At 71.2% G+C, this 53775-nt stretch carries 58 protein-coding genes, 1 rRNA gene and 1 riboswitch (1 of these 60 only partly in view); of the genes, 18 read left to right on the forward strand and 41 right to left on the reverse strand.

Features of this window, described 5'->3' with window-relative positions:
* Window positions 1-148: 148 nt before the first annotated feature.
* Window positions 149-265 (forward strand): 5S ribosomal RNA (gene rrf / locus ACGFML_RS00005).
* A gap of 115 nt (window positions 266-380) precedes the next feature.
* Window positions 381-908 (forward strand): GNAT family N-acetyltransferase, encoded by a 528-nt coding sequence (locus ACGFML_RS00010; protein WP_393538261.1) that lies wholly within the window; start codon window positions 381-383, stop codon window positions 906-908.
* 73 nt (window positions 909-981) lie between these two features.
* On the opposite strand, the gene ACGFML_RS00015 is transcribed toward ACGFML_RS00010, so the two are convergent.
* From ACGFML_RS00015 to ACGFML_RS00045, 7 genes are all read right to left on the reverse strand, one after another.
* Entirely contained in the window at window positions 982-2682 is a 1701-nt protein-coding gene (locus ACGFML_RS00015) for a type VI secretion protein (RefSeq protein WP_393538263.1), read from the reverse strand.
* The gene (locus tag ACGFML_RS00020; RefSeq protein WP_393540305.1) at window positions 2649-4073 is read right to left on the reverse strand and encodes an ATP-binding protein; all 1425 of its coding nucleotides are present in this window, start codon (window positions 4071-4073) and stop codon (window positions 2649-2651) included. Before ACGFML_RS00020 ends, ACGFML_RS00015 begins: the two co-directional genes overlap by 34 nt.
* A 28-nt stretch (window positions 4074-4101) precedes the next feature.
* On the reverse strand, window positions 4102-5664 hold the full coding sequence (locus ACGFML_RS00025) for an SCO6880 family protein (RefSeq protein ID WP_393538266.1): 1563 nt from the start codon (window positions 5662-5664) through the stop codon (window positions 4102-4104).
* A complete protein-coding gene (locus ACGFML_RS00030) occupies window positions 5661-6986 on the reverse strand; it encodes a hypothetical protein (protein ID WP_393538269.1) in 1326 nt (441 codons plus the stop codon). The genes ACGFML_RS00025 and ACGFML_RS00030 overlap by 4 nt, the downstream gene beginning before the upstream one ends.
* Entirely contained in the window at window positions 6976-7821 is an 846-nt protein-coding gene (locus ACGFML_RS00035) for a hypothetical protein (protein WP_393538271.1), read from the reverse strand. Before ACGFML_RS00035 ends, ACGFML_RS00030 begins: the two co-directional genes overlap by 11 nt.
* Window positions 7822-8353: 532 nt before the next feature.
* Window positions 8354-8662, reverse strand: coding sequence for a hypothetical protein (locus ACGFML_RS00040; RefSeq protein ID WP_033266422.1), 309 nt, complete (start codon window positions 8660-8662; stop codon window positions 8354-8356).
* Window positions 8663-9011: 349 nt separating this feature from the next.
* Complete coding sequence (locus tag ACGFML_RS00045) at window positions 9012-9134, reverse strand: hypothetical protein (protein WP_393538273.1); 123 nt, start codon at window positions 9132-9134, stop codon at window positions 9012-9014.
* Window positions 9135-9340: 206 nt separating this feature from the next.
* Here ACGFML_RS00045 and ACGFML_RS00050 point away from each other — a divergent pair, with 206 nt between their 5' ends.
* On the forward strand, window positions 9341-10345 hold the full coding sequence (locus tag ACGFML_RS00050; RefSeq protein WP_393538275.1) for an NlpC/P60 family protein: 1005 nt from the start codon (window positions 9341-9343) through the stop codon (window positions 10343-10345).
* A 243-nt stretch (window positions 10346-10588) separates the two neighbouring features.
* Window positions 10589-11347, forward strand: coding sequence for a phosphatase PAP2 family protein (locus ACGFML_RS00055; RefSeq protein WP_393538277.1), 759 nt, complete (start codon window positions 10589-10591; stop codon window positions 11345-11347).
* A 72-nt stretch (window positions 11348-11419) separates the two neighbouring features.
* Here ACGFML_RS00055 and ACGFML_RS00060 read toward each other — a convergent pair whose 3' ends face one another.
* Window positions 11420-13027 carry an FAD-binding oxidoreductase gene (locus ACGFML_RS00060; protein WP_393538279.1) on the reverse strand — a complete coding sequence of 536 codons (1608 nt, stop codon included), beginning with the start codon at window positions 13025-13027 and terminating at the stop codon, window positions 11420-11422.
* Window positions 13028-13292: 265 nt separating this feature from the next.
* The gene (locus ACGFML_RS00065) at window positions 13293-13466 is read right to left on the reverse strand and encodes a hypothetical protein (protein WP_393538281.1); all 174 of its coding nucleotides are present in this window, start codon (window positions 13464-13466) and stop codon (window positions 13293-13295) included.
* Window positions 13467-13582: 116 nt separating this feature from the next.
* Between ACGFML_RS00065 and ACGFML_RS00070 the strand changes: the two genes are divergently transcribed.
* Both ACGFML_RS00070 and ACGFML_RS00075 read left to right on the forward strand, forming a co-directional pair.
* Entirely contained in the window at window positions 13583-14440 is an 858-nt protein-coding gene (locus tag ACGFML_RS00070; protein ID WP_393538283.1) for a hypothetical protein, read from the forward strand.
* 162 nt (window positions 14441-14602) lie between these two features.
* Entirely contained in the window at window positions 14603-14818 is a 216-nt protein-coding gene (locus ACGFML_RS00075) for a hypothetical protein (RefSeq protein ID WP_393540307.1), read from the forward strand.
* A gap of 28 nt (window positions 14819-14846) precedes the next feature.
* Here ACGFML_RS00075 and ACGFML_RS00080 read toward each other — a convergent pair whose 3' ends face one another.
* Window positions 14847-15230 (reverse strand): metal-sensitive transcriptional regulator, encoded by a 384-nt coding sequence (locus ACGFML_RS00080; protein ID WP_393538286.1) that lies wholly within the window; start codon window positions 15228-15230, stop codon window positions 14847-14849.
* 209 nt (window positions 15231-15439) lie between these two features.
* On the opposite strand from ACGFML_RS00080, the gene ACGFML_RS00085 reads away from it, so the two are divergent.
* Window positions 15440-16060 (forward strand): DUF47 domain-containing protein, encoded by a 621-nt coding sequence (locus ACGFML_RS00085; RefSeq protein ID WP_128509895.1) that lies wholly within the window; start codon window positions 15440-15442, stop codon window positions 16058-16060.
* 9 nt (window positions 16061-16069) lie between these two features.
* Window positions 16070-17068, forward strand: coding sequence for an anion permease (locus ACGFML_RS00090; RefSeq protein ID WP_393538289.1), 999 nt, complete (start codon window positions 16070-16072; stop codon window positions 17066-17068).
* 124 nt (window positions 17069-17192) lie between these two features.
* On the opposite strand, the gene pstB is transcribed toward ACGFML_RS00090, so the two are convergent.
* The 4 genes from pstB to pstS all read right to left on the reverse strand — a co-directional run bounded on the left by pstB (window position 17193) and on the right by pstS (window position 21342).
* Window positions 17193-17969, reverse strand: a complete 777-nt coding sequence (gene pstB, locus ACGFML_RS00095) for a phosphate ABC transporter ATP-binding protein PstB (protein WP_393538291.1) — start codon at window positions 17967-17969, stop codon at window positions 17193-17195.
* A gap of 72 nt (window positions 17970-18041) precedes the next feature.
* Window positions 18042-19121: a phosphate ABC transporter permease PstA gene (gene pstA, locus ACGFML_RS00100; RefSeq protein WP_393538294.1), complete on the reverse strand. Its 1080-nt coding sequence runs from the start codon at window positions 19119-19121 to the stop codon at window positions 18042-18044.
* Window positions 19118-20122 (reverse strand): phosphate ABC transporter permease subunit PstC, encoded by a 1005-nt coding sequence (gene pstC, locus ACGFML_RS00105; protein WP_393538296.1) that lies wholly within the window; start codon window positions 20120-20122, stop codon window positions 19118-19120. The genes pstA and pstC overlap by 4 nt, the downstream gene beginning before the upstream one ends.
* 95 nt (window positions 20123-20217) lie before the next feature.
* The gene (pstS, locus tag ACGFML_RS00110) at window positions 20218-21342 is read right to left on the reverse strand and encodes a phosphate ABC transporter substrate-binding protein PstS (protein WP_393538298.1); all 1125 of its coding nucleotides are present in this window, start codon (window positions 21340-21342) and stop codon (window positions 20218-20220) included.
* Window positions 21343-21910: 568 nt separating this feature from the next.
* On the opposite strand from pstS, the gene ACGFML_RS00115 reads away from it, so the two are divergent.
* Both ACGFML_RS00115 and ACGFML_RS00120 read left to right on the forward strand, forming a co-directional pair.
* Entirely contained in the window at window positions 21911-23074 is a 1164-nt protein-coding gene (locus tag ACGFML_RS00115; RefSeq protein WP_393538300.1) for an NlpC/P60 family protein, read from the forward strand.
* 379 nt (window positions 23075-23453) lie between these two features.
* Window positions 23454-24833: a PP2C family protein-serine/threonine phosphatase gene (locus ACGFML_RS00120; protein WP_393538302.1), complete on the forward strand. Its 1380-nt coding sequence runs from the start codon at window positions 23454-23456 to the stop codon at window positions 24831-24833.
* Window positions 24834-24843: 10 nt separating this feature from the next.
* On the opposite strand, the gene ACGFML_RS00125 is transcribed toward ACGFML_RS00120, so the two are convergent.
* From ACGFML_RS00125 to ACGFML_RS00140, 4 genes are all read right to left on the reverse strand, one after another.
* Window positions 24844-25188 (reverse strand): DUF2516 family protein, encoded by a 345-nt coding sequence (locus ACGFML_RS00125; protein WP_393538303.1) that lies wholly within the window; start codon window positions 25186-25188, stop codon window positions 24844-24846.
* Window positions 25189-25318: 130 nt separating this feature from the next.
* On the reverse strand, window positions 25319-26002 hold the full coding sequence (locus tag ACGFML_RS00130) for a hypothetical protein (RefSeq protein ID WP_393538305.1): 684 nt from the start codon (window positions 26000-26002) through the stop codon (window positions 25319-25321).
* 32 nt (window positions 26003-26034) lie between these two features.
* Window positions 26035-26478, reverse strand: a complete 444-nt coding sequence (locus tag ACGFML_RS00135; RefSeq protein WP_393538307.1) for a helix-turn-helix domain-containing protein — start codon at window positions 26476-26478, stop codon at window positions 26035-26037.
* A gap of 207 nt (window positions 26479-26685) precedes the next feature.
* Window positions 26686-28164 (reverse strand): MFS transporter, encoded by a 1479-nt coding sequence (locus tag ACGFML_RS00140; RefSeq protein ID WP_393538309.1) that lies wholly within the window; start codon window positions 28162-28164, stop codon window positions 26686-26688.
* Between the two features lie 556 nt (window positions 28165-28720).
* On the opposite strand from ACGFML_RS00140, the gene ACGFML_RS00145 reads away from it, so the two are divergent.
* On the forward strand, window positions 28721-29617 hold the full coding sequence (locus ACGFML_RS00145) for a LysR family transcriptional regulator (RefSeq protein ID WP_393538311.1): 897 nt from the start codon (window positions 28721-28723) through the stop codon (window positions 29615-29617).
* A 69-nt stretch (window positions 29618-29686) separates the two neighbouring features.
* Here ACGFML_RS00145 and ACGFML_RS00150 read toward each other — a convergent pair whose 3' ends face one another.
* On the reverse strand, window positions 29687-30475 hold the full coding sequence (locus ACGFML_RS00150; protein WP_393538313.1) for an SDR family oxidoreductase: 789 nt from the start codon (window positions 30473-30475) through the stop codon (window positions 29687-29689).
* Between the two features lie 285 nt (window positions 30476-30760).
* On the opposite strand from ACGFML_RS00150, the gene ACGFML_RS00155 reads away from it, so the two are divergent.
* Window positions 30761-31222 (forward strand): hypothetical protein, encoded by a 462-nt coding sequence (locus ACGFML_RS00155; RefSeq protein WP_393538315.1) that lies wholly within the window; start codon window positions 30761-30763, stop codon window positions 31220-31222.
* A 122-nt stretch (window positions 31223-31344) separates the two neighbouring features.
* Here the strand turns inward: ACGFML_RS00155 and ACGFML_RS00160 are convergent, their stop codons facing one another.
* On the reverse strand, window positions 31345-32769 hold the full coding sequence (locus tag ACGFML_RS00160; protein ID WP_393538317.1) for an MFS transporter: 1425 nt from the start codon (window positions 32767-32769) through the stop codon (window positions 31345-31347).
* Window positions 32766-33383 carry a TetR/AcrR family transcriptional regulator gene (locus ACGFML_RS00165; RefSeq protein ID WP_393538319.1) on the reverse strand — a complete coding sequence of 206 codons (618 nt, stop codon included), beginning with the start codon at window positions 33381-33383 and terminating at the stop codon, window positions 32766-32768. The genes ACGFML_RS00160 and ACGFML_RS00165 overlap by 4 nt, the downstream gene beginning before the upstream one ends.
* A gap of 386 nt (window positions 33384-33769) precedes the next feature.
* On the opposite strand from ACGFML_RS00165, the gene ACGFML_RS00170 reads away from it, so the two are divergent.
* Window positions 33770-34324 carry a DoxX family protein gene (locus ACGFML_RS00170; protein WP_393538321.1) on the forward strand — a complete coding sequence of 185 codons (555 nt, stop codon included), beginning with the start codon at window positions 33770-33772 and terminating at the stop codon, window positions 34322-34324.
* A gap of 130 nt (window positions 34325-34454) precedes the next feature.
* On the opposite strand, the gene ACGFML_RS00175 is transcribed toward ACGFML_RS00170, so the two are convergent.
* Window positions 34455-35357 carry a putative protein N(5)-glutamine methyltransferase gene (locus ACGFML_RS00175; protein WP_393538323.1) on the reverse strand — a complete coding sequence of 301 codons (903 nt, stop codon included), beginning with the start codon at window positions 35355-35357 and terminating at the stop codon, window positions 34455-34457.
* Window positions 35358-35838: 481 nt separating this feature from the next.
* Here ACGFML_RS00175 and ACGFML_RS00180 point away from each other — a divergent pair, with 481 nt between their 5' ends.
* Window positions 35839-36825 carry an aldo/keto reductase gene (locus ACGFML_RS00180; protein WP_393538324.1) on the forward strand — a complete coding sequence of 329 codons (987 nt, stop codon included), beginning with the start codon at window positions 35839-35841 and terminating at the stop codon, window positions 36823-36825.
* A 44-nt stretch (window positions 36826-36869) separates the two neighbouring features.
* Here the strand turns inward: ACGFML_RS00180 and ACGFML_RS00185 are convergent, their stop codons facing one another.
* Together ACGFML_RS00185 and ACGFML_RS00190 are read right to left on the reverse strand one after the other, a co-directional pair.
* Window positions 36870-37244, reverse strand: coding sequence for a VOC family protein (locus ACGFML_RS00185; RefSeq protein ID WP_393538326.1), 375 nt, complete (start codon window positions 37242-37244; stop codon window positions 36870-36872).
* A complete protein-coding gene (locus ACGFML_RS00190; RefSeq protein WP_393538328.1) occupies window positions 37241-37849 on the reverse strand; it encodes a TetR/AcrR family transcriptional regulator in 609 nt (202 codons plus the stop codon). Before ACGFML_RS00190 ends, ACGFML_RS00185 begins: the two co-directional genes overlap by 4 nt.
* A 281-nt stretch (window positions 37850-38130) precedes the next feature.
* On the opposite strand from ACGFML_RS00190, the gene ACGFML_RS00195 reads away from it, so the two are divergent.
* Window positions 38131-38544 (forward strand): VOC family protein, encoded by a 414-nt coding sequence (locus ACGFML_RS00195; RefSeq protein ID WP_393540309.1) that lies wholly within the window; start codon window positions 38131-38133, stop codon window positions 38542-38544.
* 177 nt (window positions 38545-38721) lie between these two features.
* Complete coding sequence (locus ACGFML_RS00200; RefSeq protein ID WP_393538330.1) at window positions 38722-39303, forward strand: TetR/AcrR family transcriptional regulator; 582 nt, start codon at window positions 38722-38724, stop codon at window positions 39301-39303.
* A 16-nt stretch (window positions 39304-39319) separates the two neighbouring features.
* On the opposite strand, the gene ACGFML_RS00205 is transcribed toward ACGFML_RS00200, so the two are convergent.
* The 5 genes from ACGFML_RS00205 to ACGFML_RS00225 all read right to left on the reverse strand — a co-directional run bounded on the left by ACGFML_RS00205 (window position 39320) and on the right by ACGFML_RS00225 (window position 43753).
* The gene (locus ACGFML_RS00205; RefSeq protein ID WP_393538332.1) at window positions 39320-39886 is read right to left on the reverse strand and encodes an NADPH-dependent FMN reductase; all 567 of its coding nucleotides are present in this window, start codon (window positions 39884-39886) and stop codon (window positions 39320-39322) included.
* A 111-nt stretch (window positions 39887-39997) separates the two neighbouring features.
* Entirely contained in the window at window positions 39998-40429 is a 432-nt protein-coding gene (locus ACGFML_RS00210) for an ankyrin repeat domain-containing protein (protein ID WP_393538333.1), read from the reverse strand.
* Between the two features lie 214 nt (window positions 40430-40643).
* Complete coding sequence (locus tag ACGFML_RS00215) at window positions 40644-41888, reverse strand: GNAT family N-acetyltransferase (RefSeq protein ID WP_393538335.1); 1245 nt, start codon at window positions 41886-41888, stop codon at window positions 40644-40646.
* A gap of 94 nt (window positions 41889-41982) precedes the next feature.
* Window positions 41983-42969, reverse strand: a complete 987-nt coding sequence (locus ACGFML_RS00220; RefSeq protein ID WP_393538336.1) for an asparaginase — start codon at window positions 42967-42969, stop codon at window positions 41983-41985.
* Between the two features lie 52 nt (window positions 42970-43021).
* Window positions 43022-43753 (reverse strand): ABC transporter substrate-binding protein, encoded by a 732-nt coding sequence (locus tag ACGFML_RS00225; RefSeq protein WP_393538338.1) that lies wholly within the window; start codon window positions 43751-43753, stop codon window positions 43022-43024.
* A 175-nt stretch (window positions 43754-43928) separates the two neighbouring features.
* On the opposite strand from ACGFML_RS00225, the gene dtd reads away from it, so the two are divergent.
* Window positions 43929-44354, forward strand: coding sequence for a D-aminoacyl-tRNA deacylase (gene dtd, locus ACGFML_RS00230; protein ID WP_393538340.1), 426 nt, complete (start codon window positions 43929-43931; stop codon window positions 44352-44354).
* Between the two features lie 56 nt (window positions 44355-44410).
* Here the strand turns inward: dtd and ACGFML_RS00235 are convergent, their stop codons facing one another.
* From ACGFML_RS00235 to ACGFML_RS00260, 6 genes are all read right to left on the reverse strand, one after another.
* The gene (locus ACGFML_RS00235) at window positions 44411-45376 is read right to left on the reverse strand and encodes a YgfZ/GcvT domain-containing protein (protein WP_393538342.1); all 966 of its coding nucleotides are present in this window, start codon (window positions 45374-45376) and stop codon (window positions 44411-44413) included.
* Window positions 45377-45477: 101 nt separating this feature from the next.
* Window positions 45478-45915 carry a Fur family transcriptional regulator gene (locus ACGFML_RS00240; RefSeq protein WP_393538344.1) on the reverse strand — a complete coding sequence of 146 codons (438 nt, stop codon included), beginning with the start codon at window positions 45913-45915 and terminating at the stop codon, window positions 45478-45480.
* 42 nt (window positions 45916-45957) lie between these two features.
* Entirely contained in the window at window positions 45958-46974 is a 1017-nt protein-coding gene (locus tag ACGFML_RS00245) for an ABC transporter substrate-binding protein (RefSeq protein ID WP_393538346.1), read from the reverse strand.
* 14 nt (window positions 46975-46988) lie between these two features.
* Window positions 46989-47774, reverse strand: coding sequence for an ABC transporter ATP-binding protein (locus ACGFML_RS00250; RefSeq protein ID WP_393538348.1), 786 nt, complete (start codon window positions 47772-47774; stop codon window positions 46989-46991).
* Window positions 47774-48817, reverse strand: coding sequence for a FecCD family ABC transporter permease (locus ACGFML_RS00255; protein WP_393538350.1), 1044 nt, complete (start codon window positions 48815-48817; stop codon window positions 47774-47776). The genes ACGFML_RS00250 and ACGFML_RS00255 overlap by 1 nt, the downstream gene beginning before the upstream one ends.
* A gap of 121 nt (window positions 48818-48938) precedes the next feature.
* Window positions 48939-49011: riboswitch (cobalamin riboswitch) on the reverse strand.
* Between the two features lie 30 nt (window positions 49012-49041).
* Window positions 49042-49629: an FABP family protein gene (locus ACGFML_RS00260; protein ID WP_393538352.1), complete on the reverse strand. Its 588-nt coding sequence runs from the start codon at window positions 49627-49629 to the stop codon at window positions 49042-49044.
* Between the two features lie 297 nt (window positions 49630-49926).
* Here ACGFML_RS00260 and ACGFML_RS00265 point away from each other — a divergent pair, with 297 nt between their 5' ends.
* Window positions 49927-50292: a DsrE family protein gene (locus tag ACGFML_RS00265; protein ID WP_393538354.1), complete on the forward strand. Its 366-nt coding sequence runs from the start codon at window positions 49927-49929 to the stop codon at window positions 50290-50292.
* An 18-nt stretch (window positions 50293-50310) separates the two neighbouring features.
* Here the strand turns inward: ACGFML_RS00265 and ACGFML_RS00270 are convergent, their stop codons facing one another.
* The 6 genes from ACGFML_RS00270 to ACGFML_RS00295 all read right to left on the reverse strand — a co-directional run.
* On the reverse strand, window positions 50311-50601 hold the full coding sequence (locus ACGFML_RS00270; protein WP_393538356.1) for a DUF3099 domain-containing protein: 291 nt from the start codon (window positions 50599-50601) through the stop codon (window positions 50311-50313).
* A gap of 122 nt (window positions 50602-50723) precedes the next feature.
* Window positions 50724-51011 carry a DUF1416 domain-containing protein gene (locus tag ACGFML_RS00275; RefSeq protein ID WP_393538358.1) on the reverse strand — a complete coding sequence of 96 codons (288 nt, stop codon included), beginning with the start codon at window positions 51009-51011 and terminating at the stop codon, window positions 50724-50726.
* Between the two features lie 41 nt (window positions 51012-51052).
* On the reverse strand, window positions 51053-51898 hold the full coding sequence (locus tag ACGFML_RS00280; protein ID WP_393538360.1) for a sulfurtransferase: 846 nt from the start codon (window positions 51896-51898) through the stop codon (window positions 51053-51055).
* A gap of 181 nt (window positions 51899-52079) precedes the next feature.
* Entirely contained in the window at window positions 52080-52187 is a 108-nt protein-coding gene (locus ACGFML_RS00285) for a putative leader peptide (protein WP_393538362.1), read from the reverse strand.
* 249 nt (window positions 52188-52436) lie between these two features.
* Window positions 52437-53135 (reverse strand): DUF2993 domain-containing protein, encoded by a 699-nt coding sequence (locus tag ACGFML_RS00290; protein ID WP_393538364.1) that lies wholly within the window; start codon window positions 53133-53135, stop codon window positions 52437-52439.
* Window positions 53136-53292: 157 nt separating this feature from the next.
* Window positions 53293-53775, reverse strand: the 3' end of a protein-coding gene (locus ACGFML_RS00295; protein WP_393538366.1) for a hypothetical protein. The gene runs 594 nt beyond the window's last position; 483 of the gene's 1077 nt are visible here — the last part of the coding sequence; its start codon lies beyond the right edge, outside the window; the stop codon is at window positions 53293-53295.

Raw genomic sequence — 53775 nt, forward strand, 5'->3', positions numbered from 1 at the left:
GGTTGATAGGCCAGATATGGAAGCCTGGTAACGGGTGGAGTTGACTGGTACTAATAGGCCGAGGGCTTGTCCTCAGTTGCTCGCGTCCACTGTGTAGGTTCTGAAGTAACGACCTGTGTTGATGCCGGGTTGGTCAACTTCATAGTGTTTCGGTGGTCATTGCGTTAGGGAAACGCCCGGTTACATTTCGAACCCGGAAGCTAAGCCTTTCAGCGCCGATGGTACTGCAGGGGGGACCCTGTGGGAGAGTAGGACGCCGCCGAACAATTTTTAGAAAATGCCTCATTCCCCGAGTTTCGGCTCGGAGAATGAGGCATTTTTGCGTTCGGGATCTTTTATGTCGCCGGCAGATGGTCCGGGGTACTGCGATGCTGAGCCGCATGGGTTACGTGATCAGGCCGGTGCAGGCGGATGAATGGCGGCAGCTCAAGGAGCTGCGTTTGGCGGCGTTGTCCGATCCGGTGGCCCGGGTGGCGTTCACCCAGACTTTTGCGGCGGCGGCCGGCCGCCCGGATACGTACTGGCAGCAGGTGGCGACACCCGGCGGCGGGGACAACAGGGCGCTCACGTTCGTCGGTGAGGGCGACGACGGCAGGTGGGGCGGCATGGTGGTGGTGCTCGTGGAGGAGCACGAGGACATGCCGCAGACGCACCTGGTGGCGGTGTACATGCGGCCCGAGCACCGGGGGTCCGGGCTGGCGCGGGAGCTGTTCGGGGCCGCCGTCGAGTGGTCGTGGAGCCTGACGGACCCGGTGGTGCAACGCGTACGGCTGTGGGTGCACGAGGAGAACGAACGTGCCGCGGCCTTCTACCGCTCACTGGGGTTTGCGGAGACGGGGCGGACCATGGCCGACCCGAAGGACGAGACGGCCGTGGAGCGGGAGATGGCACTGGTCAGGGACGCATGAGGTGAGGAGCGGGCACGGGCGGCGGGGCGGGAGCACCGGGGACTGGCCGCCGGAGAGACCGTCGCCGGGGTTCTCAGACAGGCAGGGGCTGGTGGGGCCAGCGGGCGCGGGCCTGTTCCGGGGAGCGCATGGTGGCCAGGGTGTGGAGGCCGCGTGGGGGGCCCGGTTCGAGGAGGCCGGGGAGCGCGGGCAGGGGGGCGAGCGCCGCGATGTCGTCCAGGACCAGGGTGACTGGTGGGTCGAGCCGACCGTCAGATGACCGTTCGGCCATGCGGCGGCCGTGCTCGACCACGTGCGAGAGGAGTGCGGTGAGCAGTGGCATCGCACCCGGGTCGGTACGCGGATCCTCGATGGGCTCGCCTACCACGTAGAGCGTTCCCCCCTCGTCGAGGAATGATTCGAGAATGAGCGAATCCGCTCGGGGAGGATTGCAGGCGTCGCGGATGTGGATCGAGGAGAGAGCGGTCAGCGCGTGGCCGATCAACTCCTTGGCCATCTCGCGGCGTTCGGCGTGTGCCGTGAGCACGGATTCCAGCTCGCCGGCCTGACCGCCGGACGCCTTGGGGCTGGTACGCAGGATGCGCACGGGTTCCTGTGCGGCGCCTGTGGCGTGGGCCCAGCGGTGCAGCTGGCGGAACGGGCGGCCGTCGATGGCGGCGGCATGCAGCCAGCAGCGCAGCAGGGTCTGGGCGGCGTCCGCGACGGCCGAGTCCAGCGTGCTTGTCGGGCGGACGGGGGCCAGCAGGGCGGCGGCGCGGGCGGTGGCCGTGGCGATGTCCTCGCAGCCTGCGGTCGGCGACCAGCGCAGCCGGGCCGGGGTGTCGAGGCGGTGTGTGGGGTCGTAGGTCAGCAGTGGGCCGAGTTTGGCGCGGGCGTCCTTGGTGTCGGCCCAGAGCGCGGGGTCGGTGGTGGCGACGATCAGTGGGCCTTCGGCGGCGGTCACGGCGGCGGCTGCGGCGGCGCGGGCGGCGGTGCGGTCCGGGGTGAAGTGGACGCGGGGAAAGGCAGGTTGGGGCAGGGCCGCCGTTGCTGCGGCCGGTTCCGTGGTGCCGGCCGGTTCCATGAGGGAAGCCAGGACGGCGGCGTTCACCTCTTCGGGTGATTCGGCCGATGTGGTGTCGATTGGGGAATCGGGCGCGGTGGCGGGCCGTTGGTCGGGGAGAAGGCCGGCGGCGGGCGGGGTGGAAGTGCCGGTCGCGGCGGGGGACTTCCGGAGGGAAGCGGGGGGCGGGGCAGATGCGGGTTCAGGTGCCGGGGTGTGGGTGGGGGGAGCCGTCGTCGCGGGCTCGGCCGCCGCCTCCTGGGCTCTCGCGCGGGCCGCTTGGCGGCGTGCGGTGCGTACGGCGCGATGGCGGGTGACCGTGCCCAGCGTGAAGATCGTCAGAACCAGCAGCACCATCAGCTCGCCGATCAGGATGCCCCAGAACAGGCCGTAACCGGAGAGCCGGCCCTTGGGAGCGTCGGGCCAGGCTGCGGGCAGGTCGTGCGGGGCGGAGACGAGGTGGCGCAGGGCCATGGGGGTGCCCGGGTAGGTGACTCCGGAGGGCCAGGCGCCGTGGGCCAGCAGCCCGGCCAGGCCGGTTGCCGTCCAGACCAGCAGGGTCAGGCCGAGGAGGAAGAGGAGGAGCCCGATGAGCAGCGCGTCGGGGACGCCGCGCTCGCGACCGCGAGCACCCCTGTCGTCGGGGTCGCGCCTGCCGTCGTATCTGCCATGACGCCGTTCCGGCTCGTATCCGCGTGTCACGCCACCGTCTCGCTCGACTCGTCCCGCCATTGCCGCTCCATCGCCATGGCTTCGGCGCGTGCCTCCGCCTCGGCGTCCGCCGCGGCTTCGAGGGCGCGTGCCTCGTCCGTCGGCATGGCGGAGGACTCGGTCATCGCCCGGTCGGTGTAGACCAGCGGGCGTTCGGCCTCGGTGATGAGGTGTTTGACGACCTGGACGTTGCCGTTGACGTCCCAGACCGCGATGCCGGGGGTGAGTGTCGGGATGATCTCGACGGCCCAGCGAGGCAGACCGAGGACCTGGCCGGTGGCGCGGGCCTCGTCGGCTTTCTGGGCGTAGATGGTCCGGGTCGAGGCCATTTTGAGGATTGCCGCGGCCTCCCGGGCCGCGGCGCCGTCGACCACGTCGCTGAGGTGGTGGACGACGGCCACGAAGGACAGGCCGAGTCGTCGGCCGAACTTGAGCAGGCGCTGGAAGAGCTGAGCCACGAAGGGGGAGTTGATGATGTGCCAGGCCTCCTCGACCAGGAAGATGCGCTTCTTCCGGTCGGGACGGATCCAGGTGTGTTCCAGCCATACGCCGACGATCGCCATCAGGATGGGCATGGCGATGGAGTTGCGGTCGATGTGCGAGAGGTCGAAGACGATCAGGGGTGCGTCGAGGTCGATGCCCGCCGTCGTCGGGCCGTCGAACATACCGCGCAGGTCACCGTCGACGAGGCGGTCCAGGACCAGCGCCACGTCCAGGCCCCAGGCCCGTACGTCGTCTATGTCGACGTTCATGGCTTCCGCCGACTCCGCCTCGGGGTGACGGAGCTGCTCGACGATGTCGGTGAGGACGGGCTGGCGGTTGGTGATGGTCTCGGTGACGTAGGCGTGTGCCACCTTGAGGGCGAAGCCGGAGCGTTCGTCCAGGCCGTGCCCCATCGCGACCTCGATGATCGTTCGGAGCAGGGCCAGTTGGCCGGTGGCGGTGATCGAGGGGTCGAGCGGGTTGAGGCGGATTCCGCCGTTGAGGGCGGCTGTGGGGTCCAGGCGGATGGGGGTTATTCCCAGCTCCTGGGCGATGAGGTTCCATTCGCCGACGCCGTCCTCGCCCTGGGCGTCCAGGACGACGACCTGCCGGTCGCGGAAGCGGAGCTGGCGCAGGACGTAGGTCTTCTCCAGTGCGGACTTGCCGTTGCCGGATTCGCCGAGGACCAGCCAGTGGGGCGCCGGGAGCTGTTGACCGTAGAGCTGGAAGGGGTCGTAGATGTAGCCCTTGCCGCTGTAGACCTCGCGGCCGATGATCACGCCGGAGTCGCCGAGGCCGGGGGCCGCGGTCGGCAGGTACACGGCCTGGGCCTGGCCGGTGGAGGTGCGTACGGGCAGCCGTGTCGTCTCCACCTTCCCGAACAGGAAGCTGGTGAAAGCGTCGGTGAGGGCACCGAGCGGATCGAACATGGCCATGACGTACGCGCCTCCCAGCGGCTTAGCGGCGGATCCCGGTCGCGAACGGCAGGGTGTTGACGAACGCCCGGTGGTGCTCGCGGTCGCACCACTCCAGCTTGAGGTAGGACTTGCCGGCCGAGGCGCGGATGGTGCGCTTGTCGCGGGCGAGTGCCTCGGGTGAGCGGGAGGAGACCGTGATGTAGCCGACGAGGTTGACGCCTGCCGCGCCGGAGGCCAGGTCCTCGCCCCGCTGGTCGACACGGCCGTGGTGTGCGACATCGCGGGGGTCGACGACGCGGTTCATCTTCGCCGCGCGGCTGGCCTCGGCGTCGTCGTTCGTCTTCTCCGTCAGCATCCGTTCGATGGCGACCTCGGTGGGCTCCAGGTCCATGCAGACGGCGACCGTACGGATCACGTCGGGGGTGTGTACCAGGAGGGGGGCGAGGAAGTTGACGCCCACCGGGGTCAGCGGCCACTCCTTGACCCAGGCGGTGGAGTGGCACCAGGGCGCGCGGGTCGTCGACTCGCGGGTCTTGGCCTGGAGGTAGGTCGGTTGGGTGGCGTCCAGTTCGGCAGGCCAGGCGTTGCGCTTGCTCATCGCCTGGATGTGGTCGATGGGGTGGTCCGGGTCGTACATGGAGTGCACGAGGGAGGCGAGGCGACCCTGGCCCAGCGGCTGGCGTACGCGGATGTCGGCCTCCGCGAGCCGGGCGCAGATGTCGGTCAGCTCGCGGGCCATGACGACGGCGAGGCCGGCGTCGCGGTCCAGTTTCTTGCCGAGCAGGCCCCCGCGGTGGGTACGCGCCGCACGCGCCATGGTGTGGGCCTCGGCGGCCAGTTCGCGGGTGTAGTGCATGCAGGCGACGAGGTAGGCGCGGTGCTGCTCGGAGGAGGTGGAGACCATCGACTGGAGCTGGTCGTAGGAATCCTGCAGCCAGTGGGGGGAGTTGCGGTCGCCGCGCTGGGTGACGTCCTTGGCGTGCGCGTCCGGATCGGCGGGCAGGGTGCGCGCCAGGATCTGCAGGCGGGTGACGAATCCGTCCCCGTTGGCGACGTGCTTGAGGAGGGTCCCGAAGCGGTCGACCAGCGCCTCCTGGTCCTCGCTGTCGCGGAGGCCGACGCCCGGGCCCTCGATCTCGATCGCCGCGGTCACGGTCCGCCGGTCGGCGTGCAGCAGTACGGCGATCTCGTCCGGACCGAAGGGGGCGGCCAGCCAGTTGATCCGGCCGATGCCGGGCGGTGGACCGATCTCGATCTCGCGACCGTCGAGCCGGGTGCCCGCCTCGGTGGCGCCGGAGCGGTAGACGGCGCTGCTGCGGACCGTACGGCGGTAGCTGCGGTTGACCTCGAACCACTTGTAGAACGTACGGCCCTTGTACGGGACGTAGACGGCGGCGAGGCCGAGCATCGGGAAGCCCGTGAGCGTGGCGATCCGCAGCGGGAGCACCGGCACCAGGAGGCCGCACATCATGCCGAGGAACGCGCCCGCGATGATCAGCGCGATCTCGCCGGTCTCGCGGTTCTTGCCGACGATCGCGTTGGGCCGGGCGCGGCCGATCAGATAGGTGCGCCGGGGTGCGATCGGGTGGGAGTGCGTGCTCAACGCCCATCACCTCCTGCTGTCTTGCCAGTGCGGGCGCTGGTGCTCGGACCGGATTTGGGGTTCGTACGGGGAGCGGGGGGCGCGGCCCGGCCGCCGCCGGTGCGCGAGCTGTGCGCGGCGACGCCGCCGGCCACGGCGTCGGCCGGGCGGGACTGGCCGCCCTGGGCGCTCTGCCCGCCCTGGCCGCCGCCGTCGCCGGATCGGCGCGAACTGTGCGTCTTGATGCCCTGGGACACCAGCGCGGCGGGTGAGCTGAGCACGGCGGCCGCGGCGTTCTCCGCGCCGCGGCTCATCCGGTTGTTGCGGGACGTGGCGATCTCGTCTCCGAAGCCGGGGACGAAGCGGTAGATCATGGCGCTGGCGAAGATGGCGAGCAGGATGATCGCGAGGCCGGAGACGACCGCGGAGAAGGCGTTGGGGCCCTTGTCCGAGGAGAGCGCGCCGGCGATGCCGAGCACTATCACGATGACCGGTTTCACCATGATCACTGCGATCATGACGCCCGCCCAGCGGCGCACGTGCGCCCACATGTTCTTGTCGACCAACCCTGCGTACACGACCGTGCCGAGCAGCGCGCCGACGTACAGGAGCGCGGCGCGGACCACCAGCTCCAGCCAGAGCACACCGGCTGCGAGCACGGACACCAGGGACACCACGATCAGCATGATCGGGCCGCCGCCGATGTCCGTCCCCTTGGTGAGCGCCTGGGAGAACGCCCCGAAAAAGGTGTCGGTCTGGGCCCCGGTCCCCTTCGCGATGATCTCGGTGACGCTGTCGGTCGCCGAGACGACCGTGTAGAGGATGAGCGGGGTGAAGGCGGAGGCGAGGACGGTCAGCCAGAGGAAGCCGACCGCTTCGCTGATCGCCTCGGTGAGCCGTACCCCGCGGACCGCGCGCTTGGCGACGGCGAGCAGCCACAGCACCAGGGTCAGCACGGTGGAGGCCGCGAAGACGACCGCGTACTGGCGCAGGAAGGCCGCGTTGGTGAAGTCGACCTGGGAGGTTGCCTTTACGGCCTCGGACAGCTTGGTGACGATCCACGCGGCGGCTTTGGCGCAGCCTTTGGCCAGGGAGGTGAGGGGGTCGAGGGGGTTGTTGTCGAGGGGGTTGGTGGAGGGGAGCTTGGGGGAGCCGGAACCGGATCCGGCTTTGTCGCCGGATTGGCAGTAGTCCTTGGCGGGGCCACGGATGAGGTCGCAGGGGTCACTTCCGGGCTTGGGATCCGGGGCAGCGACGGCACGTGTGGCCAGGAGGATCGCGGCTGTCTGGATACCCGTCACCAACGCTGTGAGCGAGAGGGTGCGGCGACTGTTAGCGGGCATAAGTGAACCCTCCGAACCCTTGCACGGCCTTGGTCATGTCTTTTGCCGATGCGGCGGCCTGGTCCCGCCCGACCGGAGCTGGCCCGTCCTTCTGCGTGAAGTACGTGACCTTCCAGTCCCCGTCGATCCACTTGAGGTCGAATGTGTTCGTGTACCAGCTCTCCGACACGGGGTTCTTGGACTCGGTACCCGCGAGACCGAAGAGGGCGGAGTACCAGACCGAGACCTTGGCGGAGTCGGCCTTGAACGACTCGATCTTTGTCCCGACCGGGTTGGCGCGGGAGACAAAGGTCATGCCGCTGGGGGCGCTGCCGTTCGGCTTCAGGCCGATGCGCCCGAGGAATCGAGGATCGGAGTACACCTTGTCGAGGTCGCTCTTGCGCGCGGCTGCTACTGCCGGTGCATACACGGCCTTAGCGATTTCTTGCCGCCTCGCCGATTGGTACATCCCGTCGCTCGTGAGCGCCACCGCATAGTTCGCCGCCGCCGACTGTGCCCCCTGTTCCGTCTTGGCGAAGCCCGTGGCGATGGTGCCGTGTTTGCCGGTGACGGGCTTGGTGCCGGTGGGGGCGGTGGGCTGGGTGTCGGCGCTCTTGGGGGAGTCGTCTGAGGCGGTCTCGCCGGTGCCGCCGTCGCCGCGGTTGGCGAAGGCGATGGCGGCGATCAGCAGGACGACCACGCCGACGGCCATCACGAGGTTCCGGCTGGACATGCCGGCCCGGGGCCGGCGTCCGGTGCCGTAGGTGTCGCCTTCGCCGTCGGGAAGTCTCGTACGGGTCTGGCCCGTCTCGGGGCCCCGGTCGCCGCCGTAGCCGCCGTCGTCGCTGAGACTCATCGCGCCTGTGCCCCCTCTGCCGCCGTCGCCGTCCGTGCCGGTGTTGTGCCGCCTTCATATGACCGTAGCCGCGTGGGCGGCGGCTCGGGCGAAGTGGTACGAGTACATCTCACGGTGACGGATCCTCAGATGCTGGGCGGCAGAGGCGAATGGGGGACTCTGGGGTATTTGTTCCGATCGCCTGCGCCGCGGTTGCCGGGGCCTTCTTCTCTCCGGAAGCACCTGTCCCCGCGCAGCGGCCCGCCCAATCGGCCCGCTGGTGGCAGGGCCGGCGCGCGAGTGACGGGGGCGGCGGCGGGCCGGGGTGAGTGGGCGTCAGCATGTGGCCTCGGCAGGGGAGGTGGGGCCGGTGGAGGCGAGTGGGGGCACGGGGGCGGCGGAGGGGTGGCGGACGGGGGCGCACGGGGGCGGTGCGTGGAGACAGGGGCGGGGGCAGGAGCAGGGCGTGCCGGGGGCGTTGCCGGGCGGCGGCGACTGCGGGGCGGTGGGCGGCTGCCGGGCCGCGGTATGGCCGTGGGGCCGGGTGCGACCGCTAGACCGCCATTCCGTAGACGATGGTGAAGAGGGTGCCGAGGGATCCGATGATGAAGACCCCGGTCAGGCCGGCCACGATCAGCCCCTTGCCCTGCTCGGCGCTGAAGGTGTCGCGCAGCGCGGTGGCGCCGATGCGCTGCTTGGCCGCGCCCCAGATCGCGATGCCGAGGCACAGCAGGATCGCGACCGCCATGACCACTTCGACCATCACTCGCGCCTCGTTGCCCAGGCTGCCGAACGGCCCCCAGTCCGGGGCGATTCCGCCGATGATGGTGGTGATGTCGCCCTTTTCTGCTGCAAGGATCATGTGTGACATGTATGAACTCACCGCCCCTTATGGGTTGTTGTGTGCTGCGTCGAAAGGCACAGTCAGCCTCTATCTTCGCTGACGAAGACGCCGTCAGAAGTCGACTTGGCGGCTTTCTTTGAAGGATCCCGTGGGAGAGGTGTGTGCGTGGGCACTCACGTCGCCCCTTGAGCCCATTTGTCTCACTGTGTGTATCACGGTCGATAACCCTGAGCAATGATTGTCGGGGGGCGGTGGCCGGCCGGTCGTGCCCGGTCTGTCGGGCCGGTCAGGTCCCGGAATCCGCGGCCGCGGGCGGCGTTGGGCGGGGCCGGGGGAGTCGGGGGACGCCCGCGGGGGCGGGGCCGGTCTACTCGGGGGCGTGGGACACGGCGAAGATCATGACGAGCGCCACGAGGTGGATGGCGAACAGGAAGTACCCCACGCGCCACCACAGGTGGCGGCTCATCTGTTTCGGGTTGTTCTGGTCCATCGGGTGCGTCCCGTCCTAGGCGTCCTGCTCAGTGTCGCGTATCCCGGCCACCGCACGTGCCGGGCGGCGGTGCCCCCGACCGTTCTCCGCGGCGGTGTGCCCCCGACGCTTCCCCGCGCCGTCCCGTGCCCCGCCATGCGGCCGTAAATCGCGCGTGGGTACGGGAAAATCCGGTGAACCCGGTGCGGATGGGGGAGGGTTGGGGGGTGCGGAAATTCTGGGTTGCGGGTGGCCTCGGTGTGGGGCTGGTGCTCTGCCTGCTCGGGCTGCTGGTGGTGGGGACGTATTCGGCGGCGGCCGGTCTGGCGGGCGCCGGGGAGCGTGCTGTCGGGCTGGCCAAGGGGGCGGTGCCGGCCGCGTATCAGTCGTTGGTGCAGAAGTGGGGAACGCTCTGCCCGGCGATCAGCCCGTCGCTGCTGGCGGCGCAGCTCTATCAGGAGAGCGGCTGGAACCCGAAGGCCCAGAGTCCGGCGGCCGCGCAGGGGATGGCGCAGTTCATCCCCGGGACGTGGCAGACGCATGGCGTGGACGGGAACGGCGACGGCAAGCGGGACGTGTGGGACCCGGAGGACGCCATTCCGTCGGCCGCCTCGTACGACTGCGAGCTGGCCAAGTACGTGAAGAACGCGGCGGGGAACGCCACGCACAACATGCTGGCCGCGTACAACGCGGGGGCGTACCGGGTGATCCAGTACAACGGGGTGCCGCCGTACCGCGAGACGCAGAACTACGTGAAGACGATCACGACGCTGGCGAAGAGCTTCGAGGCGCCGACGGGGCCGGTGGCGTCGTCGAAGCAGGCCGCGGCCGCCATCTACTACGCCCAGGAGAAGCTGGGGACGAGGTATTTGTGGGGCGGGACCGGCACGGCGCAGCAGGGCGGGCGGTTCGACTGTTCCGGGCTGACCCAGGCCGCGTACCACTCGGTGGGCATCGAGCTGCCGCGGGTGGCGAACGACCAGTGGAACGCCGGGCCGCATCCGCAGCGGAGCGAGCTGCTCCCGGGCGATTTGGTGTTCTTCGCGTACGACCTCAAGGACCCGCGGTCGATCCACCACGTGGGGCTCTACGTCGGCGGCGGCTACATGATCAACGCCCCGTACACGGGGGCCGTCATTCGGTTCGACAAGATCGATACGCCGGACTACATCGGGGCGACCCGGGTCACGTCGGATGGCGCGAAAGCGCTGCCGCGTGCGCGTGCTGCGTGAAGATGGGGCCGGAGCGGGGCTCAACCCGGCCCTGAACTGCGGCGATGAGTCAAGCTTCGATAACGTCCTGGTGATCATCCGGTGGAGAGTGGAACGCCGGAGGGCGGCCCCGCGTTTCCTTGGCGTGGGGACGTGTGGACGTATCCGGGCCGACAGCACGGGACACGGCAGACGCTCGACGATCACGGGGGCAGGCAGCACACACAGGCGCTCGCGCGCGCGAAAGGTAAGGGGTCGCGGCAGATGGCTGGACTCGCACTGGAGGGGCCGAACCCCGATGTCGACGTGCTCGACGGCATCAACGGCCTTGCGAAGGATGCGCCGCACTGGGTCAACCGCGCGATGGAGTACATCGGTGAGTACGGCATCATCGCCGCGCTCGGCGTGCTGTGCCTGATCGCCTGGTGGGCCGCGCGCCGCAAGCCGGACGCGCCCGCCGCCGTCGCAGGTCTGGTCTGGGCGCCGCTGGCGGCCGGTCTCGCGCTGCTCGCCAACATCCCGATCCGGGCGTTCGTGGAGCGGCCGCGGCCGTTCAAGGATCACGCCGGGCTGGAAGTGCTGATCCCGAGCAAGAGCGACTTCTCGTTCGTGAGCGACCATGCGACGTTGACCATGGCGGTCGGCGTGGGGCTGTTCGTCGCCCACCGGAAGTACGGGCTGGCAGGGATCGCGCTGGCGCTGGCCGAGGGGTTCTGCCGCGTGTACATGGGCGTGCACTACCCGACCGACGTGGTGGGCGGGTTCGCGCTGGGCACGGCCGTGGCGCTGCTGCTGGCACCGGTCGCGCAGGCCCTGCTCGTGCCGCTGATGACGGCGATCGGGCGCTCGCGGGTCGGTTGGATCAGCTGGCTGGTGCAGGCTCCGGGCGGGCGTGCGGCGGATGCCGGCGACGGCCGGGCGGACGCCGCCGCCGAGCAGGACGCCGACGGTGCGCGGACGGTGGCCGGCGGCTCGCCGGTACGGGCGCGGCGCCGGGAGCGGGACAAGGATCTGGCTGCCTGAGCGGGCCCCGGACAGCGCGGGACGGCCCGGCCCCCGGCGAGGGGGCCGGGCCGTCCCGCGTGTGCAGAGGGTTCAGAGCGCCTGCGGGAAGGTGCTGAACAGCCGCTGCGGGTCGTAGCTCCGCTTGACCTTGGCGAGGCGGTCCGCGGCCGGCCCGTAGTAGGCGGTCTTCCAGTCGGTGAGCGCCGGGTCCGTGTAGTTCTGGTAGGCGGCGCCGGAGGAGTGGCGGCGCATGGCGTCATGGAAGGAATTCAGCCATGCGGTGCGGGTGGTGGGGGAGCCGTTGGCCGGCCAGGACGTCAAGTACTGGGCCAGGAAACGGGATCCGCGGTGGACGAACGCGGTGTCGGTGCGGCCCACGCGGTTGATGGCGCCGCCCAGCGCCGTCAGGGCGACGTTGCCGTTGACGCCCTTGCGGCCGCCGCTCTCGATCTGTGCCATCAGGGTCTGGATGCCGGCCGCGGAGAGCGAGCGGTCGAAGAAGTGCGAGCGGGCGGCGTAGGTCTCGCGGCCCAGTTGGCCGGCGCCGGTCTGGCCGGGGAGGCTGCCCGGCGTATGGCACTGGCCGGTGGTCTTGGACGAGCAGCCCGCGTAGGACTCCATCGCGTCCAGGTAGCCGGTCGGGGTGAGGTGGACACTGGTGGCGGGGCCGGGGCCGCCGGGCTGGTCCGCGAGCTTGTCGACGGCGTTCTGGAGGTCGCGGTAGCTGCCCAGGGAGAAGGCGGCGACGGAGACGGACGGGGTGCCGCCGGGGCGCGCGTCGAGATGGCAGGCGGACCATATCTCGTCGGCCTGCACCGGGCCCCACTTCTGCCAGGAGGCCACCACCTTCGCCGCCTTGGCCCACGGCCAGGTCATGTACGCCATCACCGCGCGCGGCGCCGGATGCGTACGGAAGCGGAGGTCGGTGACCACGCCGAAGTTGCCGTTGCCCGCGCCGCGCAGCGCCCAGAAGAGGTCGGAGTGGTGGGAGGCGTCGCACTCGACGGTCTTGCCGTCGGCGGTGACGACCGTGGCGCCCACGAGGCTGTCGCAGGTCAGGCCGTACGCGCGGGAGGCGACGCCATGGCCGCCGCCGAGGGTGAGGCCGGATATGCCGACGGTGGGGCAGGAGCCGCCGGGGATCGTCACGCCGTGCGGGGCCAGGCCCTCGTAGACGTCGATGAGTTTGGCGCCGGCGCCGATGCGGGTGACGCCGCCGGACGGTGCGCCGACCTTGGAGAGGGCGGAGACGTCGATGACGAGCTTGCCGTTGCCGCTGGACCAGCCCGCGTAGGAGTGGCCGCCGCTGCGGATGGCGATCTGGGTGTCGTAACGGCGGGCGAAGGCCAGGCATTCGGCGATGTCCGACGGGTGCCGGACATAGGCGATGGCCGAGGGTTTCAGCCCGTCGTAGCGGGTGTTGTAGAGGCGGCGGGCGGTGGCGTACGCCGCGTCCGAGGCCTGTATCAGCTTGCCGTCCAGGCTCTTGCCGAGTGCGGTCCAGGAGGACCGGGTGGCCCGGCCGGCGGCGATGCGCGCGGGGGCGGAGGCCGCGTTGGTCTGTGCCGCGCCGGTGGCGGTCGCGCCGGCGGAGGGCGCCGCACCCGCCTTGCCGGTCTTGGTGTCGCAGCCGGTGGCCCAGGCGACCGAGGTCGCCGCGAGTCCGCTGCCGGCGTGCAGGAGTGTGCGCCGCTTCACAGGAATGTGTCCCCCTCGATGTGTACGGTCCGGCCCCGCCCGCCGTTCGCCGGCCGGTGTTCACGAGGCGTGTGCGAGGGGCGGATCGCCGCACGGAGGGGCAGCACGGACGTCAGCCGTGGTGTCCGGAAATGACCCGTGTTGACGCGGTACTTGCTGCTTTACCGCGCCCGACGGCGGCCATGAAATCTGCTGCCGTGCGGTGTTCCGCTCCCCTCTTACCCAGATGCGCGGGGGGCGTTGGGGGTTCCCGGTGCGGGCCGGGTCATTCCGCAGGGCGTTCCGCTTCGCCCTCGGCGGCGGTGTGATGGCGCACGGCGTCCGTACGAGCCTGGGAGCGGGCGCGGCGGGCGGGCCCCCGCCAGCCGCAGTCGCAACGGGCGTGGCAGAAGGATCCGCGCTCGGCGGTGGAGGTCGCGTGCGGGGCTCGGTGGGGCACGCCGCCACGCTACGCGCCCCGAGGGGGGCTGCGTGACGGGCGGCCGGTTTCGGTCGTTGAACGGGACGGCCGGTACCGGCCGTCCCGAACACAGCGGCCGAGGGGGCTCGTACGCGATGGTGCAGGACAGACGAGGTGGCGGCACGGTCGTCATGGCCGTGGCGTGCGGGACGGGCCTGGCCGCCGGGCTCCTGGCGACGGGCTGTTCCTCCGACGGCGCCGCCGCCGACGACCAGGCGTTCCCGGACCGGGGTGCGGCCGCCTCCGAGGTGCTGGGTAGCGCGGACGCGCTGGTTCGGGCCGGCTCCGCGCGGGTCAGTACGGCGATGGAGACCGCGAGCGGCGGCACCCGCGTCGCCATCCGGAGCAGCGGTGTCTATGACTTCCGCACGGGCAGCGGCCGGCTGAGTGTCCTGCTGCCGGACCCCGCGGACCGGCCCGGTGAGGGCCGTCAGCCGATCACCGAGATCCTGGCGCCCGGTGCGCTGTTCATGAAGAACCGCGGAGCCGGCGTCCCGGCGGACAAATGGGTCAGGGTGGCGACCGCCTCGCTGGACGACGGGAATCTGGTCACCGGCGGTGTGACCGATCCGCTGGCCGCCGCGGAACTGCTGCGGGGCGCGCATGGGGTGACGTACCGGGGTGAGGAGCGGCTGGGCGGGGTGGCCGTCCGGCACTATCGGGGCATTGCGGACATCGGGTCGGCGGCCGGGAAGGCGTCGCGGCGCAGCCGGCCGGCGCTGGTTGCCGCGGAGAAAGGGTTCACCACCCACGCCGTGCCGTTCGACGCGTATCTCGACGACGCCGGGCGGCTGCGCAAGGTGCGCCAGCGGTTCCGGTTCGCCAACGGTGTGCCCAACGGGGCGCCGGTGACGTCTGTCACAGAGCTTTCCGGCTTCGGGGCGAAGGCGGTGGTGGGTCTGCCGCGGGACCGGGACATCTACGCCGGGAAGATCGCGTCGGCGGGGCGGTAGCGGGGCGGTGGCCGGATTCGTGGCGTGCGTTCGCCCCGGGCATCTGCCGGGGGCGACTGCCGGATGGCGTAAATGGTCCATCCGTGCCATGCGCGGAGCGTGTGCCCGTCCCTACGCTGGACCGTGACCACCAGAGGCGTGGCAAGGCGCTCGAAGGAGGAGGTGTTGTCCGTGGCCGCGCACCGCCATGCAACGGTTCAGGACCCCGTAGCCCTCGACGAGATCGACCTGGCTGGTGAGTTGATGATCGCGGCAGCGGCCGCCGAGGAGGATCGGCTCAGCCCGGACCGTATCGACGAGGTGCTGGACGTGGACGGCCCCGACGGTGGGCAGGCGGGGCTGGTGCCGCCGCCCCCGGGCCCGGCGGAGCGCGCCTGACGGGGCGCCGGCCTCCGCGGCCCGCCGGTCAGGTGCGCAGCATCCGCTCGATGGCCTTGGTCGCTTCCTGGACCTTGGCGTCGATGGCCTCGGGGCCCTTGACGGCGGCGTCGGCGACGCAGTGCCGCAGATGCTCCTCGAGGAGCTGGAGGCCGAAGGACTGCAGGCCCTTCGTGCTCGCCGAGACCTGGGTGAGGATGTCGATGCAGTAGACGTCCTCCTCGAGCATCCGCTGCAGACCGCGGATCTGGCCCTCGATCCGGCGCAGCCGCTTGAGGTGGGCGTCCTTCTGTTTGGCGTAGCCGTGGATGCCGCGGTCGTGATCGGTCACCGCGCCAGGGTCGGTGCCCGGCTGGGGGGTGCGGGGGTCCGCGGCGGCTGCGGCGCTGCCGTCGGCGTCCGTGGTCGTCATGGCCGTCTCCCGTGGTATCTCGACGTTCCGTATACAGGCGATCCGTATACCCCTGGCGGGTATATTGTACCGAATTTTACGGGCACTGGAGGTACCCCGTGCAGAGCATGCTGCCCGATGGGCGACACTGAAGGAATGCCGGTTAGCTGTGGCTGGATGATGCGCCTAGCATCAACTCGACCGAATCCGATGCACCCCGAGGATTTCACGTGCGCTTTCGTCTGACCCCCAGGGAGACGAGCTTCTACGACATGTTCGCCGCCTCCGCGGACAACATCGTCACGGGCTCCAAGCTCCTGATGGAACTGCTCGGGGCCGACGCCTCCGCGCGGACAGAGATCGCCGAGAGGATGCGGGCGGCGGAGCACGCCGGGGACGACGCGACGCACGCGATCTTCCACCAGCTGAACTCGTCCTTCATCACGCCGTTCGACCGCGAGGACATCTACAACCTCGCCTCGTCGCTCGACGACATCATGGACTTCATGGAGGAGGCCGTCGATCTTGTCGTTCTGTACAAGGTCGAGGAGCTGCCCAAGGGCGTCGACCAGCAGATCGAGGTGCTGGCGCGGGCGGCGGAGCTGACCGCCGAGGCGATGCCGAACCTGCGGACGATGTCGAACCTCACCGAGTACTGGATCGAGGTCAACCGCTTGGAGAACCAGGCCGACCAGATCCACCGCAAGCTGCTCGCCCACCTCTTCAACGGCAAGTACGACGCCATCGAGGTGCTCAAGCTGAAGCAGATCGTGGACATCCTGGAAGAGGCGGCGGACGCGTTCGAGCACGTCGCCAACACGGTCGAGACCATCGCGGTCAAGGAGTCCTGAGCGCCGGCCATGGACACCTTCGCGCTCATCGTGACCATTGCGGTCGCGCTCGGTTTCACGTACACCAACGGCTTCCACGACTCGGCGAACGCCATCGCGACCTCGGTCTCGACGCGGGCGCTGACCCCGCGGGCGGCGCTCGCGATGGCCGCCGTGATGAATCTCGCCGGTGCCTTTCTGGGCAGCGGGGTCGCCAAGACGGTCAGTGAAGGACTGATCGCCACTCCCCAGGGCAACAAGGGGATGGGCATTCTCTTCGCCGCGCTGCTCGGCGCGGTCGTGTGGAACCTCGTCACCTGGTACTTCGGGCTTCCGTCGTCGTCCTCGCACGCGCTCTTCGGCGGCATGGTCGGTGCGGCGCTGGCGGGCGGCACCGAGGTGATCTGGACCGGGGTGGTCGAGAAGGTCGTCCTGCCGATGTTCATCTCGCCGGTCATCGGCCTGGTGCTCGGCTACCTCGTGATGGTCGCCATCCTCTGGATGTTCCGGAAGTCCAACCCGCACAAGGCCAAGCGTGGCTTCCGCATAGCGCAGACCGTCTCGGCCGCCGGTATGGCGCTCGGCCACGGTCTGCAGGACGCCCAGAAGACCATGGGTGTCGTGGTGATGGCCCTGGTCATCGCGGATGTCGAGGACGAGAACGACGCCATCCCGATCTGGGTCAAGCTGGCCTGCGCGCTCACTCTCTCGCTCGGCACGTACGCGGGCGGCTGGCGCATCATGCGGACGCTCGGGCGGCGGATCATCGAGCTGGACCCGCCGCAGGGCTTCGCGGCGGAGACCACGGCCGCCTCGGTCATGTACACCGCGTCCTTCATGTTCCAGGCGCCGATCTCCACGACGCATGTCATCACCTCCGCGATCATGGGCGTCGGCTCGACCAAGGGCTCGCGCGCGGTGCGCTGGGGCGTGGCCAAGAACATCGTGATGGGCTGGTTCATCACCATGCCGGCGGCGGCGGGAGTCGCGGCGCTGGCGTACTGGATCATTCAGCTCGCGTTCGCTTAGCGGACCGGGGCCGAGGCCCCGGCACGCAAATGGGCCCGCCCCCTCGGAGGGGGCGGGCCCTTCGTCATGCGGTGGCACCGCCATGCAGCACCGCAGGACGCTCGGGGGCGTCGGCCGGGTGGGCCTAGCCGAACCGGCCGGAGATGTAGTCCTCCGTGGCCTGCACCGACGGGTTGGAGAAGATCCGCTCGGTCTCGTCGATCTCGATCAGCTTGCCGGGCTTGCCGACGGCCGCGAGGTTGAAGAAGGCCGTACGGTCCGAGACGCGGGCGGCCTGCTGCATGTTGTGCGTCACGATGACGATCGTGAAGCGCTCCTTGAGCTCGCCGATCAGGTCCTCGATGGCGAGGGTGGAGATCGGGTCGAGGGCGGAGCAGGGCTCGTCCATGAGCAGGACCTGCGGCTCGACCGCGATGGCGCGGGCTATGCACAGACGCTGCTGCTGGCCGCCGGAGAGGCCGGAGCCGGGCTTGTTGAGGCGGTCCTTGACCTCGTTCCAGAGGTTGGCGCCCTTGAGGGACTTCTCGACGATGTCCTTGAGCTCGCTCTTCTTGTACGAGCCGTTCAGCCGCAGCCCGGCGGCGACGTTGTCGAAGATCGACATCGTGGGGAACGGGTTGGGGCGCTGGAAGACCATGCCGACGGTGCGGCGGACGGCGACCGGGTCGACGCCGGAGCCGTAGAGGTTCTCGTCGTCGAGCATCACCTTGCCCTCGACGCGACCCGAGGGGGTCACCTCGTGCATCCGGTTCAGGGTGCGCAGGAAGGTCGACTTGCCGCAGCCGGACGGGCCGATGAACGCGGTCACCGAGCGCGGCTCGACGGTCATGGAGATGTCGTCGATGGCCTTGTGGCTGCCGTAGTAGGCGGAGAGGCCGCTGACGTCGATTCGCTTGGCCATGGGATCACTGCTTCTTTCGGTGCTTCAGAGGGTCGCTGACAGGCCCCACTCGGCGGAGCCGAAAATGTCGCCTCAGCGACCGGTCTTGGGGGCCTTCCAGCGGGCGATGCCGCGGGCCACCAGATTGAGGATCATGACGAAGGCGATGAGGACCAGGGCCGCGGCCCAAGCGCGGTCGTAGGAGGCCTCGGAGCCCTGCTGCCACTGCTGGAACACATACAGCGGGAGTGACTGCTGGGCGCCTTCGAAGGGGTTGTTGTTGATCGTCTTCGCGCCCCACACCAGGAGCAGCACCGGGGCGGTCTCGCCGGCGATCCGGGCGATGGCGAGCATCACGCCGGTGGTGATGCCGCCGATGGAGGTGGGGAGGACGACCTTGAGGATCGTGCGCCACTTGGGGATGCCCAGGGCCAGGGACGCCTCGCGCAGCTCGTTCGGGACGAGCTTGAGCATCTCCTCGGTGGAGCGGACGACGACCGGCACCATCAGGATCGCCAGGGCCATCGCGCCGGCGAAGCCGGACGGGCCGAAGCCGAGGATCAGGATCCAGACGGAGAGGATGAACAGGCCGGCCACGATCGACGGGATGCCGGTCATCACGTCGACGAAGAAGGTGACGACCTTGGCGAGTCGGCCGCGCCCGTATTCGACGAGGTAGATCGCGGTGAGCAGGCCGAGCGGTGCGGCGATCAGGGTCGCCAGGCCCACCTGCTCCAGGGTGCCGATGATCGCGTGGTAGATCCCGCCGCCGGGCATCGCGTCCGGCAGGGTGCCCATGGAGTGGGAGAGGAAGTAGCCGTCCAGGACCGTGGAGCCGCGGGCGACGGTCTCCCACAGCAGGGAGGCGAGCGGGACGACGGCGAGCAGGAAGGCCATCCAGACCATGGAGGTGGCCAGCCGGTCCTTGGCCTGCCGGCCGCCTTCGACGGCCGCGGCCAGCGCGTACGTACCGAGGACGAACAGCAGGGCGGCGATCAGGCCCCACTGGATCGTGCTGTCCAGCCCGGCGGCCAGGCCGATGCCGCAGCCCGCGCCGGCCGCGACGAGCGCGAGCACCGGCGGGGTCCAGCGGGGCAGCCGGGCCTGCTTGAGGGAGACGGTGAGGGGGGCGCCGTCACTGGCGACCGGTGTGCGGTCAGTCATCACACTCATGCGGCGGCTCCCGAGTACTCCTTGCGGCGGGCGATGATCAGGCGGGCCGCACCGTTGACGAGCAGCGTGATCACGAAGAGGACGAGGCCGGACGAGATCAGGGCGTCCTGGCCGAAGGTGTCGGCCTCGCTGAACTTGCTGGCGATGTTCTGGGCGAACGTGCCGCCGCCCGGATCCAGCAGGCTGCTGCCGATCAGGAAGCTGGGGGAGAGCACCGTGGCGACGGCCATCGTCTCGCCGAGCGCGCGGCCCAGGCCCAGCATGGAAGCGCTGATCACACCGGAGCGGCCGAAGGGGAGCACCGACATCCGGATGACTTCCCAGCGGGTGGCGCCGAGGGCGAGGGCGGCCTCCTCGTGCATCTTCGGCGCCTGGAGGAAGACCTCGCGGCTGACGCTGGTCACGATCGGCAGGATCATGATCGCGAGCAGGATGCCGACGGTGAACAGGGAGCGGGCGGCCCCGTCGCTGTAGCTGAAGATCCCGGTCCAGCCGAGGTAGTCGTCCAGCCAGCCGTAGAGGCCGCTCAGATGCGGTACGAGGAACAGCGCGCCCCACAGGCCGTAGACGATGCTGGGCACCGCGGCGAGCAGGTCGATGACGTAGCCGAGCGGCGAGGAGAGCCTGCGCGGGGCGTAGTGCGAGATGAAGAGCGCGATGCCGACCGCGACGGGGACGGCGATGAGCATCGCGATCACGGAGCTGACGACCGTGCCGAAGGCCAGGACGGCGATGCCGAACTTCGGCTCCGCGCCGGTGGCGTTCCAGTCGAGGCTGGTGAAGAAGTCGGCCTTGTCGCCGGAGACGGCGAGCACGGACCGGTAGGTGAGGAAGGCGGCGATGGCCGCCATGATCACCAGGAGGGCGATGCCGGAGCCGCGGGAGAGCCCGAGGAAGATCCGGTCACCGGGACGGACCGCCTTGCCGGATATGGAGGCGATGTCGTCGCTCCCCGATTGCGGTGGTGGCGGCGTGTCGGTGCGGGTGGCTGCTGAGTTCATGGTTTCTCCGGTCTGCGGAGCCGGCGAGGGCCCCTGGCGCGGCGGTGCACCGGACGGGCGGCGGCCTCCCGTGGGGGAGGCCGCCGCCCGGAAGGTCAGGAGAGCGTGGCGACGGTCTTGCGGACCTTGTCGGCGATCTCGGTGGGCAGCGGGGCGTAACCGAGGGCCTTGAGGGCGCTCTGGCCGTCCTTGCTGGAGACGTAGGTCAGGAAGGACTTGGTGGCGGGCAGGGTCTCGGCCTTGTTGCCCTTGTCGCAGGCGATCTCGTACGTCACCAGGGTGATCGGGTACGCGCCTTCGGCCTTGGAGGTGTAGTTCAGCTTCAGGGCGAGGTCGTCGCCCTGACCGGCCGGCTTGGCCTCCGAGATGGCCTTGGAGGCGTTGCCGACGGTGGCGTCGACCGGGGCCTTGGCGCCGGTGTCCAGCTTGGCCGTCGGGATCTTGCCGGCGGTGGCGTAGGACAGCTCGAAGTACGAGATCGCGCCGCTGGTCTGCTTGACCTGGGAGGAGACGCCGGCCGAGCCGGAGGCCGCCTGGCCGCCGGTGCCTTCCCACTTCTTGGCGGGCTCGTGCTTCCAGTCACCGGGGGCGGCGCCCTTGAGGTACTTGGTGAAGTTGTCGGTCGTACCCGAGTCGTCGGAGCGGTGGAACGCCTGGATCTTGAGGTCCGGCAGCTTGGCGCCCGGGTTCAGCTTCTTGATGGCGGCGTCGTTCCACTTGGTGATCTTCGAGTCGAAGATCTTCGCCAGGGTCGGGGCGTCCAGGACGAGGTTGTCGGCGCCGGGGACGTTGTAGCCGACCGCGATCGGGCCGCCGACCATCGGGAGGTCGATCGCCTGGCCGCCCTTGCAGACCTTCTTCGACTTCGCGATCTCCTCGGGCTTGAGCGCCGAGTCGGAGCCCGCGAAGGCGGTCTGGCCCTGGAGGAAGGTGGTGACGCCCGCGCCGGAGCCGGTCGGCTGGTAGTTGATCTCGGTGCCCTTGCAGGCACCGGCGTAGTTCTGGACCCAGACGTCCATGGCGTTCTTCTGCGCGGACGAGCCGGACGCGAGCAGCTTGCCCTTGCCCCCGCACTTGATGTTCGCGGTCTTGGCGGCGCCGGCGCCGCCGCCGGCGGCGCTGGTGTCGTCGGAGCCGCACGCGGTCAGGGCCAGGGCACCGGAGACGGCGAGAGCGCCAACGGCGAGGGCGCGAACCCGGTTCTTGCGCTGAAGCTTCACTGTCGAGAGTTCCTTCCTGGGGCGCGCCGCTGCGTTCGGCGTGCGGGGTTGTTCTTCGGGTGGGGTGGCCGCCGCTCTTGTCGCGCCGGCCGGCCGGGCCGCGCTTGCCATCGGGGCGTGGAACGGGCTCGGCACGGCCGAAAGTAGGCAGATCAGGTGAAGCGGCCGATGGAGGGGAGTGAACGCAGGGTGAACCTCGGCCGTCAGGTGGGTGTGGGTGACGCGGCTGCTGCGGACGGTGAAATAGCCGGTGAGCGGCACGAAACGGCCGGTCGGTCGGCTTGGTGCGGAGGTGGCTGATGGGGCAGAGCGGCTGTCTGGTGTGAGGGGTGCCAGAGGTGCGCAGGGGGTGCCCGGAACCGGGTGAGGGGCTCGCGCGTCTGAGGGGCTGAGGACGCCCCCGGTGCGTGCCGGTGCGGCCCGCCGTACCGCCGGACACCGTCGGACGGCCTCCTGGGGGGCGGCGGTGCGCGAAACGGCCCGTCGCTCTGTTGAATTACCGGCCGGTATGGCAGCATCCGCGCCTAGGCGAGGACACGAATCGGTGCGGAACGACCGGAGGTGACTGGTGGGGAGCCAGGGGGCACGGCAGGGCGTTCGGGGCGTACGGGACAGCTGGGGTCGTGGAGTGGTGCGGGGCGGCCGGGTCGTGGCGTGCACGGCCGTGGTCCTGTGCGTGACGGGACTGCTCGGCGGCACGGCGACCGCGGCGTACGCGGATCCGAAGGTGCGGGAGGAACGCGCGGCGGACGCCGTGTCCGCGGAGGCGTCGCTCAAGCACCTCCAGGACGTACGCAAGAAGATCGACGATCTCTACCGCAAGGCGGAGAAGGCCACCGACGCCTACAACGGCGCCAAGGAACAGGTCGAGCTCCAGCAGAAGGAGATCGTCAAGCTGGCCCGGACCATCGACCGCACCCAACACCGGCTCGCCGCCCTCAAGCGCCAGGCGGGCGCGCTGGCCAGCGCCCAGTACCGCGGCGGCGGAATGCCCTCCGAGGCCAAGCTGATCCTCGGTGCCGACTCCGGAGCCTTTCTCGACAACGCCACCCTGGTCCGTAAGGCGCAGCAGGCGACCAAGGGCGTGATATCCCAACTTTCGCAGACCAAGGGGCAGTTGGAGGACTACTCGGCCGCCGCGACGGATCGCTGGGAGCGGCTGGAGGAGAACCGCAAAAAGAAGGAAAGCGCGCGTCGGGACATCAAGAAAAAGATCGACGCGGCGAAGAAAATCGAATCCCGGCTGGCCGCCGACGAAAAGGATCGGCTGCAGAAGCTGGAGGACGATCAGGCGTTCCTGGAGCAACAGAAATGGCTTGACTCCGGGGTGTTGAAGGAGATCGACAACAAGGCGTCCCGCTTCGGCAAAAAGGCGATCGCATTCGCCACTGCGCAGATCGGCAAGGACTATGTCTGGGGTGCCGAAGGGCCGGACACCTTCGACTGCTCGGGGCTGACCCTGCGTGCCTGGCAGGCCGGCGGCACGACGATTCCGCGGACGTCGCAGGAGCAGTGGCGGCAGTTGCACCGGGTCGCGATCAAGGACATGCGGCCGGGCGACCTGATCATTTACTTCTCGGACGCCAGCCACGTGGGGATGTACATCGGGAAGGGCGCGATCGTGCACGCCCCGCGGCCGGGCCGGCAGGTGACGATCACCGGGGCCGGGTCGATGCCGATCCTCGGCGTCGTCCGGCCGGACGACGAGCCGGACCGTGCGGCCGGCCGATAGCCCGTCCGCCGCCTTCCCGCCGACTCCCCTTCCCGCCGACTCCCCGTCCGGTGACCCGGGTCACCGATGAATGACCGGATTGATCGGTATCGATCGGTTAACGGTGGGTAACCCCTAACGGTCAGGATTCGGTCAGCAGGGGTGATGTTCGTCATTCCGCTTTCCTCCCGCACCGCGCCAAACCGCAGATGAGATGGCGCATATGACAATGGCCGATTGCCGTCGGCCATTCCGTACCGCTCGGTACTGACGCTATGGTCGCCTCTCGGTGCCCGGTAGCGCCTCGCTCGTATGACCGACGAGCGGAGCGGGGTCGGGCACGGTGGCGCGCCACTCGGCGCGCGCCTTGCACCCTCGGGGGGAGGGAAGGAACAGAGGAATGCCCGTACCCGTACCGCAGCAGCGGACGGCCGTGCTGCCGCACCAGGCGGGACCGGTGGACGACGTCTGCGCGGCTGCCGCGCACCCGCCCGTCGCACCGGTGGCGGGGGATGCCTCCTTCCAGGACGCGGTCGCCCCGGTGCCTGCCGACGAGCCGTCCACCGATCACGAGGCGCTGCCCCAGGGGCTGACCCTCCTGCTCATCGGCGAGGACCCCAACAGTCACGTCCCCGACATGTGGGACTGGGCGGGCCGCAAGGTCCGCCTGCGCACCGCCCGCAACCTCACCGAGGCCGCGCGGCTGCTCACCGACGACGTGCACTGCATCCTGCTCGACCTGGCCCCGCCCGAGGACATCGAGCGCGACGCGGCCGACTGCCCCGGTGACGAGCTCGGCGCGCTGCGTGAGGTGCTGCGGATGGCGCCCGCGCAGGCCGTGCTGGTGCTCACCTCCGAGACCGACGCGGAGCGGGCCGCCGACGCGGTACGCGTCGGCGCCCAGGACTATCTCTTCCGCGACGAGCTGGACGGCGCCGTGCTCAGCCGCGCCGTCCGCTACGCCGTCGAGCGCAAACGCGCCGATCTCGCCCAGCGCCAGCTGACCGAGTCGCGGATGCTCGCCCAGGAGAACGCCCGGCTGGAGCGGGGGCTGCTGCCCACGCCGCTGCTCGACGGCTCCGACCTGCGGTTCGCCGCCTGCTACCGCCCCGGCCGCAGCCGCGCGCTGCTCGGCGGGGACTTCTACGACACCGTCCGCACCCCGGACGGCACCGTCCACGCGATGATCGGCGACGTGTGCGGCCACGGCCCCGACGAGGCCGCCCTCGGCGTCGAACTGCGCATCGCCTGGCGGGCGTTGACCTTCGCCGGGCTGTGCGGGGACGAGCTCCTCTCCACTCTCCAGAAGGTGCTGGAGCACGAGCGCTCCGACGACGAGATCTTCGCGACCCTGTGCACCGTCGACATATCGCCCGACGGCCGCCACGCGGGCCTGTGCCTGGCCGGCCACCCCGCCCCCCTGCTGGCCCGCGCCGGGCTGCCGCCGCGGCTGCTGCCGTACGAGTGCGGCGGACCGGCCCTCGGCCTGCTGCCGCATGCCCGCTGGCCCCGCCGCCGGGTGGAGCTGGGCGGCTCCTGGAGCCTGATGATGTACACCGACGGCCTGATCGAGGGCCGGATCGGCGAGGGCAACCGGCGACTGGGCCAGGACGGCATGACCGACCTGGTCGGCCGCCGGATGGCGACCGGCCTGCGGGGCGAGGAGCTGCTGGACGCGACGGTGCGCGAGGTGCGCGATCTGAACGGCGGCGAGCTCACGGACGATGTGGCCGTGCTGCTGCTGGACCGGCGCTGGCCCGCCCAGGAGGGGCCGGCCTGAGGGGCGGCGGTTACCGTCCGCCGTTGTACGGCCCGTACGGGCCGTCCGAGCTGGAGCCGCCGCGGCGTGGGCCGCGACCGTCGCCCGAGACCTGGCGCAGCGCCGGCCGGACGTCGACGGTGTAGACGATCACGGCGATGATGCCGAGGAGCGGCAGGAAGGCCTCGAAGGGCATCAGGAAGAGCAGCGCCGTGGCCAGCACGAGGAAAATCAGCCACATGCCTTTGTTCTGCTTGTCGGCCGCGCGATAGGCGTCCTCGCGCCGCAGCGCGGCATCGACCAGCATCACGGCGGCGTACACGCCCAGGGCGAGCTGCACCCAGCCGAAGAGGTCCTGGAACCCGTAGTACAGCACGCCTTCATCACCCGTTCGCTCTGTCGGTCACGCTTCTGTACGGCCCTGCGCGGGCCACCGTACCCAAACAACGGGCCGGGCACCCGAAGTGTGCCCGGCCCCGACCTCGCTCAGCGCAAGGTGACGGACGTCACTTGGCGGCCGGCGGGGTGGTCTTCTTCGCCGGGGCCGCCGGCTTGCGCGCCGGCGGCGGGGTCTTCTTGGCCGTGGCCGGCTTGCTGTCGACGGTCTTCGCGCCGTTGGGCTTCGCGCCGTTCGCCGTCCCGGACGGCTTGGCCTCGGCCTTGCGCGGGCTGCTGTTGTTCACCGTCGAGCGCGACGACGGCTGCGACTGCGGCTTGGCGGCCGGCTGCGACTGCGGCTTCGTGGTCGACTCCGGCTCGATCGCCACCGCGAGCTCCTCGACGTGGTCGGCGGTCTGCCCGCGCCAGGTCTGCACCGCGCCGCGGCCCCGCTCGGCCAGCTCGTCGTACGTCTCGCGCGCCCGCACGGCGACCTCGGCGGCCCGGCCCACGCCCTGCAGCGCGATCTCCTGCGCCTGGTCGCGGAACTTCTTCAGGTCGCCGTCCAGCGAGCCCAGCAGCTCGTTCAGCTTGTCCTGTGCGTCCTTGGCCTGCTTGGTGAAGCGGTCCTGGACGTCCTTCGGGTCGGTGGCCCGCACCGACTCGAAGCGCTTGGGAGCCTCGACACGGATCTTCTCGACGAGGGTCGGCACCTCGCCGAGCTTCTCGGCGGCCAGGTCGGCGGCACCGGCGAGGGCGTACAGCGGGGTCGCGTCGGTGACGGTCTTGCGGAGGTCATCGGTGATGGCCATGACGTTCTTCCTCCTGGAAACGATTCGGTTGCTCAGGTGGCGTGCGGGCCGCCGTCGGCCTCAGACTCCGGGGAGTCCGAACCACGCCCGTTCTCCTGCCCGTTCGCAGGGCCCGCCGCGCTGCCCCCGAGTCCGTTCTCCTTGCGGAAGGACTCGTAGATCTGCAGCAGGACCTGCTTCTGCTTCTCGTTCAGCGCCGGGTCGGTGCGTATCGCGGTCTGCACTTCGACACCGTCCAGACCCTGGCGCTCGTCGAGGATCCCGGCCTGTACGTACAGCGTCTCGGCGGAAATGCGCAGCGCCTTGGCCAGCTGCTGCAGGATCTCCGCACTCGGCTTGCGCAAGCCGCGCTCGATCTGGCTGAGATACGGGTTGGACACCCCCGCGGCATCCGCGAGCTGCCGCAGACTCAGCTGCGCCGTGCGCCGCTGGTCCCGCAGGAACTCACCGAGATTGCCGACGTTGAGTGATGCCATGACTCCATGGTGCACGCCCGTGCTAACTATTGCAAGCAAGCGCTAGCAAAAGTGGGGGTGTGTCGGCGGGCCGTCCGTCACTGCCCCTGCCATCAGCTTCGTGTGGCCAGGTCGTCGATCAGGGGAGGCACTCCGGACCCGGGAATCAACCGAGGGGCGAGGGGCGGCGGCGCCCGGGGTGCAGGCACCGCCGCCATGTGAAGTTGCTCAGTCGGCCTGGTTGGTGGCGTGCTTGGGCAGGCAGAACATCAGGGCCCACATCAGGGCGAGGAGGGCGCCGTCCCACCACAGCACGTTGACGAAGGCGTCGCGGTGGAGTCCGGCGTCGGGTGAGCCGCCGGTGGTGGCGAAGAACACGAGGGCGGTCAGCGCGGTGCCGAGGGCGATGCCCAGGTGCATGGCGGTGTTGAACAGGCCCGAGGCGGCCCCGGCGTCCTCGTGCGGGACGCGGGCCAGCGACAGGTCGGCGAGCGGGCCGCCGACCATGCCGAGGCCGAAGCCGATCAGTACCACCGGAGCGGTCATTGCCGCGAGGGTCAGGTCTCCCCGACCTCCGTCGGCCCGGAGTCCGTAGGCGGCCATCGCGGCGAGCGCGATGAGGGCTCCGGCCTGGGGCAACCGGCGGGCGAAGCGCCCGCCGCTCCTCGCCGCGACCGTCGCACCGGCCAGCTCTCCCACGGAGAGCAGCACGAAGGCCAGGGCCGCGTGGAAGGGGCTCATGCCCAGGCCGCGCTGGAGGTAGAGGGTCCAGGTCATGAAGAACAGCCCGCACAGCAGGCCGAGCATCAGCTGCGCGGACACTCCACCGGAGAACGGCCGCCCCTGGAAGAGGGACAGGGGGACGAGGGGTGCGTTGTCCTGCTTGCACTTCTGGTGGCGCAGGAAGACACCGAGGACGATGAAGCCGGCGGCGAGCAGGGCGAAGCACCACAGCGGCCAGTGATGAAGGTGGCCCTCGGTGAGCGGGAGGACGATCAGGACGACGGCCAGTGCGGACAACAGCATGCCGGTGAGGTCGAGCCGGTCGGCCTTCCGGACGGTCGACTCGGGGATGAACCGGCGTCCCAGGAGGAACACGGCGAGGCCGACGGGCACGTTGACCAGGAAGATCGGCCGCCAGGACAGCCCGAACAGGTCGGCCTCGGTGAGCAGGCCGCCCATCACCGGGCCCAGGACGTTGGCGAGAGAGAGGACGGCCCCGTAGAGGCCGAACGCTGTGCTGCGGTTCTGCCCCTCGAAGGCGACATGGAGGGTGGCCAGGACCTGCGGGATCATCAGGGCCACTCCCACGCCCTGAAGCACACGGGCGCCGATCAGCACGCCCGGCCCGGCAGCGAGGCCGCACAGCAGCGAGGCCGTGGTGAACACGACGGTGCCGATGAGGAGGATCCTGCGTCGGCCGAAGATGTCGCCGAGGCGTCCGCCGGTGATCAGCCCGACGGCGACGGGCAGTGAATAGCCGGTGGTCAGCCACTGCACCGCGGCCGGTCCGGCGTCGGTCGACTCCTGGATCGCGGGCAGCGCGGTCAGAACGACCGACTGGTCGAGCATGTTCAGGAGCTCGGCGCCCAGCAGCACCAAGAGAGCGATCCAGGCCGCCGACGCCGGCTTCGGGTGGTGCGGTGCTGGGTGGTTCGGGGGCTGGGTGGTGTGCTGCGGCTCGTTGCCGAGCGCGGAGGAAGACACGACGGGAACTCCTGATCCAAAGGAATCGGGGAGCCCTGCCGACAGCCGCACCGGGGCCGGAAAACGCCGCACCCGGGGCAGACGGCAGAGCTGCACCCGGGAAAGAAAACTGCGGGGAAGGGTGACGCAACTCAGGCCGGCGCGACGTCCGCCCCCGAACACGTGCGACACAACAGCACGCGGGGAACGCGGACGACTACATGGCCTGGGAAATAGGACGTCACCTCAAGATCGACACAGCAGGAACGGAACAGGAAGTCTGTTGCTGCCGCCGATGTCTCCGGCGTGGCAACTTGTCCACGCTACGACACTTCCAGCCCTTGCCGCACACGAGATAGTGCGTCCGCCCCCATCCGGCCGGGGCCGATTCGGCGCTACCGCCGCCTACGAGGGTCGGATCGAGCACGACGGGTGTCGCATGTGCAGGGCGTCTGCCGGGAGCAGACCGGCGCCGGCCGTGTCCGCGGGAATCTCCGCCGGTCGAACCCGGTTACCTGCTCTTGCCACGATGACAACGGGGGACCACGGTCCCCCACAGGGGAGGGAGTGGGCGCCGATGAGTCTTCGTCAGTTCGAGTACGCCCTGGCCGTTGCCGAGGAGGGCTCGGTGACGGCGGCGGCGGAGCTGCTGCACGTCGCTCAACCGTCGGTGTCCCAGCAGATCCGCGGCCTGGAGCGGGAGCTCGGGGTGGAACTGTTCGCGCGCACGCCGACCGGACTGGTGCCCACCGTGGTCGGCCGCGCGTTCCTGCGGGAGGCGGAGGTTGCGGTGAGCGCGTCGCGGCGGGCGAGGGCGACGGCGCGGGCGGGTGCCGACGAGCTGGTGGGCGAGCTGGTGGTCTCGGTGCAGATGGGCTTTGGCACGCGGCAGTTGCCGGGCGCGCTGGGTGCGCTGCGCCGCCGCTTCCCGCGGCTGGAGGTCACCGTCTTCGAGGAGCCGAGCTCCGCCGAGCTGGAGCGGCTGGGACGCCGGGGCATATTGGACCTCGCACTGATGGCGGCGTGCGAGCGGAGTCCCGCCGACGCCCACCGCCTCGGCGACGAGGAGTTCGTCGTGGTGCTGGGCGCCGGGCACCGGCAGCTCGCCGCGGACCGGGTCGAGCTGCGCGAACTGGACGGGGAGCCGTGGGTGAGGTTCGACCGCGACAGCGCGCTCGACGGCGTGCTGCTGAATGTGCTGCGGGACAACGATCTGACCCCGACCACGGCCGCCCGCGTGTCCCAGACGGCGACGGCCGTGCGCTGGGCCGCCCACGGGCTGGGGGTGACGCTGGTCCCGGCCTCCGCGGTGCCCCACGGTCACGAGCACCTCGTGCGCCCGGTGTTCCCGGTCGTGTCCCAGCCCGTCATCGCCGTGGTCCGGCACGGCGCGGGTCCGGCGGAGACGGCCCTGCTCGAACTCCTGCGTCAGGAGAACTGGTCCGGGTCCGCTTCCTTCTCACCGGTGTCCTGACGGCCGGAAAGGAAGCGGGCGCCGCTGAATTCCTTCTGTCGAAACCGGCGTTCCGGAATGCCGTCGGGGTCAACCTCTGGGGAATTCGCCGCCGTCCACGACGAGATTGCTTCCGGTCAGCCAGCTCGCCCGGTCGGACACGAGGAACAGCACCGCGTGGGCGATGTCGTCGGGCTGACCGTCGCGCCCCAGCGGCACGGTGGCGTTGGCGTCGGTCTGGCCCGGCGCCGCGTCCATGCGCGCGGCTACCTCCGCCCACTGTTCCCGCGTTGCTTCGCCGCCGGGGGTGGCGACTCTGCCGGGAGTCACGGTGTTGACCCGGATGCCGAACGGGGCCAGTTCCGAGGCCAGTCCCCGGCTGTAGTTCTCCAGCGCGGCCTTCGCCGCCGTGTAGTGCAGGAACGGTCCTACCGGGGTGCGGACCGCGGCCGAGGAGACGTGCACGATCATCCCCGAACGCCGTTCCCGCATCCCCGGTACCAGCAGCGAGTCCAGCCGCACCGACGCCAGGTAGTTCAGGTCCAGCGCGTCCTGCCACTCCTCGTCGGGGATGGCCGAAGCGCCCTCGTGCGGCCGCGCCCCACCTGCGTTGTGGACCAGGATGTCCACCCCGCCGAGCACCTCCTGCGCGGCCGCGGCGAGTGCCTCCGCTCCAGCCCGTGTCCGCACGTCGGCCTGGACGAAGGCGGCCCCCTCCGGCACCGTGCTCGTCGCCGACCTGGCGGTCGTGAGCACCTCGGCGCCGGCGTCGAGGAGTTGGCGCACGACGGCCGCCCCGATTCCGCGAGAACCGCCTGTGACCAGGGCCCGTCTTCCTGCGAGTTCTCGCGCTCCCGATCCGTTCTCCAACGTGGTCATGCCACTTGTCCTCTCGATCGCGTGGTGGTCCGCTCGACGGAAGAAGGATCGACGTGCGCAGAGCGCGAATCCTCGGAGAATCACGGTGAGCACCTCGTCGAGCTGTTTCACCGTACGTACGGAGAAGAATGAGGGGCAAAGACGAAATGTCGGCACGTGCTATAGGGAATTCCTATGGCATCCCGGGCCCCTCCGCCAGTGAGAACCCGTCCTCCTGACGGCCGGAGGCCGCCCCGCGCCGCCCTCGCTCAGGGAGGTCACTTCCCGCTTCGTAACCTGATTCCCATGACGGCACCGAGCACCTTCGTCCATCCCTGCTGGGGTCTTCAGGTTCATTGGTGGGCCGTGGACCCGTCCGGGCAGGTGGGTCTGTTCTCCTCCGCCTTCGGGCCCGTTCCGACCGCCGCCCATACCCACGAGGCGACCATGCACGAGGCGACCGTCCAGGCGCGAGCGCGGCACCCCGAGTGGTTCGACTGGATCTGTCATGACGATCCCGACGAGTGCCCCGAGACGCACTGCCCGGTCACGCCGGACTACGGGCCCTACCTGTTCACCTGGGACGAAGAGACCGACGACCGGTACACGCGTTTCGGCATCCCGAAGCGGCCGCTGCTCGTTTCCGAACTGCCGGGGCGGCCGGCAGCGGCCGCCCGGCTCGTCGAGGTCGGCTTCCGCTTCGAGCGGGTCGTCAGGGTCGACCTGAGCTATCCCGAGGGACGGGAGCTCCTGTCGGGCAGCGCATAGGGCCGTAAGGGGACACCGGACCGGCCCGGCGGCGTCCGCCCGAGCTGATCCCACCCCGGACACCGCGGTTCTCCGCTGCCGAGCGGGCAGCGGGCAGCGGGAGCTCGTCCGTCCCTCTCGTGTCACTCGTGGCGGCGGTCCGGGCGGCCGGGGAGTCCGACGGCGAGCAGTGCGCCGGCGGCGGCGACGGCGGTCAGGACGGTGAGCGTGGTGGTCATGGCCGGACCGAAGTCCCCGGCGGTCCAGTGGGGGCTCGCGCCGACCGGTGCGGTGAGGGTGAGCAGCATGGTCGCCGTGGCGACGCCCAGTGCCGGTCCGACGTTCATCGCTGTCTGCTGGAGCCCGCCGGCCACCCCGGCGTGGGCCGCCGGGGCGTGGCGGACGATGACGGCCGTCGCGGTGACCATCACCGTGCCGAATCCGGCACCCAGCAGGAGGAAGCCGCCGCTGATCGCCGCCGTCGCCGACGACTGGTCGCAGCGGGAGAGCAGCAGGACGCCGAGTGCGAGGACGGTCATCGCCGCCGCGGTCGTCCGGCGGGAGCCGTACCGGCGCTGGAGCACGGCGGAGGCGGGCGCGCTCAGCACCATCGACGCGGCCAGCGGCAGTACGCGCAGCGCGCTCTGGAGGGGGTCGAGGGCGAGGACGTCCTGGAGGAAGTAGGTGCCGACGAACAGGGCGCCGAACATCGATGCCGAAGCGGCGAGGAGGACGGCGAGGGCCGAGGCGACGGTTGGGGAGCCGAGGACGTCCGGTGGTACCAGTGGGCTCGCGGTGCGCCGTTCGTGGCGGACGAAGGCGATGCCGGCGACGGCCGTCGCGGCGAGTCCCCAGGCGGTCGACGCCGTCCAGCCGGCGGTCGGAATGCCGACCAGGGTGTGCACCAGGCACACCAGGGACGTCGCGAGCAGGCAGGCGCCCGGCAGGTCCAGCCGGGTGGTGGTGGCCGCCGCGGGCCTCGGTATGCGTACCAGCAGGGCCGGTACGCCGATGAGGAGTGCGGGGCCGACGTTGAGGAAGAAGACGGACCGCCAGCCCAGGTGGGTGGTGAGCGCGCCGCCGACGACCGGTCCGGCGGCGGCAGCCAGCCCGATGGCACTGGTGCGCAGCGCGATGGGCATGCCGAGCTCGTCGGGCGGGTACGCGGCGCGCAACATCCCCAGGGTGGCCGGCTGGAGCAGCGCGCCGAAGACTCCCTGGACGATCCGCAGGCCGATCACCCAGCCGACACCGGACGCCAGGCCGATCCCCGCCGAGGCGGCGCCGAAGCCCAGCAGGCCGACGGCGAAGATCCGTTGGTGGCCGTACCGGTCCCCGAGCCGGCCCGCGAAGACGAGCAGGGCGGCCACGGCGATCAGGTAGCCGGTGCTGGTCCACTGGACCTGGACGAAGGAGGCGTGCAGGTCCTGTTGGAGGGTGGGCTGGGCGACGGTCAGCACGGTGCCGTCGAGGGCGACGACGACCGCCCCGATGATGCTGCCGGTGAGGGTGAGCCGCCGGTGGCGCGAAGGCCGGTGACTGCTCGCCGGGCGCGTGGTCGCGCTCACCGGGCCGGCGGCCCGAGGTGCGCGTCGAGCGCGGCGCACAGCAGCGGTTCGACGTCGTGGGCCCCCGTCGCGAGGGTGAGGCTGCCCCAGCCCCACAGCTGGGCGATGCCGTGCAGATTTCCCCAGAGCGCGCCCGCGGCCACCGCCGGCGCCACGTCCGACTGCGGCCGGGCGCGGGTGACGAGCCCGACGAGGACGTCGAAGAGCGGCAGGCTGGTCTCGCGCAGGCCGAGCTGATTGCTCTCCAGCAGGTCGTGACGGAACATCAGCTCGTACATGCCGCGGTGGGTGAGGGCGAAGTCGAGGTAGGTGCGCGCCAGCGTGTGGAGTTGGGCACGCGGCGACGTGTCGCCGGTGGCACCGTCCAGTGCCGCGGCGGCCCTGTCGGCCAGGTCGGCGAAGCCGCGCCGCGCGATGGCGGACAGCAGGGACAGGTGGGTCGGGAAATGGCGCCGTGGCGCCCCGTGGGAGACGCCGGCCCGGCGGGCGATCTCGCGCAGCGTCAGCGCCTGGATCCCCTCTCGGGTGACGAGCTCGACGCCGACGTCCACCAGGCGGGTGCGCAGGCCCACGTCCTGATCGTCGCTTCCGGGGGCCGGTGCGGGTGGCTGCATAGACACTGTCTACCACCGTCGAGTAGACGGTGTCTACGGACGGCGGTGGGCGACGTCCACCGCTTCCGCGCACTCCCGCGCCCTGCGGGCGGCGTGAGACGCTGGAAGGAGGGAATGGCGATCGAGCGCCCTGAGCCGACTTCTTTCCGGCAAGGACGACCGGCGGCCCGGCCGGACCGGTGCGAGAGCCCGGGGCCGACGCACACACGGCGGCGGCACAACGGCCGGTCTCCGCCCGGTGGCGTCCTGGCCGTCCGACGGCACGGCGGTGGCCTTCCGCGCCTCGTGCGCGAGCGGATGCCGCACGGCCGAACATCCCGATCCGCCGGTTCCTTGAGCGGCCGGTCGGCTCCGCCCGGGGAGTCCGGTGCGGAAGCGAGCTCCCGATGAAACCCGCCGCCGAGCGACCGCGCGCCTCACCCCCGCCCACGTCCGACACTCGGGCGCGGATGCCGGTGTCCGCCGGTGATTGCGGTCTGCTCCTCATCAGGATCACCATCGGCCTGCTGATGGCCGGCCACGGCGCCCAGAAGCTCTTCGGGATCTTCGACGGTCTCGGACTCGGCGCCACCGGCAAAGGATTCGCCGCGCTCGGCTACCACCCCGGAAGGGTCTACGCGGCGGTGGCCGGCATTTCCGAGCTGCTCGGCGGTCTCGGGCTGGCCCTGGGGCTGCTGACTCCGCTGGCGGCCGCCGCGCTGATCGGCGTGATGATCAATGCCATGGTGACCGTCACCGCGGCACACGGCCTGTGGGCGAACACCGGTGGCATGGAATACAACGTGACCATCGCGGCCATCGCCCTGGCCATCGCCGCCATCGGCCCCGGCCGGCTCGCCCTGGACCATCCCTTCCGCTGGGGCAAGGGCGGCTGGCGGGAAGCCGCCGTCGCGCTCTTCCTCGGCGGCATCGGCGCCGCCGTGGTGCTGCTGCTGACCTAGGGTCTGTCCGACCGCCCGGCCCGACGGGACTTCGGACTCGCCTGCCCGGGTGAGTGAGTTCGAAGCCCAGGGGGTTTGTCGACGTCCCGCCCGGCTCGTGGGGCATCGCCCGGTGGTGCCCGCGTCCGCTCTACGGCCGGCGGGCTCCGCCGTCGCCGATGGGCCGCGTGCCGATGACCACCGTGGCGTACCACTCGTCGGAGACCGCGACCCGGGGGACCAGGCCGCCGCGGGCGAAGGCGTCGACGGCCCGTTCGGCCTGGCGCTCGCTGGTCTCGACGAGCAGATGGCCGCCGGGGGCCAGCCAGCGCGGCGCCGAGGCCGTGACCCGGCGCAGTACGTCGAGCCCGTCCGCCCCGCCGTCGAGCGCCACCATCGGCTCGTGGTCGCGGGCCTCGGCGGGGAGCAGGCCGACCTCCTCGGTCGGCACGTACGGGACGTTGGCGACCAGGATGTCGATACGGCCCCGGAGCCCGTCGGGCAGCGGCGCGAAGAGGTCGCCCTCGTACACCTCGCCACCGGCGGCGGCGACATTGCGGCGGGCGCAGCGCACCGCCGCGGGCTCGATGTCGGCCGCGTGCAGCTCGACGCGGTCCAGGGCCGCGGCCAGTGCGGTGCCCACCGCGCCGGAGCCGCAGCACAGGTCGACGACGCGGGTACGGTCCGGGGCGGGCCGGGCGGCCCGGCGGCCCAGGGCGACGGCCCGCCCGACGAGGAATTCGGTGCGGCGGCGGGGCACGAACACCCCTTCGTCCACGGCCACCCGGAGGCCGTGGAACTCCGCCCAGCCGACGATGTGTTCCAGCGGATGGCCGAGGACCCGCCGGTCCACCATGGCGGCGAGTTCTGCGGGGGTGCGAGCCGCCGCGACGAGCAACTCGGCCTCGTCCTCGGCGAAGACGCATCCGGCGGCGCGGAGCGTGGCTGTGACGGCGGGACGGGAAAGGGCCGGTACGACCGCAGGTGAGGGCCCGGCGGATGTCACGCGGATCGGGTGGGGGGAGGAGCTGGGTGACGAACGGTGGAACGGCATATGGGGCGGTGAGCCTTTCGGGACGCCGATCAGCGCTCCGGGTCACCTCTGCCGGGCGGTCACCTGGATCCGGCGGACCGTACGGAGTGAGACGGGAGCACCTGCCTGGTCTGGCGGGGAATCGGTCTCACCTCCTGGGTCGGTCCGTGCAGGAAAGGGCAACGATACCCGAGGCCGGCCGGGGCGGCACGGGGTGCGCACGCGCGGCCGCGGCCGGACCGCCGCGGCCGGACCGCCGGGGCCGCGCCGCGAGGGAGCCGCGCCGAGCACCCCCGTCGGCGCGAACCCCCGCGTCTCCACCGCCGTTCGGGCGTCCGGATCGAGGTGCCCCACAAGCGGCGTGCACAGCATCCGAGTTCGGGTCCCGCGGTCACCGCGACTGGCCGGTGTTGACTTCAAGTGCGCTCCAACTCCTACCGTCTGGGACGGGATCACGGGGAACGCCCGGTTCCTCGACGGATCGGTGCCAGGAGGCAGCAGCATGACGAACACTCCCACGCGTCACCTCGGTGAGCTGACGGTTTCCGCGCAGGGGCTCGGCTGCATGGGGATGAGCCACGGCTACGGGGACTCGGACGACGCGCAGTCGATCGCGACCATCAACAGGGCGCTCGACCTCGGGGTGAGCCTGCTGGACACCTCCGACTTCTACGGTGCGGGACACAACGAGGAACTGATCGGGCGGGCCGTCGCCGGGCGGCGCGACGAGGTGGTGCTGGCCACCAAGTTCGGTTTCGCCAACCGCCTCGGCGAGCCGGCCGCCATCCGCGGCGATGCCGCATATGTGCGGCAGGCCAGCGACGCCTCGCTGCGCCGACTCGGCGTCGACCACATCGACCTCTACTACCAGCACCGTGTCGACCCCGATGTGCCGATCGAGGAGACCGTCGGCGCGATGGCCGAACTCGTCGCGGCCGGCAAGGTGCGGCACCTGGGGCTGTCCGAGGCGGGCGCGGAGACGGTCCGGCGGGCGCACGCGGTGCATCCGATCGCCGCGCTGCAGAGCGAGTGGTCGCTGTGGACCCGCGATCTGGAGGCCGAGATCGCCCCGGTCTGCCGCGAGCTCGGCATCGGCCTGGTGCCGTTCTCGCCGCTCGGCCGAGGCTTCCTGACCGGGCGTTACACCTCGGTGGAGGGCCTGCCGGAGTCCGATCTGCGCCGGACCCAGCCGCGCTTCGCCGACGGCAACCTGGAGCAGAACCTGGCCATCGTGGACAAGCTGAACGAGCTGGCCGTCACGAAGGGCGTCACCGCCGGACAGCTTGCGCTGGCCTGGGTGCAGCACCGCGGGAACGACGTGGTGCCGATCCCGGGCACCCGCCGGCAGAAGTACCTGGAGGAGAACCTCGGGGCGCTGGCCGTGGAGCTGTCCCCCGAGGAACTCGCCGCGATCGACGCCGCCGCCCCGGCCGGCCGGATCGCCGGCACCCGCTACGACGAGGTGAGCCTGACGTTCGTGGGGCGGTGACGCGGGCCCGGTCACGCCGGGGGCCGTTCACCCCGCGGGCCCGGTCACGCCGCGGACATCACCTCGTAGAGGTTGTGGGCGTCGTCGGTGAAGAAGAGGCCGCGGGCGCACAGCGGGTGGTCGGTTCGTCCGTTGTCCGGCTCGGTGGGGTGGCTGCCGTACGGTATGCCCGCCTCCTGGATACGGGCGAGGATGGCGTCGAACGTCTCGGGATCGACGTCGAAGGCCAGATGGTGGCCCTCGGGGTCCGCTGCGGCCATGAAGTCGAGGGTGAGCGTGGCGTTCACGCGGACGGGCGCGAAGTGCCCTTCGCGGCCCGCCGGCGGGAGTGCCTCGAGCCCCATGACCGTCGCGAAGTACCGGGCCGCGGCCCGGGGATCGACGGCCGGGACGATGGTGTGGTGGAGGCTGACGGTCATCGAGCGCTCCCTGGACGGTCGAGGGTGCCGTGCAGCAGTACGGCGATGAGCTCCTCGGGCGACAGCGGGGCATCGGCCTCGGCCACCGGGGTCTGCATCCGGGTGAAGAGGAGACCGAGGAAAGCGGCGGCGACCTTCCCGGGCGGCAGGCGCAAGGCGTCCTCGTCGGGCTCGATCAGCTCCATGACGCCGTGGCGCAGGGCGGCGAGGGATTGCGCCCGGCTGTCCTGCGGAGGCCGGTCGGCCGGGCGGGTGGGGGTGCTCGCTTCCCGGCCGCGGCGGTGACCGGAGGCGTGCAGCGAGCCGACGACGGCGCCCACCCGCTCCAGATGGGCGCGCAGGGCCTCGGCCGCCTCGGTCAGCCGTATCTCCAGCGGCTCGGAAAGGTCGATGGAGGCGAGCTCGCGCAGAACGTGGTCCGTGCCGACCGCCTGTGCGACGCAGGCGTCCAGCACCTCGTCCTTGTCCTTGAACGCCCGGAAGATCGTGGCCTCCCCGATCCCGGCCGCGCGTGCGATCTGGCTGGTGGTGACGGCGGCGCCGTACTCCGCCACCAGCGGCAGCGCGGCCGTCACGATCATCACCCGGCGCTGGTCGATGCTCATGCCGGGGGCCCGCCGGCGCGGGGCGGCCGACGGAGCGTCCTGCCGTACCGGCTCGCCCGACCCGCCGCGCTCGCCCGGCGTTCCCGGCGTCCCCGGCGTTCCCGGCGTTCCTGAAGTGTGTGGCGTTCCTGAAGTGTGTGGCGTCATGACATCCACGGTACGGAGTGAGTGCTCACTCCGTAGGGCCTTTTTCGGCCGACGTATCCGGACGCAAGCACGTCCCGTGCCCCGTATCTAGACTTTTGTCTGCTGTGACGAAGGAAGGGCGACGCATCATGGTCATGGACTGGAAGCTCGAACTGGTGCCGGTTCCGGTGTCCGACATCGACCGGGCGAAGCGCTTCTACAACGAGCAGATGGGTTTCGTCGTCGATCACGACACCCGCGTCGGCGACGACGTGCGCGTCGTGCAGCTGACGCCGCCCGGGTCGGGCTGTTCCATCGTCATCGCCGCGGGCACCGGCGTGACGACGTCGCAGCCGGGGACCGTGCAGGGGCTGCAGATCGTCGTCCCCGACCTCGCGGCGGCCCGTGCCCAGCTGGTGGAGCGCGGGGTGGCGGCCGGCCCCGTGCAGCATGTGGAGGGCGGGGAGATGGCGGACGGCCCCGGCGAGCCGTGGAACTCCTTCGTCTACTTCAGCGATCCGGACGGCAACGGCTGGGCGTTGCAGGAGCGGCCGGCCGCGAGGGCATAGGACCTTTCGAGTGCGGGGGCGCAGGGCCTTTCGGGTGCTGTTCGGACGGGTCGGTGACGCGGCCGGCCGGGGTGTGGCCGCCGATTCGGGGGTCGTGGACGGTGCACGCGGAGGCCGCCCGTCGCTCGACGTGGTGACAAGGGGTTTCCGGGAAACGGGAGAGGGGAGGACGTTCGGATGGTGGGTAATCCTGAGCAGCGCACGGCCCTGGTGGACGCCGCGATCGAGGTGTTGGCGCGGGACGGTGCGCGGGGGCTGACCTTCCGGGCCGTCGACGCGGCCGCGGCGGTGCCGGAGGGCACCACCGCCGACTACTTCTCCAGCCGCGACGACCTGCTCGCCCAGGTCACCGGGCGTATCCACCGGAGCATCGCCCCCGACCCGGACGAGTTCACCGCCGCGATGGACCAGCCCCCGAGCCGGGAGCTGGTGGCCGAGATGATGCGCTGGATCAACCGCCGGGCGACGGAGAGCCGCACCGGCTATCTGGCGATGCTGGAGCTGCGCCTGGAGGCGACCCGGCGGCCCGAGCTTCGTGCGGAGCTGACCCGGGTCATCCGCGAGACGCTCGACGAGGACATCCGCTGCCACCTGGAGGGCGGGCTGCCGGGCGACCGCACCGCCGTCACGCTGATCTATCTCGCGATGACCGGGCTGATGCTGGAGCAGCTCACACTGCCGGGCGTGGTGCCGGCCGAGGGGACGGAAGAGCTGATCTCCGCCCTCGTCGACCGGACGATCGGCCCGGAGGGCGAGTAGCCGGCAGGCCGGGTGGTCACGCCGCGTAGGGCCGCGCGAGCCGGGCCTGCCGGAGGGCCGTCGCCCACCAGGACAGCTGCCGGAGCAGGGCGTCCGCGGCCCGTGCCGCGGGAGCCGGATCGTGCAGCTCGCCCCGGTCGTCGAAGAGCTGGCCGGCGAGCGCGAAGCTGACCGTCTCGCGCACCGTGGTCGCGTGCAACTCGGCGAAGACCAGGCGGAGTTGCTCGACGGCGCGGAGCCCGCCCGAGATCCCCCCGTACGAGACGAAGCCCACCGGCTTGGCCTGCCACTGGGGGCGCAGCAGGTCGATGGCGTGCTTGAGCGGGGCCGGGAAGGAGTGGTTGTACTCCGGGGTGATCACGACGAACGCATCCGCCTCGTCGACCCGCTTCGCGAAGGCGGCGTACGCCTCGGTGTCGGGGCGCAGCTCGTACGGGCGGACGGCGTCCAGGTCGATGACGTCGACGTCGATGTGGGCGTGGGACTCGGCGTGCCGGGTGAACCAGTTCGCGATGACGGGCGCGAACCGGCCCTCCCGGGTGCTGCCGACGATCACGGCCAGGGTGTGGCGCTGCTCGGACATGGGGGCCCTTCGTTGCGGGAGTGCGCTGCGGGGCAGCGCGCGCGGCGGTGCTGCCGTCAGGGCCCCGACGCTAGAACCTCAAGCAATCTTGAGGTCAAGCGTTTCGTGGCGTCACTGCTCGCCGAACAGCTCCAGCAGCTCCTTCTTCTCGAACATCCGGGCCGTCTCCACCGCCGACGGCGTCCCCGCCGCCGGGTCCGCGCCGTGTGCGACCAGGGCCTTGATGACCTCGTCCTCCCCCTTGAAGACCGCGCCGGCCAGCGGCGTCTGGCCCCGGTCGTTGGGACGGTCGGCGTCGGCGCCGCGCTGCAGCAGCGCCTCCACGGTGTCCGCGTGGCCGTGGTAGGCGGCCAGCATCACCAGGGAGTCGCCCTTGTCGTTCGTCAGGTTGGCGGGCACGCCCGCGTCCACGTACGCGGCGACGGTGTCGGTGTCACCGTGCCGCGCCAGGTCGAACACCTTGGCCGCGAGCTGCAGCACCTCGGGGTCGTGCGCGTGCTCGATCGCCTCGGGCCCCTGCGGCTCGGAATTCGCGTCGCTCATGGTCGCCGGCCTCCTGTTGTGGTGAGTGGTGCACCGGCGCGTCTCCGCACTCGTGCACTGTGTGGTCTGTCCTCGCCACCATATGCAGGCCAGGGGCCGCGGGGCAGTGGTCACGGCCGCGACCCGGGGCGATCCCGCCGCGGCAGGACCCGGAGCGCCGATGCCCGGAGCGCCGATGCCCGGAGCATCGATGCGCCGCGCCCCGCGCCGTCGGTCAGAACATGTCCGGGCACCACGGCCGCCGCGCCGTGTGCAGCAGCGCGTCGGCGGTGGCGAGCGCACCCGGCCGCTCCTCGCGGACCCGGCCGAGCGCCGCCCGCCGGGAGGCGGCCTCGTCGCCCAGATACAGCGAGCCCAACTCGGCCACGTCCAGGGTGAGGTCCGCGGAGCGGGTGGTACTCGTGCAGGTGGCGCCGGTCGGCGTCGCCTCCAGCAGGAAGCGGCCGCCGGCCAGCCCCGCGCGGTCCTCGACCTCCATGACGAGAGAGCCGGACACCGGGTACGTACGGGCCCGGAGAAGGCGGGGAACGTCCAGCGGACGCAGCCACAGGTAGTCGGAGTGCTCGTCGACGGCCGCCGCCCGCGGATCGCCCAGGAAGTGCGGCAGCAGGTCGTCGGGCGCGCGGCGTCCGGTGTGGACGTGCCGCACCCAGTCGATGGAGCACAGAAACTGCCACAGGGCCCGTTCGGCGGCGGGCGAGGTCGCGATCAGGCGCTGGACGTGCGCGGTGTTCTCCGGCCGGTTGGCCTCCCAGTGCGCCTCGTACGTGTACGTGGCCAGGCCCTCGATCTCGCCGGACGGGGAGCGGTAGACGGCGTGGTGCCGGTTCGCCGTCCCCGGCTCGATGCTCAGGTCGATCTCCCCGGTGGCCCGCTGCCACCACACTTCACCACGGGAGACCGCGCCGGGCACCAGGGCGCGGAACCGGTCGTGGAGGCCGGGGCCGAACTCCCGGACCTCCGCCGGGGAGGCGAGATCGATCCGGCCCTCGCTCTCCGGGAGGGCGAGCCGGGGATCGAGCAGCGCCCGGGCGGTGTCGATGCGCCAGGTCGTCGCCCACGTCGCGGGGCCGTAGCCGAACCGCCCGTAGATCGGGTACTCGGCGGCGATCAGGCTGGAGACGGCATCGCCGCGCTCCTTGGCGGCCCGCAGGTCCTTCGCCATGATCCGGCTCAGCAGGCCGCGGCGGCGGTGGGTGGGCGCCACCGTCACGGCGGAGACGGCATCGGAGGGGACGGTGGCGCCGCCCACCACCGTGAGCTCCTGCGCGAAACTGCGGAACGTCGCCACACAGCGGCCGCCGTCATAGGCGCCCCACGTCCGGTCGGGGTCGTGGTCCGCCCTCCGGTACGCGACGTCCGCTTCGGTGGCCACGGGCGGTTGCAGAAACGCGGTCGCCACGGCCACGACCCAGCCGTGGATGTCGTCGTCGCCGACCGTACGGATCTCGAGGCTCATGACGGCACGGTAGTCACGCGGCGCCGGAAACGGCGCGCCCTTTTCCCCAACTCCCGTGCCGCCGACGTCAGTCGGGGCCGCAGCGCCCGCGTCGTCAGAACACCGCCCGGATCTCCCCCACCCGCGCGGCGCCGCCCAGCAGCGGAACGTCCTCGATCCGCGCCAGCACCGGGTCGTCGATGCCCATCCGGCGCAGGACACGGGCCAGGATCGGGCCCAGGGTACGGGTCGCACCATCGTCGATCTTGAAGGCCAGCGCCCGCCCATCGGGCAGGGCGAGCGCCTGGACGGCCTCGGCGCCCATCTTGGACAGGGTGCCCGGCAGCGCCCGCATCAGCCAGGTGTCGGGGCGGCGGGTGCCGGCGACGTACTCGGGGTGAGCGCGCATCGCGTCCGCGACCCGGCGCTCGGGGGTGCCGGGCGCGGCGCCCACGAAGTACCGGAAGGCGCGGGCCAGGCCGGTCAGCGACAGGGACATCAGGGGCGCGCCGCAGCCGTCCGTGCCGATATGGGCGACGTCCTCGCCGCTCGCCTCCTGTACGCCCGTCAGGATCAGCTGCTGGAGCGGGTGCTCCGGGTCCAGGTAGGAGTCCAGCGACCAGCCGTTCAGGGCGCTGGCGGCCAGCATCGCGGTGTGCTTGCCGGAGCAGTTCATCGTGAGCGGGTCGCGGACCAGGCCCGACGCGAGGTAGATCTCCGCCTCCGCCGGGTCCAGCGGCAGATCGGGCGGCGTCTGCAGCTGCTCGGCGGTCAGGCCGTACTCGGCGAGCATGGTGCGCACGAGATCGAGATGGAAGGGCTCACCGGAGTGGCTCGCGGCGGTCAGCGCCAGCCGCTCGCCCGCCAGATCCAGGCCGGCCCGCAGCACGGCCGCGGCCTGCATCGGCTTGTTCGTCGACCGGGGGAAGACCGGGGCGGCGACATCGCCGAGCGACCACTCCACGCTGCCGTCGGCGGCCAGCACCACCAGCGAACCGCGGTGGCGGCCCTCGACGAAGCCGGAGCGGACGACCTCGGCAAGGACGGGGGACGCGGGAGCTTGCGGGGACGGCGTCGCGACTATCGGGGTGGGCGAGGTCATCGGCGGCCTTCCGGAGGAGTGGACCCGCGCCCCCGGGGGCTTGTGGCCCCGGTCAGGACAGCAGGTCGTCGACTTGCGCTTCTCCTTCACGGTACCTGCGGGCAATCTCCCCACTGCAATCGTCCGCCGTCCGCTGCAGCGACTGACGGCGCCGCGAGATCTGCCGCTCGAAGCGGATCAGCCGGGCCATCGCCGTGTGCAGCTCCTCGTCCGTCCGCGCCCCGAGGTCGGACAGCTCCACCTCGCCGAGCACCTCCTCGGCCAGCTGACGGTTCTCCTCGCTGTGCGGCGTGCCCAGCGTCACATGCCGGGCCGACGAGCGGTGCCGCGAGGGGACGTCCGTCAGGATCTCCGGGAGGCGGTCCAGCAGCGGTGAATGCGACGCGGTCCGGCGGGCGATCTCGGCCCGCAGAATGTCGATCCGGCCCTGCAGCAGCCGCCGCAGATAGCTCAGGTCGGCCTCCTCCTGCTGCGAGTCCCGCCGCACCACCCGCAGCTCGGGCAGGCTCAGACCGGACAGATCCGGCGGGGCGACGGGGCGGAAGCGGTCGCGCTGCTGCGGCGGGCGGGGGTGCTGCGCCTGGCCTGCCTGGGGCATGGGGCCATCCTCGGTGCGGGCGGGCTCGACGCGAGCCGTCGCCGTGGTCGTCAGGGCGGTGGGCGGCGTCAGAGGGGTGGGTTTCTCCGGGGTCGTCTGGATCGTACGGCCGGCCGGCGGTGCGGCCGGGGTCGTACGGGCGGCTGGTACGGGACCGGGTGTCTGCCCGGAGCCGGCAGTGGTCATGAAGCGTTCCGTCCCCTCATCCGGTGGGGCGTCCAGGGCATGTTGTCCATGTAACGCACCACGTGCACGCATCGTGCCACTCTGGGCGGTCCGTGTGCAGGGCAAGGGCACCCGAACGGCCCCAGCGGGGGTACGGCCGTCCGAACGCCGAAGGGCGCGGGGCATGATGGCGCGTATGCGAGCTGTGGTGCAGAGGGTGAACGGCGCACGCGTCGAGGTGGCGGGCGAGACGGTCGGCGAGATCGTCGGAGAAGGGCTGTGCGTGCTGGTCGGGGTCACGCACGAGGACACCCGGGAGAAGGCGGCACAGCTCGCCCGCAAGCTGTGGTCGGTGCGGATCCTGCAGGACGAGAAGTCCTGTTCGGACAACGGGGCGCCGCTCCTGGTGATCAGCCAGTTCACTCTCTACGGTGACGCCCGCAAGGGCCGCCGCCCCACCTGGAACGCGGCTGCCCCGGGCCCGGTCGCCGAGCCCCTCGTCGACGAGGTCGTCGCGCAACTGCGGGCGCTGGGCGCCCGGGTGGAGACCGGGCGCTTCGGCGCGGACATGAAGGTGTCGCTGACGAACGACGGGCCGTTCACGGTGCTGGTCGAGGTCTGACCCCGGCCGGGCACCGGACCCCGCTCCCCGATCCGACCTGATCCGAACGACAGGCCCTACGGCGCGACCACGACCTCCTGCGCCGCGGCCGTCCCCCCGGCCATCAGCTCCGCGTCCACCGGGACGTTCCGCTTGACCAGGGCCAGGGCGATCGGACCGAGTTCGTGATGCCGGGCGGAGGTGGTGACGAAGCCGAGCTGGCGGCCCTCCTCGCCGTCCGAGGCCAGGCGTACGGGGGTGCCGTGCGGGGGGAGGTGGACCTCGCTGCCGTCCAGGTGGAGGAAGACCAAACGGCGCGGCGGCTTGCCCAGGTTGTGGACGCGGGCGACGGTCTCCTGGCCGCGGTAGCAGCCCTTCTGCAGGTGGACGGCGGAGCCGATCCAGCCCAGCTCGTGCGGGATGGTGCGGTGGTCGGTCTCCCGGCCCAGGCGCGGGCGGTGCGCCTCGACGCGCAGTGCCTCCAGCGCCAGGATGCCGATCGCCGGGCCGTGCGCGGCGGCGAAGGACTCCAGCTCGGCGCGGGGCAGGAAGAGATCCCGGCCCTGCGGGGTCTCGCGCACCACGGCGCTCTCGGGCACCTCGGAGATGGAGCCGGCCGGGAGGTGCACGACGGCGATCTCCTCGGTGCGGTCGGTGACCTCCACGCGGTAGAAGAACTTCATGCTCTCCAGGTAGGCGATCAGCGCCTCCTGGGTGCCCGGCTCGGTGTGCAGCCACGTCGTCGTGCCGTCGTCCACCAGCGAGACGGCGTGCTCGATGTGGCCGTGCGCGGAGAGGATCAGCGCCTCGGTGGCCTGGCCGGGCGGCAGCTCGCTGACGTGCTGGGTGAGCAGCAGGTGCAGCCAGCTGAGCCGCTCGGCGCCGGTGACGGTGACCACACCGCGGTGCGAGAGGTCCACGAAGCCGGAGCCGTCGGCGAGGGCGCGTTGCTCCCGGAAGAGATCGCCGTAATGCGCGGCGACGCCTTCGTCGGGGGCCTCGGCGGGGACGGCACCGGGCAGCGACAGCAGAGGGCTCTTCATGGCACCAGCCTACGGCGGTCCCAGGGCCCGTCGTTCGGATCGGGTCGGATCAGATGTGTGAGACAGACCCCGCGAGCCCGACCTGATCCGCACGGCAGGCCCTAACCCCGTTTCCGCGTGGCCTTCTCCGTGCACGCCGCACACCGCCCGAAGATCGCGAAGTGCTTCATATCCGTCTCGAAGCCGAACTGACGCCGCAGTTGGGTGGTGAAGGGCTCGGCCACCGAGAGGTCCGCCTCGATCACGTCCGTGCAGTCCCGGCACACCAGATGGATGTGGTGGTGGCGGTCGGCGAGGTGGTACGTCGGCGAGCCGTGCCCGAGGTGCGCGTGGCTGACCAGGCCGAGTTCCTCCAGCAGCTCCAGCGTCCGGTAGACCGTGGAGATGTTCACGCTGCCCGCCGTCTTGCGGACCTCGGTGAGGATGTCGTCGGGGGTGGCGTGCTCCAGCCTGTCCACGGCCTCCAGGACGAGCTGGCGCTGTGGGGTCAGGCGGTATCCGCGCCTGCGGAGGTCGCTCTGCCAGTCGGTGGTCACCACACAGCCAGTGTAGGAGGACCGGCGCGGCCTGTCCGCGCCGTATCAGCCACCGGTCCGTACGCCGCGCAGATAGCGGGCCAGGTCGCTGATCGCGGCGGGGTTGCGGGGGCTCTCGACGAGTTCCGCGTAGTCCATGACGTAGATCCGGTCGTGCTTGATCGCGGAGACGCCGGCGAGCGGCGCGTAGGACTTGAGGAAGGCCCTTTTGCGGGCCGCCGAAGTGCTGCCGTAGTTGTTGATGACGATGACATCGGGGTTGCGGGCGACCACCGTCTCCCAGCCGACGGTCGTCCAGGAGTCCTTGAGGTCCTTCATGACGTGGTCGCCGCCGGCCTTGGTGATGATGTCGTGCGGCCCGGCGTACTTTCCCGAGGTCATCGGCTTGTCGCGGCCGTCGTCGTAGAGGAAGACGGAGGGGCGGCGGGAGGGGGCGGGGGCCTTGGCGGCGGCCTCGGCGACCTGCTTCTTGTACTTCTTCACCAGGGCGTCGGCGCGGCCCTCGACGCCGAAGAGCTTCCCGAGGTTCTCCAGGTCGGTGTAGAGCGCCTCGAGAGGTGGCATCACGCCGCGGGCGTCGTCGCCCCGGCCGTGGTGGCAGGACTCGGTCAGGACGTAACTGCCGATGCCGACCTTCCTGAGGGAGGCCGGGGTGAGGCCGTTGTCCTCGCCGAAGCCGTAGTTCCAGCCCGCGAAGACCAGATCGGCCCTGGCGTCCAGGGTCATCTCCTTGGTGAGGGCCTTCTTGGAGAGCCAGGGGACCTTGTCGTACGCGGCCTTCCACGGAACGGCGTCGAGGCTGCCCTTGTCGTCGGGCATCGCGTAGCCGGCCATCCGGTTCTCCAGCCCCAGCGCGAACATGATCTCGGTGATGCCGACGTCGTTGGTGACGACGCGGCGCGGCGGCCGCGGGTAGGTGACGGGGCTGCCGCAGTTGTCCAGGGTGACCGGGCCGTGGCCCGAGGCGCGGTCGGCGGCCTCCTTGCCGTCGGTGGCCACCTGCGCGCCGCAGCCGGTGAGCGCGAGGGCGAGGACGGTGAGCAGGGTGGCGGGACGGCGCATGGTCGGGGCGCTCCTCATGAGGCGGGCGGGGACGGGGACAGGCGGTCGAACAGCAGCTGGGGCGCCCCCGTTTCGGGGTGCCGTACGCGGTGGGCGCGGACACCGAAGACCTCGGCCAGCAGCTCGGCGGTGAGGACGTCGTACGGCGGTCCCGAGGCGACGATCCGGCCGTGGGCGATGACATGGAGCTCGTCGCAGTGCACGGCGGCCAGATTGAGGTCGTGCAGCGCGGTCAGCACGGTCAGCCGGCTGTCGCGGACCAGCGCCAGCACCTCCAACTGCTGTGCGATGTCGAGGTGGTTGGTGGGTTCGTCGAGGACGAGCACCCGCGGCTCCTGGGACAGCGCGCGGGCGATCAGCACCCGCTGCTTCTCGCCGCCGGAGAGGCTGAGGAAGCCGCGGTCGGCCAGATGGTCCGCGCCCACCCGGGACAGCGCGCGCCCGCACACCTCGGTGTCGGCGGCGCTCGCCCGGCCCGAGCCGCGCTGATGCGGCAGCCGCCCCATCGCCACGACCTCGGCCACCGTGAAGTCGAACTCCGTGCTCGCCTCCTGCGGCAGCGCGGCCAGCAGCCGGGCGCCCGCGCGCGCGTCCATGGCGTGCAGGTCGTCGCCGTCCAGTCGGACGGTCCCGGCGGTCGGCCGCAGCGCACGGTAGACGCAGCGCAGCAGGGTGGACTTCCCGCTGCCGTTCGGGCCGACGAGCCCGACCAGCCGCCCGCTGCCCGCCTGCAGCGCGATGTCGTGGACCAGTCGCCGCCCGGCCACGTCCACGGACAGGTCCGCGATGTCGATCCGCATCAGGCGCCGCCTCCGAAGGTGTAGCCGCGCCGCCGCATCAGCAGCACGAAACAGGGCACGCCGATGACGGCGGTGAGCACGCCGACCGGCAGTTCCACGGGGGCCAGCAGCACCCGCGACAGCAGATCCACCCACACCAGCAGCACCGCGCCCAGCAGCGGCGCGACGGCCAGCACCCGGCGGTGGTCGGCGCCCACCAGCATCCGCGTCACATGGGGCACCATCAGCCCGACGAAGCCGATCGCGCCGCTGACCGCGACCACCGCCCCGGTGACCCCGGCGGCGACGACGAAGAGCTCGCGGCGCAGCCGCCGGGCGTCCACGCCGAGGGCGGCGGCGGTCCCGTCGCCCATGGCCAGCGCGTTCAGCCGGCCGGCCGACAGCAGGAGGTGGACCAGCGCGGCGGCCACCACCGCCGCGGCGATCGGCACCGAGCCCCAGCCGACCCCGCTCAGGCTGCCCAGCAGCCACATCATCGCCGAGCGGGCCGCCTCGCCGCGGTCGGCGGTGAACACCATCAGCGTGGTGATCGCGGAGAAGCCGTAGTACATCGCGGTGCCGGTCAGCACGAGCCGCAGCGGGGTGAGGCCGTAGGAGGTACGGGCCGCCGCGTAGACCAGGGCCATGGCTATCAGCGCCGAGACGAAAGCCGACACCGACAGCGCCCAGACGCCCAGCGCGCCGAGCACCCCGAACAGGAGGACGGCATTGGCGCCGACGGCCGCGCCGGAGGAGATGCCGAGGACGAAGGGGTCGGCCAGGGCGTTGCGGACCAGGGCCTGGACGGCGACACCGATCGCCGAGAGGCCGGCACCGACGACGGCCGCCAGTACGGCCCGCGGGAGGCGCAGCTCCCAGACGATGGTGTACGCGGGGACCTCGTCGGGCGCGATGGTGCCGCCGGTCAGCCCCGCGCCCAGATAGCGCAGCACCTGCGCCCAGCCCACCCCGGCGGCGCCGAGGCCGACGCCGCACAGGAGGGAGCCGGCGAGGACGGCGCAGAGCACGGCCACCAGGGGCCTGGTACGGGCGGGGCTGGCCAAGAGGGCGCACGCCTTCGGCTCGGGCCGCGTCGTGACGGTGAGGAGCGGCGGCCCGGAGCGTGCGGCAGCGGCGGCGTCCCCTCGCAGTCCACGGCGAGTTGTCAGGATCGGGCGCCGCCGCGGGCGATCGGGCTCACGGAAGGGGCTTCCGTCTACCGTTGCGGGTCAGCGCCGGACTCTCACCGGACTTCCCCCGCGGGGCGCGTCATGCTGTGGGGTGCTGGTCAGCCGTTGTACGGCGTGCCGTCGGGGTTGAAGAAGGACACCCCGTCGGGCATGTCGTCGGGCAGGCTCTCGGCCCACTCCTGCAGGTCGGCGACCTTCTTCAGGTGTGCCGACATGTACGGGCGCAGCGGCACGTCGGGGGTGGCCTTCTCGCCGACCCACATCAGGTCGCTGTTGACGTAGCCGTAGAGCCGCTTTCCGCCGCTGTACGGGCCGGCCTCGGCGGTGCGCGCGACCGCGTCGGTGGCCAGGTCGATCTGCGGCTTCTGGTCGGCCAGCTCGCCGTACCAGACCTCCGCCACGCCCTGGTCGCGGATCATCACGATCTCGACCTTGCGGTCCTTGTCGATGCGCCAGTAGCCGCTCTCGGTCTCCAGCGGGCGCACCTTCTTGCCCTCGCCGTCGAGCACCCAGCTGTGCGAGGTGTATTCGAGGAAGTCACGGCCGTCGTGGCGGAAGGTGACCTCCTGCCCGAAGTTGCACTTCTCGGTGCCCGGGAAGTCGGCGACGCCGGCGCCCTCCCAGTTGCCGAGGAGGAAGGCGAGCGGCACCAGGGCCGGATTCAGGTCGGACGGGATCTCGATCATGAGAGCTCAGACGATCTCTAGGGAGGGGTGGGAGCGCCAGGGACGCGCGGAGCGGTCCTTGGCGGTGTGGTGGTCGACGGTCAGCGCTGGCCCTGGTACAGCTTCTTCCAGGTCAGGCCGGCGAAGGCGAGCACGCCGACGACGACCAGCACGAGCAGAGTGGTGAAGAAAGCCTCAAGCACGAGCGCGCTCCTTGGGCGGAGTGTGGTGTAACGGACCGCCTGCGAGTCTAGTCGCCGCCTGTGGCGGCGGCGCTGTGAGGTCCTCCGCTGTGGGCCGGCGGCCTACTCTTGCCGTATGGCGAAGAAGCTCGTGATCAAGGTGACGGCGGGTGCGGACGCGCCCGAGCGGTGTTCGCAGGCGTTCACGGTGGCGGCGGTGGCGGTGGCCAGCGGCGTGGAGGTGTCGCTGTGGCTGACCGGGGAATCGACGTGGTTCGCGCTGCCGGGCCGGGCGGCCGAGTTCGAGCTGCCGCACGCGGCGCCCCTGCCGGAGCTGATCGACGGCATCCTCGCGGGCGGCGGGGCGATCACGGTGTGCACCCAGTGCGCGGCCCGCCGCGGCATCGAGCAGAAGGACCTCATCGACAAGGCGGGCATCGCCGGCGCCCAGGTCTTCGTCAGCGAGATCATGCCGGAGGGCGTGCAGGCGCTGGTGTACTGACCCGGCCGGGCCGGCGGCCTACTGCCGGTGCTGTTCGTCGTCGCGGTCGTCGAGCTCGCGCCACCAGCGGTCGGACTCCGGGTCGCCGGATTCGTCCCACCAGCGTTCGCCGGGCTCGCGGCGGTTGCCGATGATCGCCGCCACGGGCGGGATGACCATGGCGACGACGCACATCGCCACCGCGGCCGGCACGGACCACAGGCGCACCACACTCCACGCCAGGACGAACAGCACCAGGCATACGCCCATCAGGACGAAGTACCTGCGATGCCGGCGACGCGGCGCCGGCAGCCGACGGTGCGTGTACATGACTCCACGGTAAATCCGCGGGTGACCGGAGAGAAGTCGGGCGGGCAGCGCGAAGGGCCGCACCCCCACAAGGTGTCCAAACCCCGGGGTGCGGCCCTTCGGCCCTACGGAAGTCGGCGCCGTCAGACGGCGATGGCGACCTCCGCCAGGCCGCCCTGCTGGGCGACGACGGTGCGGTCGGCGCTGCCGCCCGGGACGAGCGCACGCAGCGTCCAGGTGCCCTCCGCCGCGTAGAAACGGAACTGCCCGGTCGCCGAGGTGGGGACCTCGGCGGTGAACTCGCCGGTGCTGTCCAGGAGGCGGACGTAACCGGTGACGGGCTGGCCGTCGCGGGTCACGCTGCCCTGGATGGTGGTCTCACCGGGCTTGATGGTCGAGGCGTCGGGGCCGCCGGCCTGTGCTCCACACATAGGGGTACTTCCTTGAGGGGTCGAGGGAGAAGCGTGCTTGCTTACTTGCCGGCGCCGAGCTCGATCGGCACGCCGACCAGCGAGCCGTACTCGGTCCAGGAGCCGTCGTAGTTCTTGACGTTGGCCTGGCCGAGCAGCTCGTGCAGCACGAACCAGGTGAGCGCGGAGCGCTCACCGATGCGGCAGTAGGCGACGGTGTCCTTGGAGAGGTCGACGGACTCGGCCTCGTAGAGGGCCTTGAGCTCGTCGTCCGACTTGAAGGTGCCGTCGTCGTTGGCGTTCTTCGACCACGGGATGTTGCGGGCGCTGGGCACGTGGCCGGGGCGCTGCGACTGCTCCTGCGGCAGGTGCGCGGGGGCGAGCAGCTTGCCGCTGAACTCGTCGGGGGAGCGCACGTCGACCAGGTTGAGGTTGTCGATCGCGGCGACGACGTCGTCACGGAAGGCGCGGATGGAGGTGTCCTGGGCCTTCGCCTTGTACTCGGTGGCCGGGCGCTGGGGGACCTGCGCACCGTCGACCAGGTCGCGGGAGTCCAGCTCCCACTTCTTGCGGCCGCCGTCGAGCAGTTTGACGCTCTGGTGGCCGTACAGCTTGAAGTACCAGTACGCGTAGGACGCGAACCAGTTGTTGTTGCCGCCGTAGAGCACGACGAGGTCGTCGTTGGCGATGCCCTTGGCCGACAGCAGCTTCTCGAAGCCCGCCTGGTCGACGAAGTCGCGGCGCACCGGGTCCTGGAGGTCCTGCTTCCAGTCGATGCGGACCGCGTTCTTGATGTGGTTCTTGTCGTAGGCCGAGGTGTCCTCGTCGACCTCGACGATCACGACCTTCGGGTCCTCGAGGTGGTTCTCGACCCAGTCGGCGTCTACGAGGACGTCGCTACGGCTCATGTTCTTCTCCTCCGGGGCAGTTGCGGGGGCAATGGCAGAGTTGCACGCGGGTGCGCCGTCCACGCGTTACGGCACCTGCGCAGACGGGGGTCTGCGCGAGGGGGTGATGCGCGCGGCGCTGCGCGGGACCTGCGGGGACGGCCCGAGTGGCCGGGCCGGGAGACGGGGCGCGGAGGGCCCGTCAGGCAGGGCGACAGAGCATGGCGGCGACGCGGCACAGGTCGACTGCCCGCCGCTTCGTCAGTACCGCCTGCCTCCGTGGACGGAGACCGCTCAATGCGCTCTGCATGGCACCGATCGTAGGGACGGACGACCCGGCATGTCACCGGTGTGTCGAATGCCGAGACGTGATTGTCCGCGATGTGGGATACGACGGCCCGAAGGGGCGGTGCGAAAAGGTGTGCGACGCCGGGTCCGCGGGTGGGGGTCTGTGGTGCGGACGACGACGTCTCAGTGGATGGACATGGGGCGGGGCGGCCGAGCGGACCGGTGGGGCGGTCCGCCCTGGGAGCCCGGCCGTGGGGCCCGACCGGCCGGATCAGCCGGGAAGCTTGACGTCCGTTCCGGAGGCGGAGACGGAGATGCCGTGCGCCGTCGTCGTCACCTTGTCCAGCTGGAGATTGCCGGGCAGCTGGGTCAGCTTCCACTCGTGGTCCGTCTGCGCCCGCACGGTCGACTGGCAGCTCGGGATGGCCCGGCACATCGCCGGGATCTCGTCGGCGCGCAGCTTGACGGTGTTGCCGCTGACGGTGAGCGAGCCGGTCACCGTCAGGGAGTTGAGGAGCGGGACGTTCGGCGAGATCTTGACCTGGCTGCGGCCGTTCTTCTCACCGCCGTAGCTGATCTTGACGTCGCCGCCGGCCGCCTTGGTCAGGTCCGCGTAGGAGATCGCGGCCTTACCGGTGGCCGAGGCGGCGCTCTGGATGGAGGTGTAGTCGCTGCCCAGCGTGACGTCGTGGAACTGCGCGCTCAGCTTGCTCACCCGCAGCGTGCGACCCTCGGCGCTGGCCGACATCCCGCCGAGCTCGGCGTCCACCTCGGTCAGACTGCGGCCCGCGATCTGGGTCAGGAACGGGAACCCCTTGATCGAGACCTCCGGGGACTTGTCCAGCCCCTGGCTGCTGCGGATCTTGTCCGCTGCCATGCTTTCGGCGTAACTGACCGCGACGCGGTCGCCGATCACAAACAGCACGCCAAGTATGACGACGATGAACAGCAGCACTCGCAGTGCACGCATCGAACCACTACCCCCACACAAGGGCCGGACGCCCGGCCGTGTCATCGGTGCAATCGGCGCAGGCCCCCGGCCTGCGCTCCGGGGAGCCTAGACGAGGACACGCGGCGACTGTGCCCGAAGGCCACCGGGAGGCGTGATCTCCCCGGTGGCGTCCGGCTCACCCCAGGGTGCGGCCGAGGACGTACACGGCGGGCGCGGCGAGCGCGAGCGGCAGGGCCACCCCGGCCGTCATGTGCACGAACCGCGACGGGTAGTCGTAGCTGGCCACCCGCAGGCCGATCAGCGCGCAGCCGCCGGCCGCCAGGCCCAGCAGGGCGCCGGACGCGCCGTAGCCGGTGAGCTGGCCGGCCCCGATGCCGGCGCCGGCGCCGGCCAGAAGGGCGACGGCCACCGAGGCGACCGAGGGCAGCGGCAGTGCCCGCGCGAGCGTCGCCACCGCGACCGCGGCGGCGCCGACCGTGACGGCGTGCGGGGCGGCGGCCAGGTGACCGGCGGCGAGCACCGCGAGCGCACTCGAGGCGAGGCCGGCGGTCAGCGCGTACATCCGCTCGTCCGCGCTGCTGCGGTTGCGGAGCTGGAGGACGAGGACGAGGAGGCACCACACGCCCAGCGTGCCGATGCCCACCAGGGGCGCGTCCGC

Origin of the sequence: Streptomyces sp. NPDC048650, from assembly GCF_043199095.1 — a bacterium.
GTDB lineage: Bacteria > Actinomycetota > Actinomycetes > Streptomycetales > Streptomycetaceae > Streptomyces.

Excerpts from the sequence above, each read along its gene's own strand:
- ACGFML_RS00220 (WP_393538336.1), bottom strand. The coding sequence starts at position 42,969 with ATGACCTCGCCCACCCCGATAGTCGCGACGCCGTCCCCGCAAGCTCCC.
- ACGFML_RS00265 (WP_393538354.1), top strand. The coding sequence starts at position 49,927 with ATGGCGAAGAAGCTCGTGATCAAGGTGACGGCGGGTGCGGACGCGCCC.
- pstB (WP_393538291.1), bottom strand. The coding sequence starts at position 17,969 with ATGGCCAAGCGAATCGACGTCAGCGGCCTCTCCGCCTACTACGGCAGC.
- ACGFML_RS00155 (WP_393538315.1), top strand. The coding sequence starts at position 30,761 with ATGACGGCACCGAGCACCTTCGTCCATCCCTGCTGGGGTCTTCAGGTT.
- ACGFML_RS00135 (WP_393538307.1), bottom strand. The coding sequence starts at position 26,478 with ATGGCATCACTCAACGTCGGCAATCTCGGTGAGTTCCTGCGGGACCAG.
- ACGFML_RS00015 (WP_393538263.1), bottom strand. The coding sequence starts at position 2,682 with ATGGCGGGACGAGTCGAGCGAGACGGTGGCGTGACACGCGGATACGAG.
- pstA (WP_393538294.1), bottom strand. The coding sequence starts at position 19,121 with ATGAGTGTGATGACTGACCGCACACCGGTCGCCAGTGACGGCGCCCCC.
- ACGFML_RS00215 (WP_393538335.1), bottom strand. The coding sequence starts at position 41,888 with ATGAGCCTCGAGATCCGTACGGTCGGCGACGACGACATCCACGGCTGG.
- ACGFML_RS00070 (WP_393538283.1), top strand. The coding sequence starts at position 13,583 with ATGGTGCAGGACAGACGAGGTGGCGGCACGGTCGTCATGGCCGTGGCG.
- ACGFML_RS00165 (WP_393538319.1), bottom strand. The coding sequence starts at position 33,383 with ATGCAGCCACCCGCACCGGCCCCCGGAAGCGACGATCAGGACGTGGGC.
- ACGFML_RS00270 (WP_393538356.1), bottom strand. The coding sequence starts at position 50,601 with ATGTACACGCACCGTCGGCTGCCGGCGCCGCGTCGCCGGCATCGCAGG.
- ACGFML_RS00055 (WP_393538277.1), top strand. The coding sequence starts at position 10,589 with ATGGCTGGACTCGCACTGGAGGGGCCGAACCCCGATGTCGACGTGCTC.
- pstC (WP_393538296.1), bottom strand. The coding sequence starts at position 20,122 with ATGAACTCAGCAGCCACCCGCACCGACACGCCGCCACCACCGCAATCG.
- ACGFML_RS00130 (WP_393538305.1), bottom strand. The coding sequence starts at position 26,002 with ATGGCCATCACCGATGACCTCCGCAAGACCGTCACCGACGCGACCCCG.
- ACGFML_RS00185 (WP_393538326.1), bottom strand. The coding sequence starts at position 37,244 with ATGACCGTCAGCCTCCACCACACCATCGTCCCGGCCGTCGATCCCCGG.
- ACGFML_RS00035 (WP_393538271.1), bottom strand. The coding sequence starts at position 7,821 with ATGAGTCTCAGCGACGACGGCGGCTACGGCGGCGACCGGGGCCCCGAG.
- ACGFML_RS00040 (WP_033266422.1), bottom strand. The coding sequence starts at position 8,662 with ATGATCCTTGCAGCAGAAAAGGGCGACATCACCACCATCATCGGCGGA.
- ACGFML_RS00120 (WP_393538302.1), top strand. The coding sequence starts at position 23,454 with ATGCCCGTACCCGTACCGCAGCAGCGGACGGCCGTGCTGCCGCACCAG.
- ACGFML_RS00205 (WP_393538332.1), bottom strand. The coding sequence starts at position 39,886 with ATGTCCGAGCAGCGCCACACCCTGGCCGTGATCGTCGGCAGCACCCGG.
- ACGFML_RS00195 (WP_393540309.1), top strand. The coding sequence starts at position 38,131 with ATGGACTGGAAGCTCGAACTGGTGCCGGTTCCGGTGTCCGACATCGAC.
- ACGFML_RS00260 (WP_393538352.1), bottom strand. The coding sequence starts at position 49,629 with ATGATCGAGATCCCGTCCGACCTGAATCCGGCCCTGGTGCCGCTCGCC.
- ACGFML_RS00175 (WP_393538323.1), bottom strand. The coding sequence starts at position 35,357 with ATGCCGTTCCACCGTTCGTCACCCAGCTCCTCCCCCCACCCGATCCGC.
- ACGFML_RS00090 (WP_393538289.1), top strand. The coding sequence starts at position 16,070 with ATGGACACCTTCGCGCTCATCGTGACCATTGCGGTCGCGCTCGGTTTC.
- ACGFML_RS00200 (WP_393538330.1), top strand. The coding sequence starts at position 38,722 with ATGGTGGGTAATCCTGAGCAGCGCACGGCCCTGGTGGACGCCGCGATC.
- ACGFML_RS00170 (WP_393538321.1), top strand. The coding sequence starts at position 33,770 with ATGAAACCCGCCGCCGAGCGACCGCGCGCCTCACCCCCGCCCACGTCC.
- ACGFML_RS00275 (WP_393538358.1), bottom strand. The coding sequence starts at position 51,011 with ATGTGTGGAGCACAGGCCGGCGGCCCCGACGCCTCGACCATCAAGCCC.
- ACGFML_RS00145 (WP_393538311.1), top strand. The coding sequence starts at position 28,721 with ATGAGTCTTCGTCAGTTCGAGTACGCCCTGGCCGTTGCCGAGGAGGGC.
- ACGFML_RS00030 (WP_393538269.1), bottom strand. The coding sequence starts at position 6,986 with ATGCCCGCTAACAGTCGCCGCACCCTCTCGCTCACAGCGTTGGTGACG.
- ACGFML_RS00210 (WP_393538333.1), bottom strand. The coding sequence starts at position 40,429 with ATGAGCGACGCGAATTCCGAGCCGCAGGGGCCCGAGGCGATCGAGCAC.
- ACGFML_RS00290 (WP_393538364.1), bottom strand. The coding sequence starts at position 53,135 with ATGCGTGCACTGCGAGTGCTGCTGTTCATCGTCGTCATACTTGGCGTG.
- ACGFML_RS00280 (WP_393538360.1), bottom strand. The coding sequence starts at position 51,898 with ATGAGCCGTAGCGACGTCCTCGTAGACGCCGACTGGGTCGAGAACCAC.
- ACGFML_RS00225 (WP_393538338.1), bottom strand. The coding sequence starts at position 43,753 with ATGACCACTGCCGGCTCCGGGCAGACACCCGGTCCCGTACCAGCCGCC.
- ACGFML_RS00020 (WP_393540305.1), bottom strand. The coding sequence starts at position 4,073 with ATGTTCGATCCGCTCGGTGCCCTCACCGACGCTTTCACCAGCTTCCTG.
- ACGFML_RS00150 (WP_393538313.1), bottom strand. The coding sequence starts at position 30,475 with ATGACCACGTTGGAGAACGGATCGGGAGCGCGAGAACTCGCAGGAAGA.
- ACGFML_RS00285 (WP_393538362.1), bottom strand. The coding sequence starts at position 52,187 with ATGCAGAGCGCATTGAGCGGTCTCCGTCCACGGAGGCAGGCGGTACTG.
- ACGFML_RS00045 (WP_393538273.1), bottom strand. The coding sequence starts at position 9,134 with ATGGACCAGAACAACCCGAAACAGATGAGCCGCCACCTGTGGTGGCGC.
- ACGFML_RS00080 (WP_393538286.1), bottom strand. The coding sequence starts at position 15,230 with ATGACGACCACGGACGCCGACGGCAGCGCCGCAGCCGCCGCGGACCCC.
- ACGFML_RS00235 (WP_393538342.1), bottom strand. The coding sequence starts at position 45,376 with ATGAAGAGCCCTCTGCTGTCGCTGCCCGGTGCCGTCCCCGCCGAGGCC.
- ACGFML_RS00190 (WP_393538328.1), bottom strand. The coding sequence starts at position 37,849 with ATGAGCATCGACCAGCGCCGGGTGATGATCGTGACGGCCGCGCTGCCG.
- dtd (WP_393538340.1), top strand. The coding sequence starts at position 43,929 with ATGCGAGCTGTGGTGCAGAGGGTGAACGGCGCACGCGTCGAGGTGGCG.
- ACGFML_RS00010 (WP_393538261.1), top strand. The coding sequence starts at position 381 with ATGGGTTACGTGATCAGGCCGGTGCAGGCGGATGAATGGCGGCAGCTC.
- ACGFML_RS00250 (WP_393538348.1), bottom strand. The coding sequence starts at position 47,774 with ATGCGGATCGACATCGCGGACCTGTCCGTGGACGTGGCCGGGCGGCGA.
- ACGFML_RS00180 (WP_393538324.1), top strand. The coding sequence starts at position 35,839 with ATGACGAACACTCCCACGCGTCACCTCGGTGAGCTGACGGTTTCCGCG.
- ACGFML_RS00245 (WP_393538346.1), bottom strand. The coding sequence starts at position 46,974 with ATGCGCCGTCCCGCCACCCTGCTCACCGTCCTCGCCCTCGCGCTCACC.